Origin of the sequence: Frateuria sp. GZRR33 (assembly GCF_051900425.1) — a bacterium.
Taxonomy (GTDB): domain Bacteria; phylum Pseudomonadota; class Gammaproteobacteria; order Xanthomonadales; family Rhodanobacteraceae; genus Frateuria_A.
In genome coordinates this window covers 57,004-112,692 of record NZ_JBHZGK010000009.1, presented here as the reverse complement: position 1 = coordinate 112,692, position 55,689 = coordinate 57,004, and the positions used below count along the sequence as shown (strand labels likewise).

General features: G+C 68.2%; 55 protein-coding genes, 3 tRNA genes and 1 other RNA gene (2 of these 59 cut by a window edge). 51 read left to right on the top strand and 8 right to left on the bottom strand.

Annotated features, from left to right (window positions below):
• The 6 genes from ACFWZU_RS12740 to ACFWZU_RS12715 all read left to right on the top strand — a co-directional run.
• On the top strand, positions 1–1,019 hold the 3' portion of the coding sequence (locus ACFWZU_RS12740) for a heavy metal translocating P-type ATPase (protein WP_439701902.1). The gene continues 1,507 nt to the left of window position 1, outside the view; only the last 1,019 of its 2,526 coding nucleotides appear in the window; the start codon falls outside the window, past its left edge; its stop codon occupies positions 1,017–1,019.
• A 318-nt stretch (positions 1,020–1,337) separates the two neighbouring features.
• On the top strand, positions 1,338–2,630 hold the full coding sequence (gene folC / locus ACFWZU_RS12735) for a bifunctional tetrahydrofolate synthase/dihydrofolate synthase (RefSeq protein ID WP_439701901.1): 1,293 nt from the start codon (positions 1,338–1,340) through the stop codon (positions 2,628–2,630).
• Between the two features lie 71 nt (positions 2,631–2,701).
• Positions 2,702–3,667, top strand: coding sequence for an SPOR domain-containing protein (locus ACFWZU_RS12730; protein WP_439701899.1), 966 nt, complete (start codon positions 2,702–2,704; stop codon positions 3,665–3,667).
• 24 nt (positions 3,668–3,691) lie between these two features.
• Complete coding sequence (locus ACFWZU_RS12725) at positions 3,692–4,288, top strand: CvpA family protein (RefSeq protein WP_439701897.1); 597 nt, start codon at positions 3,692–3,694, stop codon at positions 4,286–4,288.
• Positions 4,289–4,333: 45 nt separating this feature from the next.
• Positions 4,334–5,809: an amidophosphoribosyltransferase gene (gene purF / locus ACFWZU_RS12720; protein ID WP_439701896.1), complete on the top strand. Its 1,476-nt coding sequence runs from the start codon at positions 4,334–4,336 to the stop codon at positions 5,807–5,809.
• Between the two features lie 459 nt (positions 5,810–6,268).
• Complete coding sequence (locus ACFWZU_RS12715; protein ID WP_439701895.1) at positions 6,269–7,078, top strand: ferritin-like domain-containing protein; 810 nt, start codon at positions 6,269–6,271, stop codon at positions 7,076–7,078.
• A gap of 109 nt (positions 7,079–7,187) precedes the next feature.
• On the opposite strand, the gene ACFWZU_RS12710 is transcribed toward ACFWZU_RS12715, so the two are convergent.
• A tRNA-Pro gene (locus tag ACFWZU_RS12710) sits at positions 7,188–7,264 on the bottom strand.
• Positions 7,265–7,427: 163 nt separating this feature from the next.
• Between ACFWZU_RS12710 and hisS the strand changes: the two genes are divergently transcribed.
• From hisS to ACFWZU_RS12695, 3 genes are read left to right on the top strand one after another with little or no spacing between them, the layout of a single operon-like run.
• Positions 7,428–8,804: a histidine--tRNA ligase gene (hisS, locus tag ACFWZU_RS12705; protein WP_439701893.1), complete on the top strand. Its 1,377-nt coding sequence runs from the start codon at positions 7,428–7,430 to the stop codon at positions 8,802–8,804.
• Positions 8,805–8,839: 35 nt separating this feature from the next.
• Positions 8,840–10,768, top strand: coding sequence for an HAL/PAL/TAL family ammonia-lyase (locus ACFWZU_RS12700; RefSeq protein WP_439701891.1), 1,929 nt, complete (start codon positions 8,840–8,842; stop codon positions 10,766–10,768).
• A gap of 16 nt (positions 10,769–10,784) precedes the next feature.
• Positions 10,785–11,186: a DUF6165 family protein gene (locus ACFWZU_RS12695; RefSeq protein WP_439701890.1), complete on the top strand. Its 402-nt coding sequence runs from the start codon at positions 10,785–10,787 to the stop codon at positions 11,184–11,186.
• A 136-nt stretch (positions 11,187–11,322) separates the two neighbouring features.
• Here the strand turns inward: ACFWZU_RS12695 and ACFWZU_RS12690 are convergent, their stop codons facing one another.
• Positions 11,323–12,393, bottom strand: a complete 1,071-nt coding sequence (locus ACFWZU_RS12690; RefSeq protein ID WP_439701888.1) for a glycosyltransferase family 9 protein — start codon at positions 12,391–12,393, stop codon at positions 11,323–11,325.
• Positions 12,394–12,414: 21 nt separating this feature from the next.
• On the opposite strand from ACFWZU_RS12690, the gene ACFWZU_RS12685 reads away from it, so the two are divergent.
• From ACFWZU_RS12685 to ACFWZU_RS12645, 9 genes are all read left to right on the top strand, one after another.
• Positions 12,415–13,140 (top strand): 3-deoxy-D-manno-octulosonic acid kinase, encoded by a 726-nt coding sequence (locus ACFWZU_RS12685; protein ID WP_439701887.1) that lies wholly within the window; start codon positions 12,415–12,417, stop codon positions 13,138–13,140.
• Positions 13,137–13,895 (top strand): MBL fold metallo-hydrolase, encoded by a 759-nt coding sequence (locus ACFWZU_RS12680; RefSeq protein ID WP_439701886.1) that lies wholly within the window; start codon positions 13,137–13,139, stop codon positions 13,893–13,895. The genes ACFWZU_RS12685 and ACFWZU_RS12680 overlap by 4 nt, the downstream gene beginning before the upstream one ends.
• 147 nt (positions 13,896–14,042) lie before the next feature.
• Positions 14,043–14,135 (top strand) — tRNA-Ser (locus tag ACFWZU_RS12675).
• 40 nt (positions 14,136–14,175) lie between these two features.
• An RNA gene (gene ffs, locus ACFWZU_RS12670) (signal recognition particle sRNA small type) lies at positions 14,176–14,272 on the top strand.
• Between the two features lie 128 nt (positions 14,273–14,400).
• Positions 14,401–16,071, top strand: coding sequence for a DNA polymerase III subunit gamma/tau (dnaX, locus tag ACFWZU_RS12665; RefSeq protein ID WP_439701884.1), 1,671 nt, complete (start codon positions 14,401–14,403; stop codon positions 16,069–16,071).
• Between the two features lie 15 nt (positions 16,072–16,086).
• The gene (locus ACFWZU_RS12660) at positions 16,087–16,410 is read left to right on the top strand and encodes a YbaB/EbfC family nucleoid-associated protein (RefSeq protein ID WP_091336660.1); all 324 of its coding nucleotides are present in this window, start codon (positions 16,087–16,089) and stop codon (positions 16,408–16,410) included.
• A gap of 102 nt (positions 16,411–16,512) precedes the next feature.
• Positions 16,513–17,112: a recombination mediator RecR gene (gene recR / locus ACFWZU_RS12655; RefSeq protein WP_439701882.1), complete on the top strand. Its 600-nt coding sequence runs from the start codon at positions 16,513–16,515 to the stop codon at positions 17,110–17,112.
• On the top strand, positions 17,109–17,516 hold the full coding sequence (locus ACFWZU_RS12650) for a GNAT family N-acetyltransferase (protein ID WP_439701880.1): 408 nt from the start codon (positions 17,109–17,111) through the stop codon (positions 17,514–17,516). Before recR ends, ACFWZU_RS12650 begins: the two co-directional genes overlap by 4 nt.
• A gap of 21 nt (positions 17,517–17,537) precedes the next feature.
• A complete protein-coding gene (locus ACFWZU_RS12645; RefSeq protein ID WP_439701878.1) occupies positions 17,538–17,882 on the top strand; it encodes a histidine triad nucleotide-binding protein in 345 nt (114 codons plus the stop codon).
• Positions 17,883–18,027: 145 nt separating this feature from the next.
• On the opposite strand, the gene ACFWZU_RS12640 is transcribed toward ACFWZU_RS12645, so the two are convergent.
• The 4 genes from ACFWZU_RS12640 to ACFWZU_RS12625 are packed head-to-tail and all read right to left on the bottom strand — an operon-like array spanning position 18,028 to position 22,551.
• Positions 18,028–18,627 carry a Slp family lipoprotein gene (locus ACFWZU_RS12640; RefSeq protein WP_439701877.1) on the bottom strand — a complete coding sequence of 200 codons (600 nt, stop codon included), beginning with the start codon at positions 18,625–18,627 and terminating at the stop codon, positions 18,028–18,030.
• Between the two features lie 47 nt (positions 18,628–18,674).
• Positions 18,675–20,657, bottom strand: a complete 1,983-nt coding sequence (locus ACFWZU_RS12635) for a transglutaminase TgpA family protein (protein ID WP_439701875.1) — start codon at positions 20,655–20,657, stop codon at positions 18,675–18,677.
• A complete protein-coding gene (locus tag ACFWZU_RS12630; protein ID WP_439701874.1) occupies positions 20,654–21,607 on the bottom strand; it encodes a DUF58 domain-containing protein in 954 nt (317 codons plus the stop codon). The genes ACFWZU_RS12635 and ACFWZU_RS12630 overlap by 4 nt, the downstream gene beginning before the upstream one ends.
• Positions 21,608–21,609: 2 nt before the next feature.
• The gene (locus ACFWZU_RS12625) at positions 21,610–22,551 is read right to left on the bottom strand and encodes an AAA family ATPase (protein WP_439701872.1); all 942 of its coding nucleotides are present in this window, start codon (positions 22,549–22,551) and stop codon (positions 21,610–21,612) included.
• Here ACFWZU_RS12625 and ACFWZU_RS12620 point away from each other — a divergent pair.
• Positions 22,550–24,175, top strand: a complete 1,626-nt coding sequence (locus ACFWZU_RS12620; protein WP_439701871.1) for an ArnT family glycosyltransferase — start codon at positions 22,550–22,552, stop codon at positions 24,173–24,175. The genes ACFWZU_RS12625 and ACFWZU_RS12620 overlap by 2 nt on opposite strands.
• A 59-nt stretch (positions 24,176–24,234) precedes the next feature.
• Here the strand turns inward: ACFWZU_RS12620 and ACFWZU_RS12615 are convergent, their stop codons facing one another.
• The gene (locus tag ACFWZU_RS12615; RefSeq protein ID WP_439701869.1) at positions 24,235–24,816 is read right to left on the bottom strand and encodes a Maf family protein; all 582 of its coding nucleotides are present in this window, start codon (positions 24,814–24,816) and stop codon (positions 24,235–24,237) included.
• Positions 24,813–25,271 (bottom strand): hypothetical protein, encoded by a 459-nt coding sequence (locus ACFWZU_RS12610; protein WP_439701868.1) that lies wholly within the window; start codon positions 25,269–25,271, stop codon positions 24,813–24,815. The genes ACFWZU_RS12615 and ACFWZU_RS12610 overlap by 4 nt, the downstream gene beginning before the upstream one ends.
• 110 nt (positions 25,272–25,381) lie before the next feature.
• Here ACFWZU_RS12610 and ACFWZU_RS12605 point away from each other — a divergent pair, with 110 nt between their 5' ends.
• The 32 genes from ACFWZU_RS12605 to infB form a co-directional block, all read left to right on the top strand.
• The gene (locus ACFWZU_RS12605; protein ID WP_439701866.1) at positions 25,382–25,900 is read left to right on the top strand and encodes a YceD family protein; all 519 of its coding nucleotides are present in this window, start codon (positions 25,382–25,384) and stop codon (positions 25,898–25,900) included.
• A 16-nt stretch (positions 25,901–25,916) separates the two neighbouring features.
• Entirely contained in the window at positions 25,917–26,108 is a 192-nt protein-coding gene (gene rpmF / locus ACFWZU_RS12600) for a 50S ribosomal protein L32 (protein WP_091336642.1), read from the top strand.
• Positions 26,109–26,233: 125 nt separating this feature from the next.
• The gene (locus tag ACFWZU_RS12595) at positions 26,234–27,208 is read left to right on the top strand and encodes a beta-ketoacyl-ACP synthase III (protein WP_439701864.1); all 975 of its coding nucleotides are present in this window, start codon (positions 26,234–26,236) and stop codon (positions 27,206–27,208) included.
• A gap of 317 nt (positions 27,209–27,525) precedes the next feature.
• A complete protein-coding gene (gene fabD, locus ACFWZU_RS12590) occupies positions 27,526–28,464 on the top strand; it encodes an ACP S-malonyltransferase (RefSeq protein ID WP_439701862.1) in 939 nt (312 codons plus the stop codon).
• A gap of 63 nt (positions 28,465–28,527) precedes the next feature.
• Positions 28,528–29,271, top strand: coding sequence for a 3-oxoacyl-ACP reductase FabG (gene fabG, locus ACFWZU_RS12585; RefSeq protein ID WP_439701860.1), 744 nt, complete (start codon positions 28,528–28,530; stop codon positions 29,269–29,271).
• A gap of 192 nt (positions 29,272–29,463) precedes the next feature.
• Complete coding sequence (gene acpP, locus ACFWZU_RS12580; RefSeq protein ID WP_091336635.1) at positions 29,464–29,703, top strand: acyl carrier protein; 240 nt, start codon at positions 29,464–29,466, stop codon at positions 29,701–29,703.
• A 202-nt stretch (positions 29,704–29,905) separates the two neighbouring features.
• The gene (gene fabF, locus ACFWZU_RS12575) at positions 29,906–31,144 is read left to right on the top strand and encodes a beta-ketoacyl-ACP synthase II (protein ID WP_439701939.1); all 1,239 of its coding nucleotides are present in this window, start codon (positions 29,906–29,908) and stop codon (positions 31,142–31,144) included.
• 8 nt (positions 31,145–31,152) lie between these two features.
• Positions 31,153–32,499 carry an aminodeoxychorismate synthase component I gene (locus tag ACFWZU_RS12570; protein ID WP_439701859.1) on the top strand — a complete coding sequence of 449 codons (1,347 nt, stop codon included), beginning with the start codon at positions 31,153–31,155 and terminating at the stop codon, positions 32,497–32,499.
• A complete protein-coding gene (pabC, locus tag ACFWZU_RS12565) occupies positions 32,496–33,305 on the top strand; it encodes an aminodeoxychorismate lyase (protein ID WP_439701857.1) in 810 nt (269 codons plus the stop codon). The genes ACFWZU_RS12570 and pabC overlap by 4 nt, the downstream gene beginning before the upstream one ends.
• Positions 33,306–33,315: 10 nt before the next feature.
• Positions 33,316–34,356: an endolytic transglycosylase MltG gene (mltG, locus tag ACFWZU_RS12560; RefSeq protein WP_439701855.1), complete on the top strand. Its 1,041-nt coding sequence runs from the start codon at positions 33,316–33,318 to the stop codon at positions 34,354–34,356.
• The gene (tmk, locus tag ACFWZU_RS12555; RefSeq protein WP_439701854.1) at positions 34,349–34,993 is read left to right on the top strand and encodes a dTMP kinase; all 645 of its coding nucleotides are present in this window, start codon (positions 34,349–34,351) and stop codon (positions 34,991–34,993) included. Before mltG ends, tmk begins: the two co-directional genes overlap by 8 nt.
• Entirely contained in the window at positions 34,990–35,925 is a 936-nt protein-coding gene (holB, locus tag ACFWZU_RS12550; RefSeq protein WP_439701852.1) for a DNA polymerase III subunit delta', read from the top strand. The genes tmk and holB overlap by 4 nt, the downstream gene beginning before the upstream one ends.
• A gap of 138 nt (positions 35,926–36,063) precedes the next feature.
• The gene (locus ACFWZU_RS12545) at positions 36,064–36,993 is read left to right on the top strand and encodes a PIG-L deacetylase family protein (protein ID WP_439701851.1); all 930 of its coding nucleotides are present in this window, start codon (positions 36,064–36,066) and stop codon (positions 36,991–36,993) included.
• A gap of 223 nt (positions 36,994–37,216) precedes the next feature.
• A complete protein-coding gene (locus ACFWZU_RS12540) occupies positions 37,217–37,570 on the top strand; it encodes a PilZ domain-containing protein (protein WP_439701849.1) in 354 nt (117 codons plus the stop codon).
• A gap of 306 nt (positions 37,571–37,876) precedes the next feature.
• Positions 37,877–38,233, top strand: coding sequence for an NADH-quinone oxidoreductase subunit A (locus ACFWZU_RS12535; protein ID WP_439701847.1), 357 nt, complete (start codon positions 37,877–37,879; stop codon positions 38,231–38,233).
• On the top strand, positions 38,224–38,781 hold the full coding sequence (locus ACFWZU_RS12530) for a NuoB/complex I 20 kDa subunit family protein (RefSeq protein ID WP_231349022.1): 558 nt from the start codon (positions 38,224–38,226) through the stop codon (positions 38,779–38,781). Before ACFWZU_RS12535 ends, ACFWZU_RS12530 begins: the two co-directional genes overlap by 10 nt.
• A 10-nt stretch (positions 38,782–38,791) precedes the next feature.
• Positions 38,792–39,523, top strand: a complete 732-nt coding sequence (locus ACFWZU_RS12525; RefSeq protein WP_439701845.1) for an NADH-quinone oxidoreductase subunit C — start codon at positions 38,792–38,794, stop codon at positions 39,521–39,523.
• Between the two features lie 14 nt (positions 39,524–39,537).
• On the top strand, positions 39,538–40,791 hold the full coding sequence (locus tag ACFWZU_RS12520; RefSeq protein WP_325165544.1) for an NADH-quinone oxidoreductase subunit D: 1,254 nt from the start codon (positions 39,538–39,540) through the stop codon (positions 40,789–40,791).
• A gap of 21 nt (positions 40,792–40,812) precedes the next feature.
• Positions 40,813–41,340: an NADH-quinone oxidoreductase subunit NuoE gene (nuoE, locus tag ACFWZU_RS12515; RefSeq protein WP_231320566.1), complete on the top strand. Its 528-nt coding sequence runs from the start codon at positions 40,813–40,815 to the stop codon at positions 41,338–41,340.
• Positions 41,341–41,349: 9 nt separating this feature from the next.
• Positions 41,350–42,675 carry an NADH-quinone oxidoreductase subunit NuoF gene (nuoF, locus tag ACFWZU_RS12510; protein ID WP_439701843.1) on the top strand — a complete coding sequence of 442 codons (1,326 nt, stop codon included), beginning with the start codon at positions 41,350–41,352 and terminating at the stop codon, positions 42,673–42,675.
• Positions 42,675–45,008 (top strand): NADH-quinone oxidoreductase subunit NuoG, encoded by a 2,334-nt coding sequence (nuoG, locus tag ACFWZU_RS12505; protein WP_439701842.1) that lies wholly within the window; start codon positions 42,675–42,677, stop codon positions 45,006–45,008. The genes nuoF and nuoG overlap by 1 nt, the downstream gene beginning before the upstream one ends.
• 3 nt (positions 45,009–45,011) lie before the next feature.
• Positions 45,012–46,064 (top strand): NADH-quinone oxidoreductase subunit NuoH, encoded by a 1,053-nt coding sequence (gene nuoH, locus ACFWZU_RS12500; protein ID WP_439701841.1) that lies wholly within the window; start codon positions 45,012–45,014, stop codon positions 46,062–46,064.
• A gap of 8 nt (positions 46,065–46,072) precedes the next feature.
• The gene (gene nuoI / locus ACFWZU_RS12495) at positions 46,073–46,564 is read left to right on the top strand and encodes an NADH-quinone oxidoreductase subunit NuoI (RefSeq protein WP_439701840.1); all 492 of its coding nucleotides are present in this window, start codon (positions 46,073–46,075) and stop codon (positions 46,562–46,564) included.
• An 11-nt stretch (positions 46,565–46,575) separates the two neighbouring features.
• On the top strand, positions 46,576–47,223 hold the full coding sequence (locus tag ACFWZU_RS12490) for an NADH-quinone oxidoreductase subunit J (RefSeq protein ID WP_439701839.1): 648 nt from the start codon (positions 46,576–46,578) through the stop codon (positions 47,221–47,223).
• The gene (gene nuoK, locus ACFWZU_RS12485; protein WP_209614757.1) at positions 47,220–47,525 is read left to right on the top strand and encodes an NADH-quinone oxidoreductase subunit NuoK; all 306 of its coding nucleotides are present in this window, start codon (positions 47,220–47,222) and stop codon (positions 47,523–47,525) included. The genes ACFWZU_RS12490 and nuoK overlap by 4 nt, the downstream gene beginning before the upstream one ends.
• Before the next feature lie 4 nt (positions 47,526–47,529).
• A complete protein-coding gene (gene nuoL, locus ACFWZU_RS12480) occupies positions 47,530–49,635 on the top strand; it encodes an NADH-quinone oxidoreductase subunit L (RefSeq protein ID WP_439701838.1) in 2,106 nt (701 codons plus the stop codon).
• 13 nt (positions 49,636–49,648) lie between these two features.
• A complete protein-coding gene (locus ACFWZU_RS12475) occupies positions 49,649–51,157 on the top strand; it encodes an NADH-quinone oxidoreductase subunit M (protein WP_439701837.1) in 1,509 nt (502 codons plus the stop codon).
• A 16-nt stretch (positions 51,158–51,173) separates the two neighbouring features.
• Positions 51,174–52,613: an NADH-quinone oxidoreductase subunit NuoN gene (gene nuoN / locus ACFWZU_RS12470; protein ID WP_439701836.1), complete on the top strand. Its 1,440-nt coding sequence runs from the start codon at positions 51,174–51,176 to the stop codon at positions 52,611–52,613.
• A gap of 137 nt (positions 52,614–52,750) precedes the next feature.
• Positions 52,751–52,827: transfer RNA gene (locus ACFWZU_RS12465), tRNA-Met, on the top strand.
• A gap of 191 nt (positions 52,828–53,018) precedes the next feature.
• The gene (gene rimP, locus ACFWZU_RS12460) at positions 53,019–53,546 is read left to right on the top strand and encodes a ribosome maturation factor RimP (RefSeq protein ID WP_439701835.1); all 528 of its coding nucleotides are present in this window, start codon (positions 53,019–53,021) and stop codon (positions 53,544–53,546) included.
• Between the two features lie 48 nt (positions 53,547–53,594).
• The gene (nusA, locus tag ACFWZU_RS12455; RefSeq protein ID WP_439701834.1) at positions 53,595–55,094 is read left to right on the top strand and encodes a transcription termination factor NusA; all 1,500 of its coding nucleotides are present in this window, start codon (positions 53,595–53,597) and stop codon (positions 55,092–55,094) included.
• A gap of 129 nt (positions 55,095–55,223) precedes the next feature.
• Positions 55,224–55,689, top strand: partial view of a translation initiation factor IF-2 gene (gene infB / locus ACFWZU_RS12450; protein WP_439701833.1) — the 5' end (the start) only. Its footprint extends 2,288 nt past the window's final position; the window shows 466 of its 2,754 coding nt (coding positions 1–466); its start codon is at positions 55,224–55,226; its stop codon lies beyond the right edge, outside the window.

The following is a 55,689-nucleotide window of genomic DNA, read 5'->3' as shown; positions in this document are numbered from 1 at the left end:
GCGGTGCGCAGGCCGGCGTGCTGTTTCGCGACGCGGCGGCGATCGAGGCGCTGCATGGCGTGGACACGCTGGTGGTGGACAAGACCGGCACGCTCACCGAGGGGCGTCCGGTCCTGACCGACGTGCTTGCCTTCGGCGATCTTTCGCGGGCGCAATTGCTGGCTCTGGCCGCCGCGCTGGAGCAGGCGAGTGAACACCCGCTGGCACGCGCGATCGTGGCAGGCGCATCGGCGGAGGGCGGGGCGATCCCGGCGGCGGCTGGCTTCCGTTCGCTCACCGGTCGTGGCGTGCGGGGCCAGGTCGATGGCCGCGAGGTCGCATTGGGCAATGCGCGCTTGCTCGATGAGCTGCAGGTGGCGTTGGGCGAGCCCGTCGCACGGCAGGCCGAACGCCTGCGGGGCGAGGGCGCCACGGTGATGTTCCTGGCCGTCGATGGCGTGCTGGTTGGCCTGGTCGCCGTGGCTGACCGCATCAAGTCCGATACGTCCGCAGCACTCGACAGGCTGCGAGGCGAGGGGCTGCGCATCGTGATGCTCACTGGCGACAACGCCACCACGGCGCAGGCGGTGGCACGCCAGCTGGGCATCGACGAGGTGCATGCCGATGTCTCGCCTGCGGACAAGGCGGCAGTGGTCGAGCGGCTCAGGCGCGAGGGACGACGGGTAGCGATGGCCGGTGACGGCGTCAACGATGCGCCGGCCCTGGCGGCCGCGGATGTGGGTATCGCCATGGGGAGTGGCACGGACGTGGCGATGGAGAGTGCGCAGGTGACGCTGGTGCGCGGGGAGCTCTCGGCGATCGGTCGGGCGCGGGCGTTGTCGCAGGCCACGGTGCGGAACATCCGGCAGAATCTGTTTTTTGCGTTCATCTACAACGCCGTGGGGGTGCCGTTGGCCGCCGGGGTGTTGTATCCGGTTTTCGGAGTGGTGCTTTCACCGATGGTGGCGGCGCTGGCGATGAGCTTGTCGTCGGTATCGGTGGTGACGAACGCCTTGCGGCTGCGGAGAGCCCGTCTCTGATCCCGCTCTTGCGGGGTTTGTCCGCGACGTGGCTGGCTTCGACGGCTTTCGATCGCCTGCCGGCATTGAGGCGGGAGCGTGCAAAGTTGCTTTGCTCCCTCTCTCTCCGGGGAAAGGGCTGGGGTGAGGGGCCGGGGCTCGCGGGGGCGCCTCCTGCATAAGGGGGGCTTTGCTTGTCGTTCCTGCGTGGGCTCCCCGCGGCAGGCGAGCCAAGTCGCGAACAATCCAGAATCAGCGCCAACGAAACCACCAGCAAAAGGCGCAGCCCCCTTCGATGCCTTAAGCTGCGCGCCGCCCCACCACAAAGCCCCCCCCCCCATGCCAAGCACGCTGGCCGAATGGCTTGCCTACCAGGAAGGCGTCAACCCCCGCAGCATCGAGCTCGGCCTCGAGCGGGTAAACAGGGTATGGCAACGCATGGGTGCCAAGGCTCCGGCGCGGCGCGTGATCACCGTGGGTGGCACCAATGGCAAGGGCTCCACCGTCGCGCTGCTCGAAGCCATGCTGGGTGCCGCCGGTAGGCGGGTTGGCTGCTACACCTCCCCGCACCTGCTTCGTTACAACGAGCGCGTGCGCATCGACCGCCATGACGCGGCGGACGAAGATCTGCTCGCCGCGTTCGAACGCATCGAAGCCGCACGCGGCAGCGGCGCGGACGCCATCCCACTGACCTACTTCGAATACGGCACGCTCGCCGCGCTCGACCTCTTTGCCCGCGCCGACCTCGACGTCGCCGTGCTCGAGGTGGGCCTCGGCGGCCGACTCGATGCCGTCAACATCGTCGACGCCGACGCGGTGATCGTCACCACCATCGACATGGACCACATGGACTGGCTCGGGAACGACCGCGACAGCATCGGCCGCGAAAAGGCGGGCATCGCGCGGCGCGGGCGCCCGGCCATCGTGGGCGAACTCGAGCCACCGGCCGGCCTGCTCGACGCGCTGGCGGCCAGCGGCGCGCAGGTGCAGCGGGCGGGGCGCGATTTCCGCGTGGAGCGGCACGTGCGCGGATGGCGCTGGCAGCACCGCGACGGCACCGCATTCGAACTTCCCGATCCGGCGCTGGCCGCACCGGTGCAGTACGCCAACGCCGCTGCGGCCATCGCCGCACTGCACGCGCTCGACGCGATCGGCGGATTGGCCGCGCCGATCGCGCTGGGCCAGGCCGCCGCCGATGGCCTGAAGGCCGTACAGGTGCGCGCACGCCTGCAAACGGTCGGCGGCGATCCGGCGGTGGTGGTGGACGTGGGCCACAACCCGCAGGCGGCACGCGCGTTGGCCGACTGGCTGCGACTGCGCCAGTTCCCGCGCGTGCACGCGGTCTACGGTGTCCTCGCCGACAAGGACGTGGCGGGCGTGCTTGGTGCGCTGGGGCCGCAGGTCGACCACTGGCACCTGGCCGGGCTGGACAAGGATTCGCCCCGCGGCCTCCCCGTCGGCTCGTTGGCCGAAGCGTTGCGCCAGACCCTTCCGGAGGCGAGCTTCGACGTGCATGCCAGTGTCACCGACGCGCTGGCCGCGGCGCGGGCGCAGGCGCGGCAGGGCGAGTGCATCCTGGCGTTCGGCTCGTTCTTCGTCGCGAGCGCCGTGCTGGCTGAACCGGACGCCTGAGCGGACCGTGCCGGCGGCGCGGGCAGGTATAATCGTCGTGTTGCGTGCCGTGCCGTCTTGGAGCTTCAGTCTTGAAAACACGCCTGTTGGGTGCCTTCGTCCTGATCGCGTTGGCGGTGTTGTTCGTGCCGATGTTCTTCTCCAGCACGCCGCCCTCGGCCGCGGGCGACCAGGCGGTGAGCCTGGCGATCCCGCCGGCGCCCGATCGCGACCTGCAGACGCGCACGATGAGCCTGGATCCGGACGCCCCAGCCAGCAGCGGCACGGCGGCGCCGGTGATTCCCGCGAGCACCCAGTCGAGCGCGCAGGCATCCTCGGACCGTCTGGCCACCGTCGACATCGCCTCGCGTCGTCCGCACGACGTGGAAATGGAGCCGGGCGCGGCCACGCCCGCGCAGGCTCCGCAGCCGCAAACCACCCAGCCTGAGGCTGCGGCGCCGAAGCCGGCCGAGAAGCCCGCCGATGAGCCGGCGATCGCCAGCGCGCCGGCCGATACCGCCGGCACCGCCGCGCGCGGCAACTTCACGCTCAACCTCAGCGCCTACTCGAGCGAGGGCGCGCAGCGGCTGATCCAGAAGGTGCGCGCGCTGGGCTATCCGGTCAGTGGCGCGCCAATCCGCCAGGGCGGCCGCGCGCTCACGCTGGTGACCGCCGGACCATTCCAGACGCGCACGGCCGCCGAGGCTGCGCGCCTGAAGATCACCCAGAGCATCCCGGGGGCGCCGGCGCACCTTGAAAGTGGCGCAAGCGACCAACATGGTGACGTCGCCGCTGCGACGCCGGCCGCGGCTCCGGCGCGTGCGGGTGGCTACGCGGTGCAGGTGGCGGCGATGGGCAGCCAGGCCGATGCCAATGCGCTGCGCGACAAGCTGCGCGCGGCCGGCTTCGACGGTTTTACCGACTCGGTCAGCAGCGGTGGGCGCACCCTGTGGCGCGTGCGCGCCGGCCCCCAGATCCAGCGTGCGGACGCCGAGCGCGTGCGCGACCAGATCAAGGCCAAGCTTGGCATGGCCGGCAACGTGGTGGGCGTGCCGTAAGGCGCGGTCCACCGGGGCGGCAGCATGAACTGGATCGACTTCACCATCCTCGCCGTGCTGGCCCTGTCCGTGCTGGTCGGGCTGTGGCGCGGGCTGGTCTCCGAAGTGCTGTCGCTGGTCGCCTGGGTTGCGGCGTTCTGGGTCGCCTGGACGTTCGGGCCGGTGGTGGCGGCGCACCTCGAGCACAGCATCTCGTTGCCGGCGGCGCGCATCCTGCTGGGCTACGGATTGTGTTTCGCGGTGGTGCTGATCGTTGGCGCGCTGCTGCGCTTCGTGGCCCGGCGGATCCTTTCCGGGATCGGGTTGGGCGGGCTGGACCGTCTCCTGGGCATGTTGTTCGGCTTTGCGCGGGGCGTGCTGCTGGTGACCCTGGTGGTGTTCCTGGCTGGCTTCACCGCGCTTACCCGCGAGGCCGGCTGGCAGCACTCGCTGCTGCTGCCGCAGTTCGCCGGCGCGGCCGCCTGGCTGGGTGAGCGGGTGCCGGAGAGCGTGCGCCGCTACCTGCATCCGCCAGCGCAGCTTCCCGCGTTGCCGCCGGGCACCTTGCCGGCACTTCCGGGCAGTTCACCCGCGCCGGCGCAATCTGTGCTTTCGGCCGTGCGAGCGGCCACGCTCACCTGAACACGCCTTACCAGAACCAGGCTTACGACATCAGGGCATCAAACCATGTGCGGAATCATCGGCATCGTCGGTACCACCGAAGTGGCATCGGCGCTTTATGACGGACTCACGGTGCTGCAGCACCGCGGCCAGGACGCGGCCGGCATCGTCACCGTCGATGGCGCGCACCTGCGCCTGCACAAGGGCAACGGCCTGGTGCGCGACGTGTTCAACCAGACCGCGATGAGCCGCCTGCGCGGCGCCATCGGCATCGGCCATTGCCGGTACCCGACGGCCGGTTCGGACAATGCCGACGAGGCGCAGCCGTTCTACGTCAATTCGCCCTACGGCATCGCTTTCGCGCACAACGGCAACCTGGTGAACACCGAAGCGCTGCGGCGCGAGATGTTCCAGGACGACCGCCGGCACATCAACACCGATTCGGATTCCGAGGTGCTGCTGAACGTGCTCGCGCACGAGCTGCAGATCCAGGACCGCATGGCGCTGACGCCCGACCAGATCTTCAAGGCGGTTGCCGGCGTGCACGCCCGCGCGCGCGGCGGCTACGCCTGCCTGGCGCTGATCCAGGGCTACGGGCTGCTGGCCTTCCGCGACCCGCACGGCATCCGTCCGCTGGTGCTGGGCGAGCGCGTGACGCCGGAAGGCCGTGAGTACGCCGTGGCCTCCGAATCGGTCGCGTTCGACGTGCTGGGTTTCAAGCGCGTACGCGACGTGGAGCCGGGCGAGGCGGTCTACATCACGGTGGACGGCCAGTTGCACGCGCGCCGCTGCGCCGAGGGCGCGGTGCACGCGCCGTGCATCTTCGAATACGTCTACCTGGCGCGGCCCGACTCGATGATCGAGGACGTCTCGGTCTACAAGGCGCGCCTGCGCATGGGCGAGAAGCTGGCGCAGAAGATCCTGCGCGAGCGTCCCGATCATGGCATCGACGCGGTGATCCCGATCCCGGATACCGCGCGCACTGCGGCCAGTTCGCTGGCCAATGCGCTTGGCGTGCCGTTCCGCGAGGGCTTCGTCAAGAACCGCTACGTTGGCCGCACGTTCATCATGCCGGGCCAGGGCGACCGCGTAAAATCGGTGCGCCGCAAGCTGAACGCGATCGACCTGGAGTTCCGCAACAAGACCGTGCTGCTGGTCGACGATTCGATCGTGCGCGGCACCACGTCGAAGCAGATCATCCAGATGGCCCGCGATGCGGGGGCGAAAAAGGTGTACTTCGCCTCGGCCGCGCCACCGGTGCGCTACCCCAACGTCTACGGCATCGACATGCCCTCGGCCACCGAGCTGGTGGCCGCCGGCAAGTCCGAGAAGGAAATCGAGCAACTGCTCGGCGCCGACTGGCTGATCTACCAGGACCTGGCCGACCTGGTCTGGGCGGTGCAGGACGGCAACGAGGAGCTCAAGCAGTTCGACACGTCCTGCTTCTCCGGCGAGTACGTCACCGGCCTGGACCGTGATTACCTGCAGCAGATCGAGATGCTCCGCTCGGACGACGCCAAGGCCGCCCGCCGTAGCGCCTGATGCCGCATCGGGCGATGTTGTGGGCGATGCCCACAGCATCGCCGGTCGCATCGATCGGAGGGACGTCGCGCATGCGCCACGGGCGGTCTGCCGGCGAGGTCATGGGCACGTCGTGTTCGGTAGCGACCGATGACGTTTCGCGCGGCCAGGCGTCGGTGCCATGCTTCGGCGGTCCTCGACCAGCAGATGCATGATGAATTGTCGGGTGCGCGGGTTCGTGGAAGCGCTGCAGCACAGCTGCATTCGCCAGGGCGAAGTACGCGGCGCATCGAAGTTCGATTGTTCCTCGAAGCCCACGTCGCTTGGCAGCGCCGCGAAAGGTCGTAATCGCGCCCCGGGCACGAACGCCTCGATTTCGTCACACGGAGGCCGGGCCCTTCGCGTCCCCTGGAGGCGTGGAACGCCACCATGCGGCCGCCCCGTACTGCTCGCAACGCGAGCCACCCGTAAACTCGCCACATGACCGACCTGCACCAAGCCGCCCGGCGCTGCCTCGAGGCGAGCGATCCCGAGGAAAAGCTCCGTCTGACCCACGCCACGTGGCAGGCGCTACAGGCCGGCGGACTCGACCCCGACGCCGATGGGTCGCCTCCGGAACCGATCGGGACGCCTGGCCGGCCGCTCCGTCCCCGCCTGGTCGAAGCGCGCCAGGTCCCGCAACGTGGCCTCGGCACGCCCGAGGGCCGGGCGGCGCTGGTCCACGCGATCGCACACATCGAGTTCAACGCCATCAACCTGGCCTGGGACGCGGTCTATCGCTTCCGCGGCTTTCCCGACGACTACTACCGCGACTGGGCCAGCTGCGCCCACGACGAGGCGCGCCACTTCCGGATGCTCCAGGAGCGGCTGGCCGAGCTGGGTCACGCCTACGGCGACTTCGACGCCCACAATGGCCTGTGGGAGATGGCCGCCAAGACCGCCCACAGCGATCTCGCCCGCATGGCGCTGGTGCCTCGCGTGCTGGAAGCCCGTGGTCTGGACGTGACGCCTGGCATGATCGAGCGTCTGCGCGGCCTCGGCGACCAACGCACCATCGCGATCCTGGAAGTGATCCTGCGCGAGGAAGTGGCCCATGTGGCGGCAGGCACGCGCTGGTTCCGCTGGTGCTGCGAACGCGACGGACTGGAGCCGCGCGAGACTTTCGTGCAACTGCTCCGAGACTACATGGGCGGCAGCCTGCGCGGACCGTTCAACCATCCCGCGCGGCTGGCCGCCGGCTTCGACGCGGAGGAAATGGACCAGCTCGCCCTACTGGCCGCTTCCCTGTAGGAGCGCACCTGTGCGCGACCGCGATGCATCCCGGTCGCGCACAGGTGTGCTCCTGCAGCACGCCCCAAAAGAAAAAAGCCACCGCTAGCGGTGGCCTTTCCACGAACCTTGGTCGGGGTGACATGATTCGAACATGCGACTTCTACGTCCCGAACGTAGCGCTCTACCAGGCTGAGCTACACCCCGTGGAGCCGCGTATCTTAGTGAGCCGACGCAGGCTTGGCAACATCCCCGCCGCTTTTTTTCGCGCATCGCGCACCGGGGCGGGCGTGCCCATCTGCTAACCTAGGCGGCTGCCGTCGCGCGGCCTTCAGCCGCCGCTTCCGTTACCCCGCAAGCAGAGGATTCCATGGCGCTTACCCCGGCCCGCACCATGCCTGGCGTGCTCGAGTTGCTGCCGCTGGACCAGATCGCGTTCCAGCGCATGCTCGACACCATCCGCCGCAATTTCGAGCGCTTCGGTTTCCTGCCGGTGGAGACGCCGGTGATCGAGTTCGCCGACGTCCTGCTGACCAAGACCGGCGGCGAAACCGAGCGGCAGGTGTATTTCGTGCAGTCGACCGGCGCGCTGGAGCAGGGCGAAAAGCCCGACCTGGCGCTGCGCTTCGACCTCACGGTGCCGCTGGCACGCTACGTCGCCGAGCACGAGCACGACCTCAACTTCCCGTTCCGCCGCTACCAGATGCAGCGCGTGTACCGCGGCGAGCGGGCCCAGCGCGGGCGCTTTCGCGAGTTCTACCAGTGCGACATCGACGTGATCGGCAAGGACAGCCTGACCACGCGCTACGACGCCGAACTGCCGGCGGTGATCTACAGCACCTTCCGCGAACTGGACATCGGCGCGTTCACTATCCAGCTCAACAACCGCAAGCTGATGCGTGGGTATTTCGAGAGCCTGGGTATCGCCGACAGCGAGCAGCAGATGCTGGTGCTGCGCGAGGTGGACAAGCTCGACAAGCGCGGTCCCGATTACGTGCGCGACACACTGACTGGCGAGGCCTTCGGGCTGTCGGCCGACGTCGCGACGAAGATCCTCGACTTCGTGCAGGTGCGCTCGACCTCGCTGGACGACGCCTTCGCCAGGCTCGACGCGCTGGGCAGCGGCTCCGAAGCACTGGAACAGGGCAGGGCCGAACTGAAGGAAGTGCTCGGGCTGATCCGCGACTTCGGCGTGCCCGAGACGCATTTCGCACTGAACCTCTCGATCGCCCGCGGCCTGGACTACTACACCGGCACCGTGTACGAGACCACGCTCAACGACCATCCCCAGATCGGCTCGATCTGCTCGGGCGGCCGCTACGAGAACCTGGCCAGCCAGTACACCAGGTCGAAGCTGCCGGGCGTGGGCATCTCCATCGGCCTGACCCGCCTGTTCTGGCAACTGCGCGACGCCGGCCTGCTGGGTGGCGCACGCAGCACGGTGGACGTGCTGGTGACGCAGATGGACCCGGCGCAGCTGCCGGCCTACCTGGCGATCGCCAACGAGCTGCGCGCCGCCGGCATCGCCACCGAGGCGGTGCTGGAAAGCGGCAAGCTCGGCAAGCAGTTCAAGTACGCCGATCGCGCGGGCATCCGCTTTGCGGTCGTGCTGGGCGAGGACGAGCTGGCCAAGGGCGTGGTGACAGTCAAGGACCTGCGCCGCGGCGACCAGTTCGAGGTGGCGCGCGGCGAGCTGGTGAAGGCGTTGCGAGTGGAACTGGAACAGGCAGCGGCGATGGGGCAGTGAGTCGCGGAGTCGCCCACGAACACGACGGAGCACCGGTGGACAAGATCATTCTCGATGGGCGCAGCCTCACCCGCGCGCAGCTGGTCGCGGCGGCGCGGCGCGGCGTGGCAGTGGCGCTGGATCCGGCGCAGCTCGAGCGCGTGCGCCACGCAGCCGATTTCCTGGCCGAGAAGGTCAGCTGCGGCGAGCCCACCTACGGCGTCACCACCGGCTTCGGCAGCAACGCCGACAAGCTGCTGGGCGGGCACCGCATGCGCGACGAGCTGGTGATGCAGGATGCGTCCAAGGAAGGCGCGAGCCTCATGGAGGAGCTGCAGCACAACCTGATCGTCACCCACGCGGTCTGCGTGGGCAAACCGTTCGCGCCGGACGTGGTGCGGGCGATGCTGGTGATCCGCATCAACACGCTTATGCGCGGCCATTCGGGCATCCGCGTGTCCACCCTCCAGGCGCTCACCGCGATGCTCAACCGCGGCGTGGTGCCGGTGGTTCCGGAGAAGGGGTCGGTCGGCGCCAGCGGCGACCTGGCGCCGCTCTCGCATCTGGCGATCGTGCTGCTGGGCGGCGGCGAGGCGTTCTTCGAAGGCGAGCGGCTGCCAGGCGGGGAAGCCCTGAAGCGCGCCGGGCTGGAGCCGATCCGCCTGTCTTTCAAGGAAGGCCTGGCGCTCAACAACGGTACCGCGCAGATGCTCGCCACCGCGGTGCTGGCGCTGGACGAGCTTGAATACCTGCTCGGCGTGGCAGATCTGGCCGCGTCGATGACGCTGGATGCCTTCGCCGGCCGCAGCGGCGCGCTGCGGCAGGAAGTGCATGCGCTGCGCCCGCATCCGGGCCAGGTCGAGGCGGCGTCGCATGTGCGCCAACTGCTGGCCGGTTCCACGCTGGTCGACATTCCCTACCACCTGGTGCCGCGCTTCAAGCCATGGTCGGCCGAGGCGTGGACGCTGCCGGAAGACCAGGCGCTGTCCTTCGATATCGGCTGGGATTGGGTGCCAGCCAACCAGCGGCACGGCCGCGAGGCCTTCTACGACCGATTCCTGCCGTTCAAGGGCGGCAAGAAGCACCAGCCGCAGGATGCCTACTGCCTGCGCTGCATGCCGCAGGTGCACGGCGCGGTGCGCGATGCCTGGGCGCAGGCCTGCCGCGTGATCGACGTGGAGCTCAATTCGGTCACCGACAACCCGCTGATCTTCCCGGATGCCGAGGGCGCGCAGTTCATCGAAGAACAGGTGATCTCCGCCGGCCACTTCCACGGCATGCCGCTGGCGCTGGCGATGAGCTACGTCAAGGCCGCCATCCCGGTGCTGGCTTCGATCTCCGAGCGCCGCCTCAACAAGCTGGTCGATCCGGCCACCAACGACGGCCTGCCGGCGTTCCTCACCGGCAACGAGGACGGTACCGATTCGGGCTTCATGATCGTGCAGTACACCGCCGCCGCGCTGGTCAACGACCTGGCCACCCGCGCGCACCCGGCCAGCGTGTATTCGATCCCCACGAGCGCGAATGCCGAGGACCACGTCTCGATGGGCGCCAACGAGGCTCGCCACGTACTGGAGATGATGGAGGATCTCGGCCACGTGCTGGCGCTGGAGCTCTATACCGCCGCGCAGGCGCTGGACTACCGCCGCGAAATGCTCGACGCCGCGCGCCGCCTGGCCGCTCGTGGCGACTGGCGTGCGCTCGCCGCCAAGATCGGCAACGCCCCGCGCGAGGGCCATCCGCACTACGCCCAGTTCGAACAGGAAGTGCGCCAACTGATGGCGGCGCTGTCCGAAGGCGAGGACTTCCACGCCGGCACCGCCGTGCGGACCGCCCATGCCCTGCTGCGCGAGCGGGTCGCCTTCATGCATCGCGACCGTGCGATGGACGGCGACATCCGCACCATCTGCGACCTCCAGCAACAACGTGCGTTCGCCGCCGCGGCACACCCGTGGCTGGTGGCCGACGTCGTCGCCTACCCCTGATTTTCCGGAGTTCCCCATGAGCCTCATCCAAGTCCCGGTTTCCTACGGCGAGCTGATCGACAAGATCACCATCCTGGAGATCAAGGCGCGCCAGATCAGCGATCCGGCCAAGCTCGCCAATGTGCGCAACGAGCTGGATCTGCTCAACGCGACATGGGCCAACGACGCCGCGTCGCAGACCGACATCGCCGACGAGCGCGCGCGGTTGCTGGCGGTCAACGAGGACCTGTGGGACATCGAGGATCGCATCCGCCTCAAGGAGAAGGCGCAGGCCTTCGATGCGGAGTTCATCGAGTTGGCGCGTTCGGTGTATTTCCGCAACGACGTGCGTGCGGCGGTCAAGCGCGAGATCAACCTCAAGCTCGGCTCGCAGCTGGTGGAAGAGAAGTCCTATCAGGATTACCGCCCGTCCGCCTGAGCTGTTCGACGCTGGCGCCGCGCGTCCACGCCAGGGCAGTCAGTTGTAGCGATCCGATCGCGCTGGTCCGCGCGCAGGCGAGTCGAAGCGCCCGCCTTAAACCCGAGCGGTCACCCGGCCCGGCGCAGGACGCCAGTCAAACCAGCCCGCGCGAGGAGGCAAACGCCTCGAACCGCTCGATCACGTCATCGACTTCGATCAGGCCCATCACGCCCGGCCGCTCGATCTTCGTACCCCAGGCCAGTTCGCTCGCCGGCTTGCCGAGGAAGCGACGCGCCGCCTGGTCGTACTTGTCCACGCACCAGCTTCGGTCCGAGTAGGGCCCGGAGCGGTTCGGGTTGCTTGCCGCATGCAGCCCCAGCACCTTGGTTCCGACGGCGTTGGCCATGTGCATGGGGCCGGAATCGGGCGTGAGCAAAAGCTGCGCCCGACCGCACATGGCGAGCATCCGCTTGAGCGTGTCCTTGCCGGTGAGGTCCAGCGGCTGGCGCTTGCAGCTCGCCAGCACCGCGTCGGCCATCGCCCGCTCGCCGGGAGACGGGCCGCCCACCAGCGCCACGCGCCAGCCGCGCGCCAGCGCGTGATCGATCACCGCCGCGTAGCGCTCGGGGTACCAGTTGCGCAGGGCATGGCTGGACGTGGGGCTGACCAGCAGTGTGGGCGTGGCGCCCGGTAGTTGTTCCCCGGCCCAGGCGCGTGCCTCCTCCGGTATCGGGATATCCCAGCGCACCTGCGTCTGTTTCAGTCCCAGCGGCTCGCAGAAGCTGCCGATGGCATCGAGCACGTGCTCGCCGGTCCGCGCGGGAATACGCTCGTTGATCACCAGGCCGTGCAGGTCCTTGGAGCGCGCGCGGTCGTAGCCCACGCGCCGGTTGGCCCGCACGCCCAGGCTCAGCAGGTTCGAACGCGCCGCCACCTGCATCTGCAGCAGGGCATCGAAGCGCCGCCCGCGCAGCGCATGCCACACCGCGCGCATGCCCGCCCAGCCCGCTCCCTTGTCGAAGGTGACGAACCCGACCCCCTCGATATCGCCCACCAGCCTGCGCTCGAGCTTGCCCACCACCCAGGTCAGCGCCGTCTGCGGCCAGGCCTGCTGCAACGTGCGCACCAGCGGTACCACGTGCGTGACATCCCCGATCGCCGAGGTGCGCAAAAGGCACAGCGAAGCGGGAGCGGGCAGGGGGCTTGGGCTAGAATCGACCGGCATGAACGTCTCCTTCGACCGCACATGATGATGCAGGAGCAGATCCGCGAGGAAGCCGGCGGCAAGGTGCTTTTCGATGCCGCGCTGGGCGTCGTCGACGGCGAATGGTTCGATCCGGCTTTCTGGCGCAACCGCGGCGCGCTCCAGCAGCAAGGCGGCGGGCGGGGTGGCGTGGCCATGATCGATACGCCGGCGGGTGCCTGCGTGCTGCGTCATTACCATCGAGGCGGCCTGGTCGGGCGCTTCAACCGCGACCGCTACCTGTGGACCGGCGCCGCGCACACGCGCAGTTTCGCCGAGTTCCGGCTGCTGGCGCATATCGCCGGCCTGGAGCTTCCCGCGCCAAAACCGGTCGCCGCCCGCTTCTGCCGCCACGGCTTTTTGTACACGGCTGACCTGATCACCCGACGCATCGACGAGGCGCGCACGCTTGCTCAGTGCCTGGAAGACGGCCGACTGGATGCGGACCTGGCGCGCGAAACCGGCGCGCTGGTCGCGCGCTTCCATCGCGAGGGGATCTGGCACGCCGATCTCAATGCGCACAACGTACTGGTCACGTCCGGCGCGCTGTACCTGATCGACTTCGACCGTGGCGCACTGCGCGCGCCGGCGGAATCGTGGCGGCTGGCGAACCTGGCGCGGTTGCGTCGCTCGCTGGTCAAGCTCGGCGCCACCGGGCGCATTGCGGACTTCCAGGCGGCCATCTGGGGGCCGCTGGTCTACGGCTACGAAAGGACGCTGGGCGCATGAACTGGTCGCTGCGTTTTCTTGGTGTCGGCGCGGCGCACGCGGTGGAACTGGGTTCCTCGGCTGCGGTGCTCGAGCGGGACGGCAAGCCGATGCTGCTGATCGATTGCGGCCCCGACACGCTGGACCGTTATCAGGCGGCCTACGGCGAGCTGCCGCGCGCGATCTACATCACCCACACCCACCTGGACCACGTGGGCGGCATGGAGCGGCTGTTCACCCGGCTGTGGTTCGACGAGTCGCTGCGTGGCGGCGTGCGCGTGTTTGTCCACGCCGCGCTGGTGCCCTGGCTGCAGACGCGCGTGGCGGACTACCCCGGCGTGCTGGCCGAGGGCGGAGTGAACTTCTGGGAGGCGTTCCGGCTGGTGCCGTGCAGCCGTGGCTTCTGGCTGGACGGGTGGTGGTTCGACGTGTTTCCCACGCGGCACCACCGCCCGGACACCTCCTTCGGTCTGGCGCTGCATGGCAGCTTCGTCTTCACCGGCGATACCCGGCCCGTGCCCGAGATGCTGGCGCAGTACGCGGCGGGCGATGAGCGCGTGCTGCACGACTGCGGACTGGTCGGCAATCCCTCGCACAGCGGCGTGGACGACCTGGAGCGCGAATACGACGAAAGGCTGCGCCGGCAGCTCGTGCTCTACCACTACGGCAGCGCCGCCGATGGCGAGGCGCTGCGCACGCGGGGCTATGCGATCGCCCGCCCCGGCGGCGGTCTCGAGCTGCCCTCGCCGTCCCTCCCGCGGCCGGACGCCGGCTGACTCCGGCAGGAGTCACTTGGAGACGATGCTCTTGCCCGGATGGAAGAAAAGCATCGCCCCGAAAGTGGGCCCGGCCGGTTGTGTCGGCCGGGGGAGATCGCTATCCTTCCGCTTCTTTGCCAGCCTCAAGGCCGGCAAAGAGAATCCGGAGAGGTGTCCGAGTGGTTGAAGGAGCACGCCTGGAAAGTGTGTATACGGCTTATCCCCGTATCGCGGGTTCGAATCCCGCCCTCTCCGCCAGTTTCAAATAGGGCTTCCAGGCCCACGTCCATGGTGGCCCCGTCGGTCCCCCCGCGACGATAGTCCGCAAACCCCGCCAGGTCCGGAAGGAAGCAACGGTAGTGGATGATTCGGGTGCCGGGGTGTGGTTGGCGGGGCCGCCGCCATTTCGGGGCCCCGACGTGTCCGGCTGACTTGCCGGCGTCGACTTGGCACAATCGGTTTCCGCCCCAAAGTCAGTGCTGACTCAAGGGCCACCGCCCAGCCGCAGAACAGGCTCCAACGCATGTCCTATCAGGTCCTCGCCCGCAAGTGGCGCCCGCGCAAGTTCGTCGAGCTGGTCGGGCAGGAGCATGTGGTGCGCGCACTCACCAATGCGCTGGACACCGGGCGCATGCACCACGCCTACCTGTTCACCGGCACGCGCGGCGTGGGCAAGACCACCATCGCGCGCATCTTCGCCAAGTCGCTCAATTGCGAGCGTGGCGAGTCCGCCGACCCTTGCGGCGAGTGCGCCGTCTGCACGGCGGTCGATGCCGGCCGCTTCGTCGACCTGCTCGAAATCGATGCGGCCAGCAACACCGGCGTGGACGACGTGCGTGAGGTGATCGAGAACGCGCAGTACGCCCCCGCGCGCGGCCGCTTCAAGGTGTACCTGGTGGACGAGGTGCACATGCTTTCCAAGCCGGCCTTCAACGCGTTGCTCAAGACGCTGGAGGAGCCGCCGCCGCACGTGAAGTTCCTGCTGGCGACGACCGATCCACAGAAGCTGCCGGTAACGGTCTTGTCGAGGTGCCTGAAGTTCAACCTCAAGCGCCTGTTGCCGGAACAGATCTCCGGCCAGATGCGCCACATCCTGGACGCCGAGAAGATCGCCTACGAAGACACCGCCATCGGCGAGCTGGCGCGCGGCGCCGATGGCTCGCTGCGCGACGGCCTGTCGCTGCTGGACCAGGCGATCGCCTACGGCGGCGGCGCGCTCAAGGCGGACGACGTGCGCGCCATGCTCGGCAGCGTCGCGCGCGGCCAGGTGCTGGGCGTGCTCGATGCACTGGCCGACGGCGACGGGGCGCGGCTGATGGCCGAGTGCGAGCGCATCGCCTCGTACTCGCCCGACTTCGGCGGTGTGCTCGACGACCTGGCCGCCACACTGCACCGCATCCAGCTGATGCAGCTGGTGCCCGGTTATCACGCTGAAGGCGATGGCGAGCATGTGGAAAGCCTTGCCGGTCTGGCCGGGCGCATGCAGCCGGAAGACGTGCAGCTCTACTACCAGATCGCCACGACCGGCCGCCGCGACCTGGCGCTGGCGCCCGACGCACGCACCGGCTTCGAGATGGCGCTGCTGCGCATGCTGGCGTTCCAGCCTGGCGAGGCAGGCGATTCCGCACCAGCCGAGCGCGCGGTCCGTCCGGCGTCGGCACCGCGGCCCGCGGTCGCCCCGCCGCGCAGCGCACCTGCCGCGGCACCCGCGCCGGCAGCGCCGCGTCCGCAACACACGCACGCAGCCAGCACGACCCAGGCAACCGCGGCCCCCGCCGCGCGCACGCCGATCGCCACCGATGCCCGCGGCCTTCCGCGCTGGGAGGCGCTGATCGAACAGGCCGGCCTGCGCGGCCCCCTCGGCCAGCTGGCGCAGAACGCCGCCTTGCGCGAACGCGACGGCAACACGCTGGTGCTGGCGCTGCAGCCGGCGCACATGCACCTTGCCGTCGAGCCGATGGTCGGCCAGATGGCCGACCGCATCGGCGATGTGCTCGGCGAGCGCATCAAGCTGCGCTTCGTCGCGGACAGCCAGGGTGCGTCCGAGACGCCCGCCGCCCGCGCCGCTTCCGCCCGCGAAAGCGCGCAGAGCGCCGCCGAGCAGGCGATCGAGGAAGATCCGCTGGTGCAGTCGCTCAAGCGCGAATTCGGCGCCCGCGTGGTGCCGCAGTCCATCAAACCCATCGAAAGTTGAGCGGAGCAGACAGTCATGAGAGGCCAGATCGGTCAGCTGATGCAGCAGGCCCAGCGCATGCAGGAAGACATGAAGCGTGCGCAGGAGGAAATCGCCAGGATGGAAGTCACCGGCAGTGCCGGCGGCGGCCTGGTCACCGTGCTGATGACCGGCGCACACGAGGTGCGCCGGGTGCAGATCGACCGCAAGCTGTTCGCCGACGATCCGGAGATGGCCGAGGACCTGGTTGCCGCCGCCGTCAACGACGCGGTGAACAAGGTGGCCGAGGCCAGCCGCAACAAGCTCGGTGGCGTCACGGCGGGGATGAACCTGCCGCCCGGCTTCAAGATGCCGTTCTGACCGACCGATCGTCGCAGGAGCCCGCTTGCGGGCGATGCGCTTCCCGTTCGAGGGAAAGAGCATCGCCCGTAAGCGGGCTCCTTCCAGTACAGGCATCCGACCATGACAGGCTCCCCCCTTCTCGCCGACCTCATCGAAGCGCTGCGCTGCCTGCCCGGCGTGGGTGGCAAGAGCGCGCAACGGATGGCCTTCCATCTGCTCGAGCGCGAGCGCACGCGGGGTCTCAAGCTCGCCGGCGTGCTGCGCGAGGCGATGGAACGGATCGGCAACTGCACGCGCTGCCGGAACTTCAGCGAAGAGCCGGTGTGCGCGCTGTGCGCCAGCGCCAGCCGCGACCGCCACGTGCTGTGCGTGGTCGAATCGCCCACCGACCTGGCCGCCATCGAACAGGCCACCGGTTACCGCGGGCAGTACTTCGTGCTGCTCGGGCGCCTGTCGCCGCTGGACGGGCTGGGCCCGGAAGAACTCGGCCTGGCGCAGCTGAGCGCGCGCCTGGGCGAGGGCGAGATCGAGGAGATGATCATCGCCACCAATCCGACCGTCGAAGGCGAGGCTACCGCGCACTACCTGGCGCAGTTGGCCCGCGCCGGCGGCGTGAGGCCGACACGCCTAGCCCATGGCGTGCCGCTGGGTGGCGAACTGGAGTATGTCGACCGCGGCACGCTGGCGCATGCCTTCGGCAGCCGACAGGCGCTGGAATGACCGGGCCAGGCTTGGCGTACGCGGCGCCCACGCCGGCCGAGTACTGCGCGTTGCGGCTTGCTACCGGCCTGAGCGCGATGGACCAGGCGGCGGCGGTCGCCGGCTTGCCAGCCAGCTGGTGCGCGGTCAGCCTGCGCGACGGCGACGAGCTGGTAGGCATGGGCCGCATGGTCGGCGACGGGGCGCTGTTCCTGCAGGTGGTCGACGTCGCGGTGCGGCCGGACTGGCAGCGACGCGGCCTTGGCCGTCGGATCATGGCTGCGTTGATGGATGACGCTCGCCGGCGCGCGCCCGCAGGCGTGATCGTCACGCTGCTGGCCGACGGCGAGGCGACCAAGCTGTACGAGCAGTTCGGTTTCCGGCTGAGCGCGCCGCGCTCGCAGGGTATGCTGCTTCGCCTGTGAATCCACGCGAGGGAGTCAGGCATGGGCGATACCATTTTCGGCAAGATCATCCGCCGCGAGGTCCCGGCGGACATCGTCTTCGAGAACGACGACGTGCTCGGCTTCCGCGACCTGAACCCGCAGGCTCCGGTGCACGTGCTGTTCATCCCGAAGAAGGCGTTGCCCACGCTCAATGACGCCGCGCCGGGCGATGCCGAGTTGCTGGGCAAGCTGCAGCTCGCCGCGGCCGAGTACGCCAGGCAGGAAGGCCTTGCCGAACAGGGTTACCGCACGGTGATCAACTGCAACGAACATGGTGGACAGACGGTTTTTCACCTGCATGTGCACCTGCTCGCCGGCCGCCGCCTGAGCTGGCCGCCGGGCTGAGCGGATTTTTCGCAGGAGCGCGCCCTGTGCGCGCCTGTGTGCCGGTCGCACACAGGGTGTGCTCCTGCAGGGAATCGCGCAGCACTGTATTGATGCCAACAAAAAACGCCGGCCCGGGGCCGGCGTTTTCGTGATCGAGGCGCGCTTACTTGTGCGCCGGTTTCGGCGCCGGCGCCGGCGGCGGGCGCACGATGATCACGCGCGGGCGATTCCAGAACGGATCGCCCCACGGACCCCAATACGAGGGGCCCCAACCCGGGCCCCAGAACGGGTCGTAGTAACCCGGTGGGTAGCGCACCGTCACCGGTCGCTTGGGCCACAGGTAGACCACGTCCGCCGCCACGCGCGGATAGGCGTAGTCGTATTCGCCCACCTTCTTGGTCACGGTGCCCTGCAGCGTGCCCGTGACGGTCAGCTCACGGCCGCGGGTGAACACCTCGGGGTCGTAGAAGCCTTCATGGCAGGCGACGAAACGGCCCTCGGTCGCCCCGCTGGTATCGGTCTCCGGGCGCGCCTGCTTGTCCAGCGGGCGCGACAGGAGGTAGAAGCAGGTCTCCTGCGGGCCCGGCTCGGTCTGGATGATTTCGCCACCCCAGCGCACCTTCGCGCCGCCGGCACCGCCCTGCTGGGCGCCCGCCGTGCTCACGTCGGAGTAGGTGCCCTGCAACGGCTGGGGCACCGTTGCACAGGCGGTCAGCAGGCCGAAGGCGGTGGCCAGGGCCAGAGGGCGGTAAGGAAAGGACATGGCGGTTCTCCCTGGGACAGCGGCCGCCCGGGCGGCCGCATGGATAGTCATTTGACCACGCGCCGCGGCCGGAATTCCCGTACCGCCCGCTGGAATTCCCGCAGCAGTTCAGGCATCGGTTCGTCGTGCGCATAGCGCAGTTCAAGGTAGCGGTTCATCAGGTGCTCCAGCTCGCCGCGCTGCGCCGGCAGCGCCCGCGCGGCGCGGCGCAGGTAATGCTGCGGCCCTTCGCTGCGACGGCGCGTGATGCCGGCGCGCGCGAGCCTGGCCTCCAGCCGGCGCAGCGCCTGGCGCAACGGTTCGGGCCGTTCACGCCGCCACAACGCCCAGCCGGTGCCGATCGCCACGAACAGCGCGGTGCCGATCGCCAGCAGCATGCCCAACATCGCCGTGCCGGTATCGCGGATGCCGAACGGGGTCAGCAGACCGCGCTGGCGCAGCGCATCGAACCCGATAACGCCCTGGGCCCACCAGTGGTTGACCACGTCCCACCGGTTGCGAAGCGAAGCCAGCCAGCCTGTTTCCACCCAGCCGAGCTGGTCGCCCGCCGCAGCCGCTGCGCCCAGACTGACGCGTTCGGGCCGTACGGCGGCGGTGGGATCGACGCGCACCCAGCCGCGACCCGCCAGCCATACCTCGCTCCATGCGTGCGCATCGGACTGGCGTACCAGCAGGTAGTTGCCCAGCGGATTCCAGTAGCCGCCCTGGTAACCGGTGACCACGCGTGCGGGAATCCCCGCCGCCCGCATCAATACGGTGAAGGACGAGGCGTAGTGCTCGCAGAAACCCTCGTGCGTGCTGAACAGGAAGTCGTCCACGGCGTCCCGGCCGAGCGGCGCCGGCGCCAGCGTGTAGCGGAAGCCGCCGTCGTGGAACAAGGCCAGCGCGGCGCGGATGATGGCCTGGCCGTCACCGCCGTAGCGTGCGCGCCACTGCGCGGCCAGGGCGTGCGTGCGGGGGTTGAATCCCTGGGGCAGGCGCAGGGCCAGTTGCCTGGCGCCCGCGGGCAGGGTGGCCTGGAGGCGGTAGTAGAGCGCCGAGCGCGCTGCGTAGTGGAGCGACTCGCGCACGGGTTTGTCGCTGAACACCTCGTGGTCGGGGCTGAGCTGTGCGTCCGCTGGTGCCTCCAGCGGCACGTCCAGCGCGGGCAGGATGTTGCGGTTGGTCGGCTCCAGGTCGATCTCGTAGCGGCTGGTGGCCCTCGCCTCCAGCGCTTCCAGTGGCCGGGCCTGGCCGTCGGCGCGCCGCAACTCGGCATGCTCCCAGGTACGCCCGTCGTACAGCCACATGACGTACGCGCGGAAGTAGCGCAGCTCGGGCGCCGGCGCAGGGCCGTCGAAGCTGACCCGCATGGCGGGGCGGTCGTCGGTCAGCAGCTCGGTGAAGTTCCCCGGCGACATGCGGTCGCCGAGCCCGGTCCTGGCCTCGGGGCTGTTGGCCGCTCCCCACAGCGGCGAGCTCAGCCGCGGCACCAGCGCGAAGGCCAGCAGCGCCAACGGCACGGCGGCCGCAAGCAGGGCCAGTCCCGGCAGCAGCGCGCGTGGCAGGTTGGTCGGCGCCTGTGCCGGCTCCAGCGCACGCAATGTGGCCAGGGCGGGCAACAGGCCCAACGCGACCACGAAGGTGGCCACGAGGCCCTGGTCGAACAGCAGCGCCGCCATCAAGCCGAAGCAGGCAAAGCTCACGCCGACTCTGGCATCGCGGGGCGCTTCGCTTTCCAGCAGTTTCAGTACCAGCAGGCCGACGGCCAGCGCGGAACCGGGTTGCTGCCCGAAGATGGTGCCGTAGGTAAAGACGACCGCCACCGCCAGCAGCGCCAGCAGCGGCAGCTTGAGCAGCAGCGGCGGGCGCGCACCGTGCCGACGTCGCTGCCACCAGCGCAGTGTGAGCACCAGCGCCAACCCGGCCACCAGCCACCAGGGCAGGTGTGAGGCGTGTACGCCGAGCACGCAGGCCATGGTCAGGCAGAGCAGGTCGAACGCGCGGCCGTCCAGCGTGGCTTCGCTGGGGCGGCGCTTCGCGCCGATCATGGCAGCGACGCCAGTGCGCTCATGCAGCGCGCGTAGTGGCCGGGGCCGCTTCCGACCTCGATCGGCTGGCCGGGCAGCCAAAGGCTGTGGCGCCGCCCCTGGGCATGGGCCTCGCCCAGCCAGCGGGCGAGGCGGGCGATGCGTGCCTCGTTGTCCATGCCTTCCAGCTCGCGCCAGTCCAGGCGCCATTCGGGACGCGACTCGGGCTGCTCGAAGTCCTTGCTGAGCAATTGGCCCAGTCGTGCGCTGGCCTTCCAGGCGATGTGCTTGCGCGGATCGCCGCTGCGGTAGTCGCGCAGGGCGGCCAGGTCCTCGCCGTGGTGCAGGCGGGGACGCAGGCCTTCGTCGGCCGGCAGCCGCGGCGGCGGGCCGCCGCTTTCCGGGCGCGGCCAGACCAGCACGGACTGCTCCGGATGCATCCAGCTCCAGGCGCGGAACAGTCCCAATGGCCACGTCGTCCACACCCGCACGCGCGGCAGCGGATGCCAGCCGCGTTGGCGGGTGGCCAGCGGCAGGGTGACGTCCGCTTTGCCGGAGGCGTCGATGGCGAACGCCTGGCAGGCCTCGCCAAGATCGGCGCGGATCGCGCTGCGCGGCCGCGTCGATTCGAATTCCAGCGTCAGCGCCAGCGGCTGGCCGGCGACCGCCTGGCCCGCGCGAACGCTGGCCAGTGCCAGGCCGTCGAGCGCACGGAACGCGATCAGCATGCTCGCCGCGCCGGCCGCGCCCAGCATGCAGGTGAGCAGCAGCGCGGCGTTGTTGGAATAGTTGAGCGAGCCGACCAGCATCACCAGCAGCAACACGGTGAACCCGATACCGAAGCCGGTCGGCACGATGTAGATGCGCCGCCGGTTCAGTTCGATCGGCATCGGCTCCGGGCGGCGGAAGCGGGTCAGTGCGGGCAGCCGCCGCTCGGCCAGCTGCTGCAGGCGGCGCAGCGCGTCGCGCATGGTCAGTCGACCGCGGTATCGGCCAGCAATGCGCGGGCCAGCGCATCCCCGCTGGCGCCGCGCGAAGGCACCAGCCGGTGTGCGGCCAGCGGCACGAACAGCGCCTGGATGTCTTCCGGCAGCACGTGGCTGCGGCCGCTCAGCAGCGCCCAGGCGCGCGCCGCCGCGAGCAGGGCGATGCCGGCGCGTGGCGACAGGCCGACGCGAATGTCGGCGTGCCGTCGGCTGGCCGCGAGCAACGCCTGCAGGTAATCGAGCAGGGCACTGCTGGCGGTGACGTCCTGCGCCTGGCGGTGCAGGGCGGCCAGGCTCGGCGCATCCAGCTGCGGGGTGAGCTGGGCGAGCAGGTCGCGGCGGTCGCTGCCGGCAAGCAGCGCACGCTCGGCGGCGGCATCGGGATAGTCGAGCGAGATGCGCAGCATGAAGCGATCCAGCTGTGAATCGGGAAGCGGGAAGGTGCCGTGCAGATCGAGCGGGTTCTGCGTGGCCACCACGAAGAACGGTTGTGCCAGCGTGTGCGTCTGGCCGTCCACCGTGACCTGGCCCTCGGCCATGGCTTCCAGCAGTGCGCTCTGCGTCTTGGGCGTGGCGCGATTGATCTCGTCGGCGAGCATCAAGCCGGTGAAGATCGGGCCTGGGTGGAAGCGGAACTGGCCCGTCTCGCGCTCGAACACGCTGACCCCGATAATGTCCGAAGGCAGCAGGTCGCTGGTGAACTGCACGCGCTGGAATTCCAGCGCGAAGCTCGCCGCCAGCGCATGCGCCAGCGTGGTCTTGCCCACGCCGGGAACGTCCTCCAGCAGCAGGTGGCCGCCGGCGACCAGGCAGGCAAAGGCCAGCTTCACCTGGCGCGGCTTGCCGAGCAGCACGCGGTTGACCTGGGCCATTGCCGCTTCCAGGCGCGGATGGAGCGTTTCTTCGGACAGGGGAGTGGTGGCGGACATGGGTTCCTGGCAGTCGGCACGGGCGGAACACGGGGAGGGCCAGGCGAGTGTAGCGGCCGGTCTCGCGCGCTGGCGAGGCGCGTTCCTCATTGCGTTCGCCAGCCTGCTGGTCCTCAAGTGCATCGTGGCCGCCACGATGTCGCCGTTTGGCGACGAGGCCTTCTACTGGCTGGAAAGCCGGCATCCGGCCTGGGGCTACAGCGACCTGCCGCCGCTGACCGCTTGGCTGATCTGGCTGGGCGAACACGTCGCCGGGCATGGCTTGCTCGGGATGCGCTGGCCGTTCCTGTTGCTCGGCAGCGCGCTGCCATGGGTCATGGTGGCGTTCGGGCGGCGCGCCTTCGATGCGCGGACGGGTTGGCAGGCAGGCCTTTTGTGTCTTGCGCTGCCGTTGGCCGGGACGCTCGGCGTGATGGCGATGCCGGACGTGCCACTGACCCTGGCCATCGCGGTGGCGCTGTACGCGTTGATGCGTGCGATGGAGGAGGACCGGGCGCGCGACTGGTGGTTGCTCGGCCTCGCGTTGACGGTGGCCTGGCTGACCCACTACCGCGCGGCAATGCCGATGTTCGCAGGCCTGTTGCTGCTGGCCTTCACCTCACGCGGCCGCGCGCAGTGGCGCAAGCCAGGCCTGTGGCTGGCGCTGGCCGTGGCGGCGCTGGGGCTGATCCCCCTGGGCGTGTCGAACTGGCGCCAGCACGGAGCCGGGCTGGCGTTCCAGCTGGTCGACCGCAACCCGTGGCGCTTCCATGCCGATGCGCTGGTGCAACCGCTGGAGCAGGCAATCGCCTGCACGCCGGTCTTCTATTTCCTGCTGCTGTGGGCGCTTTGGCGTTGCTGGCGCCGGCGTGCCGAAGGCGCGCCATGGGACCTGCTTGCCTGGACGTCGCTGGGTTTCCTGGTGCCGTACTTCCTGTTCGGCCTGTTCGCCGACGACCTGCGTTTCCGCGCCCACTGGCCGCTGCCCGGCTACCTGCCGTTGTTGGCGGCGCTGCCTGCGCTGTGCCGCGAGGCGGGCCGGGGCTGGCGCCTTGCCTCAGTGGCGGGTGGGGCGCTGGGTGGGCTCGGGACGCTGCTGGGGCTGGGCTACCTGGCGCTGGCGGCAAGCCCGCAGGGCGTCGACGTGCTGGCGGCGAGCAAGGCCTTTCCAAGCAACTTCGTGGGCTGGCGCGAGAGCGCGGCGCAGGCGCGCACGCTGCTGGCGCGCCAGGACGCGGTACTGGTCGCCGACAATTTCATGCTGGCCGCGGAACTCGAGTTCCAGCTCGACGGACAGCGGCCGGTGTATGCGCTCGACAGCACGCTCAACGTCAAGCATGGTCGCGCACCGCAGCTGGCCATGTGGGGCCGCGACGAAGCCGGACTGCGCGCCGCGCATGCCGGCGCGCCGATGTTGCTGGTGGTGAGCGAGGTGATGCGCGAGCGCGAGCAGCTGGAGCGGCTCGGTGCCATCTGCGGGAGCATCGAGCGCCCGCGGTTGGTCACGCGGCTGGCGCTTTTCGATGGGCGCAAGAGCTTCGCGTATTACCGCGGGCGGGTGCCGACGGTCCCTTCCGTGCGATTGGCCGATCCCACGCAATGCGCTTTCTGGCGCAACGCGCGGACGGCGGCCAAGGCGTTGTAGGGAAGGCCTGCGCGCGACTCAGGCCGGGTCGTGCCAGGGGCGCACACAGGCGACCCAGGTCAGGGCACGGCCAGGCCCGTCTCGCGCAGCAGCCGGGCGAGCGCGATCAGCGGCAGGCCCACCAGCGCGGTCGGGTCGCGACTGTCGATGTGCTCGAACAGCGATATTCCGAGACCCTCGCACTTGAAGCTGCCGGCGCAGTCCAATGGCATTTCGCGGCCCACGTAGCGGGCGATTTCAGACGCGGTGAGCGGCCTGAACAGCACGCGCGTGGTGTCCAGGTGCGTGTGGCGCCGCCCGTCACGGGTGTCCAGCAGGCACAGTCCGGTGTGGAACCGCACCTCGCGGCCGCTGCAATCGGCCAGTTGGGCGCGGGCGCCCTCGACGCTGCCTGGCTTGCCCAGCGCGCGGCCGTCGAGTTCGGCGATCTGGTCCGAGCCGATTACCAGCGCGGTATCGGACAGCCCGCACGCAGCCCCTTCGGCCTTGGCTATCGCCAGCCGCAGGGCACCTTCGGCGGGCGCTTCGCCGGGCACCAGCGTTTCGTCGGTACCGGGCGCACGCTGCTCGAATTCCGGCACCAGCCGGCGCAGCAGTTCGGCGCGGTAGCGCGAGGTGGAGCCCAGCACCAGGCGCGTCATACGTCCGATTCGCGGCGGATGTGCTCACGCATGGCGTCGTCCAGCTCGTGGTGCGCGCGTTCCAGCGCCCGTACGAGCGGGCGCAGCCGGGCGCGGGTCTGGCTCATGTCGGCTGCGGCTTCGTCCAGGCCCTGCTGGCTCGCATCGGGCGCGCAGTCACGGATCCACAGCCGCTGCTGCAGCAGCGACCGCAGGCCGGCGTCGATCGCCTGTTTGGCCTCCGGCTCGCCGGCGGCCGGCTGGTCGGGGTTGAAGGACATCACCGCATGGGCCTGCTTGAGGCCCTTGCGGCAGGTCTTCAGGTCGGCTTCCAGCTGGTCGGCCAGCTCCAGCAGCCGGTGCATGCTGTGGCGGCGCCGCTCCAGCCGCCGCCGCCGTCCGGCCAGCACGAGCGCACCGGCGCCCACCAGCAGCAGGCACATCGCGGCGAGGCCAAAGGCGAGGGAAGCGGGCACGAGGACAACCGGTTACGATCGGAAGGGCAGTCTGCCGCAGTCCCGTCGGGAGGCAAAGCCCGGATGGCTCGGTTGACTTGGACCCCCGCCGACCCTAAGATTTCGCGATTATGTCCGTGACACTGCCAGAGTCCGTGGACGCTTGGCGCATGGTCTCGGCGCGGCGTTCGTTTGCCGGAGCGCTTCCCGTGGCCGCCATGTCCCGTCTGTGCGGGATGCTGGCCGGCAACGAGGGAGCGGCGCAGTACGAGCTGGACTTCGGTCGCGACGATTTCGGCACGGCCTACCTTCAGGTGCACGTCGAGGCGCCGCTGACACTGACCTGTCAGCGCACGCTGGAGCCGTTCGTGCTGCCCCTGACGGTGGACAGCCGGCTTGGCCTGATCCGCAGCGAGCGCGAGGAGGCGGCCCTGCCGCCGGGCTGCGAACCGCTGCTGGTCGAGGACGACGGCAAGCTCGACCTGGCCGCCGTGATCGAGGACGAATTGCTTTTGGCAGTGCCGCTGGTGCCGGTCAATCCGGACAGCAGCCTGCCACCCGAGGTGACTGGCCCCGGCCCGGATGAACCCGTGTCGGAGCCCAACGACAACCCGTTCGCGGTTTTGCGCGAACTCAAGAAAACCGATTGAAGCCGGAGATACACCCATGGCCGTTGCCAAGAGCCGCAAGACCCCGTCCACCCGCGGCATGCGTCGTTCGCACGACAAGCTCAAGACCGTGCAGCTGGCGACCGACCCGACCAGCGGCGAGGTGCACCTGCGCCATCACGTCACCAAGGACGGCTACTACCGCGGCAAGAAGGTGATCGACACCGCCGCGGCCGTCGACGCCGAGTAAGCGGCTTCCATCGGACGCAACACGGCGGCGCGGCGACGCGCCGCTTTGCGTTTCGGCGTCCGCGAACGTAACGTTGCGGCTCCGGCGTGGCCTGGCCATCGCCCCCGCATGCAGATGGAAAGTCCATGGCTTCGACCTACGCCCGCATCATCGGCACCGGCAGCGCGCTGCCCGAACGCGTCCTGAGCAATTTCGACCTGGAGAAATTCGTCGAGACCAGCGACGAATGGATCCAGAGCCGCACCGGCATCCGCCAGCGCCATGTGGCCGCCGAGGGCGAGACCACCGGCGACCTGGCCTTCCTCGCTGCCGAGCGCGCGTTGGCTGCGGCCGGCGTCAAGGCTTCCGAGCTCGACCTGATCGTGCTGGGCACCACGACGCCGGATCTGATCTTCCCGTCCACCGCATGCCTGGTGCAGAACCGCCTGGGCGCCAACGGATGCGCCGCATTCGACGTCAATGCCGCCTGCTCGGGCTTCGTCTATGCGCTGGGCGTGGCGGACAAGTTCATCCGCAGTGGCCAGACGAAGAAAGCGCTGGTGATCGGCGCCGAGACGCTGACCCGCATGGTCGACTGGAAGGAGCGCGAGACCTGCGTGCTGTTCGGCGACGGCGCCGGCGCGGTCGTGCTCGAGGCCAGCGACGAGCCGGGCATCTATGCCACCTGCCTGCACGCCGACGGTGGCTACAAGGAACTGCTGTGGAATCCGGTCGGCGTGTCGGTCGGCTTCCGCGACGAGCCCAATCATGGCGTGCGCATCAAGATGGCTGGCCGCGAGGTGTTCAAGGTCGCGGTCAAGACGCTCGACTCGCTGGTGGAGCAGACCTTGAAGGCCGCCGGCATGGAGGCCTCGCAGCTGGACTGGCTTATCCCGCATCAGGCCAACCTTCGCATCATCGAAGCGACCGCGAAGCGCCTGGGCATGTCGATGGACCAGGTGATCGTGACCGTCGACAAGCACGCCAACACCTCCTCCGGTTCAGTGCCGCTGGCGCTGGACTACGCGGTGCGTTCGGGCAAGGTGCAGCGCGGGCAGAACCTCCTGCTGGAGGCCTTCGGTGGCGGCTTCACCTGGGCTTCGGCGCTGCTGCGCTACTAGCCGGTTCGCCCTTCGTTCGATGCCGCCTTCGGGCGGCATCGTCGTTTGGGGGAGGGACTTAGGCAAGGCTTTCCCCATCCGCTCTTCGGGCACCTTCCCCCCCCGGCGGGAGAAGGGATCGAAAGCGAGGCTTACGATAAGCCATGGTCGCGGGACGTCCGGCGGTGAGCCTTCCCCCGTCTGCGGGGGAAGGTGCCGACAGGCGGATGGGGAAAGCCTTGCGAAAGCGCCCGGCCATGCGCGCGTATCCCGATACGGCTGCGTACGCGCGCCGCTGCTGGCATCATCGCCTCTTTGCCTTTGATGGATCGACACCGATGACCGACACCGCCGCCTCGCTCGCCTTCGTCTTCCCTGGCCAGGGCTCGCAATCGGTCGGCATGCTGGCCGACCTCGCCGCCGCGCACGCGGAAGTGCAGGCGACCTTCGAGGAAGCTTCGCAGGGCGCCGGCGTCGACCTGTGGCAGATCAGCCAGCAAGGTCCGGAGGATCAACTGAACCGCACCGAGAACACTCAGCCGGCGCTGCTGGCGGCGAGCGTGGCGGTGTGGCGCGTCTGGGCCAACCTTGGTGGCGCGCGGCCTGCGCAGCTGTCCGGACACAGCCTGGGCGAGTACAGCGCGCTGGTCTGCGCCGGCGCGCTGTCGCTGCACGATGCCGCCGCGCTGGTGGCCGAGCGCGGTCGCCTGATGCAGGCGGCGGTCCCGCCGGGTGTGGGCGCGATGGCGGCGATTCTTGGCGGTGACGATGCGCAGATTGCGCAGGTGTGCGAGGAGGTCGCGCAAGGCCAGATTGTCTCGCCGGCTAACTACAACTCGCCGGGGCAGCTGGTGATCGCCGGCAACGCGGAGGCGGTCGACCGCGCCCTGGCAAAACTCGCCGAGCTGGGCGTAAAGAAGGCGGTCAAGCTGGCCGTGTCGGTGCCCTCTCACTGCGCGCTGATGCGCGAGGCTGCTGATCGCCTGGGCGAACGCATGGCCACGATCGAGTGGTCGCTGCCCGGCATTCCCGTGGTGCAGAACGCCGAGGCGCGCAGCTACGGCAGCGTGGAGGAGATCCGCGGCGCGCTGCAGCGTCAGCTCTATCTCCCCGTGCGCTGGACCGAATGCGTGCAGGCGCTCGCCGGCAACGGCGCCACCCGCGTGCTCGAATGCGGCCCGGGCAAGGTGCTCTCGGGCCTCATCAAGCGCATCGACAAGAGGCTGGATGCGCGCGCCATCGGTACGCCGGCCGAACTCGAGGCGGCGTTGGCGTAAATCATCTTCGACCGGACGGGCGATGCGTCCGTCCCAAAAAAATTCCTGCAAAAGGGCAAGACGATGAGCAAGATCCTGGAAGGAGAAATCGCACTGGTGACCGGCGCCAGCCGCGGCATCGGTGCCGCGATCGCCGACGAGCTGGCGGCCATGGGCGCCACCGTGATCGGTACCGCCACCAGCGAAAACGGTGCCAAGGCCATCGGCAATCGACTGGCTGCGAACGGCGGTCACGGCCGCGTGCTCGACGTGACCGACGGCGCCGCAGTCGAGGCGTTGGTCGACGGCGTCGCCAAGGAGTTCGGTGCCATCTCGATCCTGGTCAACAATGCCGGCATCACCCGCGACCAGCTGCTGATGCGCATGAAGGACGAGGACTGGCAGGTGATCCTCGACACCAACCTGACCTCGGTCTATCGCACCTCCAAGGCCGTGATGCGCGGCATGATGAAGGCACGCAAGGGCCGGATCATCTCGATCGCCTCGGTGATCGGTCTCACCGGCAATCCGGGGCAGGCGAACTACGCCGCTGCCAAGGCCGGCATCATCGCGTTCTCCAAATCGCTGGCGCGGGAGATCGGCACGCGCGGCATCACCGTCAACGTGGTCGCGCCCGGTTTCATCGATACCGACATGACGCGTGCGCTGCCGGAAGACTCGAAGCAGGCCCTGCTGGGACAGATCGCGCTGGGCCGACTGGGCGAAGCGAGCGACATCGCCAAGGCCGTGGGCTTCCTCGCATCGCCGGCCGCCGCCTACATCACGGGCGAAACCCTACACGTCAACGGGGGCATGTACATGCCCTGACGTATGGCGCGGTTGTCGCCAAGGACGCGTTTTTAGGCGACAATTGACCTTTCGCGCCGGTCCGCAGGACGGCGCGTTTGAACCTGTCGGCGGAATAATGGCGGCCTGGCCGCTTAGCCACTACAATCCGCCGTCCTTTGCCGGACCCGTGCCGGCCCGACAAAAAGCACACCCCTTGGGAGGTTTGGCAACATGAGCACCATCGAAGAGCGCGTCAAGAAGATCGTCATCGAGCAGCTGGGCGTGAAGGAAGACGAAGTCACGGCGAACGCTTCGTTCGTGGACGACCTGGGCGCCGATTCGCTGGACACGGTGGAACTGGTGATGGCCCTCGAGGAAGAGTTCGAGACCGAGATCCCGGACGAAGAGGCCGAGAAGATCACCACCGTTCAGCAGGCCGTGGACTACATCAAGGCCCACACCAAGGACTGATCGGTTTCGTGTGCGGTTTTGCGCGCCCATGGCGGCGCGGATCCCGTTCACGTGGCGATACTGAAAGCTGCGCCACCTTGGCGCAGTTTTCGTTTCTGCCTTTTGAAACGTCCGATACCGTATGGTGGCCGGACCTGGGGCCGTTGCGCGGCAGCGAGCCTGAGAGAACACGTAAGGATTGAAATCCATGAGCGAACGACCCGTGAGTAGACGGCGTGTTGTAGTGACCGGCATGGGCATCATCTCGCCGGTCGGCAATGACATCGCCACCGCCTGGGACAACATCCTCAAGGGCAACAGCGGCATCGGGCAGGTGACGCATTTCGACGCCACCGGCTACGCCACGCGCATTGCCGGCCAGGTCCGCGACTTCGATCCGGCGCAGTGGATGCCGCCGAAGGACGTCAAGAAGATGGACCCGTTCATCCACTACGGCATCGCGGCGGGCACCCAGGCGCTGCGCGATTCCGGGCTCGAGGTCACGGAAGCGAACGCGCCGCGCATCGGCGTGGCGGTCGGCGCCGGCATCGGCGGCCTCAATACCATCGAGGACACCTCGATCGAGCTGCACGAGAAGGGCCCGCGTCGCGTGTCGCCGTTCTTCGTGCCCAGCTCGATCATCAACATGGTGTCCGGCCACCTGTCGATCATGTTCGGCCTGAAGGGTCCCAACATCGCCTGTGTCACCGCCTGCACCACGGCCACGCACAACATCGGCCTGGCCATGCGCATGATCCAGTACGGCGATGCGGACGTGATGATCGCCGGCGGCGCCGAGTTCGCCACCACCGGCACGGCGATGGCGGGTTTCTGCTCGGCCAAGGCCATGTCCACCCGCAACGACGAGCCGACCAAGGCCAGTCGCCCGTGGGACAAGGACCGCGACGGCTTCGTGCTGTCGGATGGCGCCGGCGTGCTGATGCTGGAGGAGTACGAACATGCCAAGGCCCGCGGCGCGAAGATCTATGCCGAGCTGGTCGGCTTCGGCATGAGCGGCGATGCCTATCACATCACCGCCCCGAGCGAGGGCGGCGAGGGTGCGGCGCGCTGCATGCAGGCGGCGCTGGACGACGCCGGCGTCAAGCCGACCGAGGTGCAGTACATCAACGCGCACGGCACCTCGACGCCGCTGGGGGATCTTGGCGAGGTGATGGCGGCCAAGAAGGTGTTCGGCGAGCACGCCTACAAGCTGGCGATGAGTTCGACCAAGTCGACCACCGGCCACTTGCTCGGTGCCGCTGGTGGCGTCGAGGCGATCTTCACCATCCTGGCGCTGCGCGACCAGGTGCTGCCGCCCACCATCAACCTGGACGAGCCGAGCGAAGGTTGCGACCTCGACTTCGTGCCGCACACGGCGCGCAAGGCCGACCTCGACGTGGCGATCTCCAACTCGTTCGGATTCGGCGGCACCAACGGCACGCTCGTCTTCCGCCGCCACTGAGCGGAAGCGTGGCTCGCCACCTGAGGGTCCTCGACGGCCGGCGCGACCTGCTCGCGCCGGCCGCCGCTTTTGCGGACCGCTATCCCTGCCTGCTCGAAAGCGTGGTGCGCGGCAGCGCGCAGGCACGCTACGACATCCTGTTCGCGTTTCCGGGCGATTGCCTGACCCTGTGCGGTGACGGGCGGTTGCTGGACGGGCAGGGGCGCCGGCTCGAAGGAGGATTCCTCGACGCCCTCGACGCCGCCTGGCAGGCCGAATGCCAGCCAGCCTGCGACGACGGGTTGCCGTTCCAGGGCGGCTGGGTGCTGCTGCTGGCGTACGAACTGGCCGGCCAGATCGAACCCCGGCTGCGCCTGCCTTCCGGCCATGGCCTGCCGACGGCACTGGCGCTGCGCTGCCCGGCTGCGGTGATCGTCGACCACGCCCGCGATCGGACGATGCTGGTGGCCGAGGCAGGGCATGCCCGCCTGCTCGATGCCATGGAGACCGACCTGGCCGTGTCCCTGGCCTTGCCGCCGCTCGCTCCTCCGATCGCCATCGAGGAGGACACGCCCGCGCGGTTCCTCGATGGCGTTGCCCGTGTCCACGAGCACCTGCACGCGGGCGACATCTTCCAGGCCAATCTCTCGCGCGCCTGGCGCGCGCAGTACCCGCAGCCACCTGCGCCAGCCGCCTTGTACGGGGCGCTGCGAACGGCCAATCCGGCGCCATTCGCGGGCCTGTTGCAGCAACCCGGCTGGGCGGTCGCCAGTTCCTCTCCGGAGCGGCTGGTCGAGGTACGCAACGGCATCGCGCAGACCCGTCCCATCGCCGGCACGCGTCCGCGCGTGGCGGGCGATGACGACGCGGCGCGCGTCCGTGAACTCGCCGCGCATCCGAAGGAGCGGGCCGAACACGTCATGCTGATCGACCTGGAGCGCAACGACCTGGGCCGCGTCTGCGTGCCCGGCACGGTCGAGGTCGACGAGCTGATGGTGGTGGAGAGCTACACCCACGTGCACCACATCGTTTCCAACGTGCGCGGACGCCTGCGCGAGGACGTGACGCCGGGGCAGGTGATTGCCGCGACGTTTCCCGGCGGCACCATCACCGGTTGCCCGAAGGTGCGCTGCATGGAAATCATCGCGGCGATCGAGGACACGCCGCGCGGCGCCTACACCGGGGCGCTGGGCTATCTCGATCTGAGCGGAGAGCTCGACCTCAACATTCTCATCCGCACGCTCACCCAGATCGGTCCCGAGGTTACGTTGCGTGCCGGCGCGGGCATCGTGGCCGACTCGGTGGCCGAACGCGAACTGGACGAAACCCGCGCCAAGGCCCGCGGCCTGCTGCGCGCACTGGGAGCGTCCGGTTGATCGCGCGCGTGCTGGTGGATGGCCAGGCCGGGGACCGGGTTTCCGTGCTGGACCGCGGGCTCGCCTACGGCGACGGCCTGTTCGAGACGATCCGTTTCCTCGGGGCCGGGGCGCCGCTTTGGCCGCGCCACATCAAGCGCCTGCAGGACGGCTGCCGCCGGCTGGCTCTGCCGATGCCGGACCCTGCCATGCTGCTGGCCGAGGCGCAGGCCGTGGCGCGGGACCTGGCACAGCCGGTCGTGCGCATCACGCTGACGCGGGGCACGGGCGCCCGCGGCTACAAGCCACCCGTGCCTGCACAGGCCACCCGCATCGTTGCGGCCTTTGATGCTCCGCCGCGCGATGAGGCGGCCTACGCCGACGGCATCCGCGTGCGCCTGTGCGCCACGCGCCTGGCGGCACAGCCGCAGCTTGCCGGCCTCAAGCACCTCAATCGCCTCGAACAGGTGCTGGCGCGGGCCGAGTGGGACGACCCGGCGATCACCGAGGGCCTGCTGTGCGACGCCAACGGGCTGGCGATCTCCGCCACGGCGGCGAACCTCTTCGCGGTTTTCGCGGGCGTGCTTGCCACACCGGCGGTCGATCGCTGCGGCATCGCAGGCGTGGCCCGGGCCGAAGTGCTGGCGGCCTGGCCACACGCGCAGGTGCGCCCGATCACGCTTGAGGAACTCCGCCAGGCGGACGAGCTCTTCCTATCCTCGAGCGTGCGCGGCATCCTGCCTGTTCGCGAGCTGGACGGCCAGGCCTTTGCGGTCGGAACGGCGACGCGCGCGCTGCAGTCGCATTGGCGCGAACTGGGTTTCTGAAGGAGTCGCCATGGGGCGCAAGAAGAGAAAGGGCCGAGCGGGCTGGCGGATCCTGGGATGGCTGGTGCTGCTGGCCGTCCTGGCCACGCTGGTGGCCGGCTGGTACGACTTCGAGCGGTTCAGCCGCACGCCGCTCACAGTCGGGACGCAGCGCCAGACGCTCGATGTGTCGCGCGGCAGCAGCCTGCGCGGCATCGTGGCGCAGCTGCGTGGGCGCAACCTCACCCATGCACCGTCGCTGTACTGGCGCGTGCTGGCCGAGCGCATGCGGGTCGCCGACCGCCTGCACGCCGGCGAGTACGCGCTCGACCCGGGCACCACGCCCGGCCAGCTGCTCGATGCCATGGCCGCCGGGCGCGTCCTGCAGCGCGACTTCACCATCGTCGACGGCTGGACCTTCCGCCAGTTGCGCGATGCGCTGGCGAAGGTACCCAGCTTGCGCCACGACGATGCGGCTCTGGACGATGCGGAACTCATGCGCCGCATCGGTGCGCCTGGCGAGAAGCCGGAAGGACGCTTCCTGCCCGAGACCTACGCCTACGTGAAGGGTGACGGCGACCTGGACATCCTCAAGCGCGCGCACCAGGCCATGGCCCGGACGATGGCCGAACTCTGGCCCGGACGCGACAAGGATCTGCCGCTGGCCACGCCCTACGAGGCGCTGATCCTGGCGTCCATCGTGGAGAAGGAAACCGGGCGCGCGGACGAGCGCTCGAAGATCGCCGGCGTGTTCGTGCGCCGGCTGGAAAACCACATGCTGCTGCAGACCGACCCGGCGGTGATCTACGGCATGGGCGAGGCGTACGCCGGCAACATCCGCCGCAGCGATCTGCTGGCCGATACGCCCTACAACACCTATCTGCATGCGGGCCTGCCGCCCACACCGATCGCCTTGCCCGGACGACCGGCGATCCAGGCGGCGCTGCATCCGGCGCCGGGCAAGGCGTTGTACTTCGTCGCCCGGGGCGATGGCAGCCACGTGTTCGCCAGCTCGCTGGCCGAGCACAACCGCAACGTCGCCTGCTACCAGCTGAAGCGTTGCCATGACTGAGTCACGGCGCGGACGTTTCATTTCGCTCGAAGGCGGTGAAGGCGCCGGCAAGAGCACCTTGCTGGCCGGATTGCGCGACTACATCGCGGGGCAGGGCATCGACCTGGTGCAGACCCGCGAACCGGGCGGCACGGCGGTGGGCGAGGCGGTCCGCGCGCTCGTGCTCGATCCCCAGGCAAGCGGCATGGCCGCCGAGACCGAGCTGCTGCTGATGTTCGCCTCGCGTGCCCAACTGGTGCGCGAGACGATTGCACCGGCCCTGGACGCCGGGCAGTGGGTGTTGTGCGACCGCTACGTCGACGCCAGCTATGCCTACCAGGGCGGCGGGCGTGGCCAGCCGCAGGAGCGCATTGCCGAACTGGAACGCTGGGCCTGCGCCGGCATGGCTCCGGACCTGACGCTGCTGCTCGACCTGCCGGTGGCGACCGGCCGTGCGCGCGCCGCAGGGCGGGGCGAGGCGGACCGCATCGAGACCGAGGCCGATGCGTTCTTCGAGCGCGTGCGCGCCAGCTATCGCGCGCGGGCCGCGGCGGAACCGGACCGTTTCCGCGTAATCGATGCCGGCCAGCCGGCCGATGCCGTGTTGCGGGCGGCCATCGCGGCGCTCGCGCCGCTGTTTGCGGAGGGCACGGCATGACCGCGCCACCCTGGCACGAGGCGCACTGGCAACGGTTGCAGTCGCGCCTGGCGCGTGAAGCACTGCCGCACGCGCTGCTGCTGTGCGGTCCGGCGGGGCTGGGCAAGCGTGCCTTCCTGCAGCGGTTCGTGCGTGGCCTGCTGTGCGAGCGCCCGCGCGAGGGCGAAGCCTGCGGCCAGTGCCGTGCCTGCCTGCTGCTGGATGCCGGTACCCATCCGGATTTCGTCACCATCAGCCTCGGCCTGCGCAAGGACGGTGTGCAGCGCAAGGAGATCGTGGTCGAGCAGATCCGCGAGCTCTCGGCACGGCTGGCCATGGCCAGCCAGTTCGGTGGTTGGCAGGTGGTGGTGATCGATCCGGCCGATGCCATGAACACGGCCGCCGCCAACGCCCTGCTCAAGACGCTGGAGGAGCCCTCGCCGCAGACCTTGTTGCTGCTGGTCGCCGATGCCCCATGGCGGTTGCCACAGACCATCCGCAGCCGCTGCCAGCGGATCGAGTTCCAGTTGCCCCAGCCGGCCGAGGCAATGGACTGGCTCACCGCACAGGGTGTTGCCGACCCGGCCGCAGCGCTGGAGGCGGCCGGCGGCAATCCAGGGCTGGCGGAGGCCTGGGCGGAGCAGGGCGCGTTGGCGCGCCGGCAGGCGGTGCGCAAGGACATGGCTGCGCTGGCGGCCGGCCGCGCCGAGCCGATGGAGGTGGCACGGCGCTGGCTGGATGCCGAGCCGGAGCAGTGCCTGTGGTTCGCCGCGCAGGCCGCGGTTGACGAAGCGCGTGCCCGCGCGACCGGCGGCGCGGCGCCGCTGGGCAGCCAGCTCGATGCCGAGGCGCTGGCCGACTGGTTCGCCGTTGCCAACCGCACGCGCGACGCCTTGCGGGGTCCGCTGCGCGGCGATCTGCTGCTGCTAGAGTTGCTCGCCGGCTGGCACTGACCCGAAGGCCGGCGGGTCCGGTCGCCTGCCTCACGCTACACGTAGTGCGAACGCGCGCTGCCGCAAGCTGCGCGCAACGATCGCCTGCGGCTTCCGAGCCCGGCGTTCCCCACACCCTGGCGCGGGAGGCGCCACGACATGCCGTTGAGCCCGGAGCTGTACAGCCCCGACGCGCGGACCCGCCTGCTGGTGGTGGCGCCGCATCCCGACGACGAAACCATCGGCACCGGCGAACTGCTGCAACTCGTGCGTGCGGCGGGCGGCGAAGTGCGCGTGCTGCTGCTCACCGACGGCGACGACAACCCCTGGCCGCAACGCTGGCTGGAACGCCGGCTGCGCATCGGCGATGCCGAGCGCGCGCGCTGGGGCAGGCGTCGCCGCGGCGAGGTTGCCGAGGCACTGCAGCGACTCGACGTGCCATCCGACGCGTTGCACGCGATGGGCTGGTCGGACATGGGTCTTACCGCGCTGGTGCGCGAGAATGCCTCGATGGCGCGCGCGCGCCTGGTCGAGGAGCTGGTCGGCTTCCGCCCGAACGTGGTCGCGCTGCCGGCGCTTTCCGATCATCACCCCGACCACGGCAGTGCGCACGTCCTGATGCGGCTTGCGCTGGCGGACTGGGATGCCGAGCCGCCCTTGCTGCTCAGTTACCTGGTGCACGGTCGGGGGGAGGCGGCACCCGACGTCGCATTGCCCGCGGCGGCCGAGCGACACGCGGCCAAACTCGCCGCATTGACGGCCCACGGCAGCCAGATGGCCTTGAGCGCAGGCCGCATGCGTCGGCTGACCGATCGACCGGAGCGCTACGACCGTGTCGCCCGCCCCCCCGCCGACCGCGAGGCAGGTGCGCTGCCCTGGCATCCCAGGGCCTGGCGCTCGCAGTTGCGCCTGACCATCGCCAGTCCTGATGGCGTACGCCACTGGGCCTGGGCGGACGCACCGCTGCGGCGCGACGGGCAGGGCCGCTGGCGCCTGGCCGAAGTGCCGACGGCGCCGTGCTTCGCGCGGCTGGACATGGATGTGCCGTCGCCGTGGATTTTCGACCGCTGGGGATGGTGCGAGTTGTGAGTTCTGGCGAGGTCGTCCCCGTCGGCGCTCCGGGCACCTGTCCCCGTGAAACGGGGAGGGATCCCTGGTGCCTGAGATCGAGCCGTCCCTCGCTTGCGGGGGAAGGTGCCGGCAGGCGGATCGGGGCAACCTTGCCGTACGCCGCCGCTTTGCGCCCACCCATTCCGCTCGCTACGATGCCCGGGCGCCGGCCGAAACCGGCCTGTTCGCTCCGGAGCCCAGCATGACCCCCACCGCCGCCCGCCAGGGCATCATCTCGCTGAAGATCAAGGACGCCGCGTCGCTGTACAACGCGTACATGCCGTACCTGAAGAACGGCGGCCTGTTTGCGCCGACCGCGCAACGCTACGCGCTGGGCGACGAGGTGGTGCTGCTGATCACGCTCATGGACGAAACCGAGCGCCTCTCGGTGGTGGGGAAGGTGGCCTGGATCAGCCCGCTCGGTGCGCAGGGCAATCGCACCGCCGGCATCGGCGTGCACTTCAACGAATCGAGTGATGCCGAATCGGCCCGGCAGCGCATCGAGAACATCCTCGCCGGCGTGCTCTCCTCCGAGCGACCAACCCACACCATGTAACCCCTCCCGCCGGGGCGCGGTATGCCCTCCGGGCGCGCATTCGCCCCGCTCACCGGCAACCTGCGGGAACGGGTTCGCACTAACCAATAACTGTCGCGTCCGCAATACTTGGCGTAGTCCCCGCGCGCGCTGATACAATGCGGCGGTTACACGAAGGGATTTCGTGGAAATCGGGCGCTCGCGGCCCCCACGCGTGCGATCGTGGCCGGACAGCCCCTGCCGTGCGCGGCCTGCCGAATCGAACCAGCCGGATCGCCATCGTGGCGGTCACTGATGCGCCCGAAGGGTGCGGAGGTACGTTGCATCGTGCTTGCTCAATACTGGCCCATCCTGCTGTTCATCGGCGTTGCCGCCGGTCTGGGCGTGGTGCTGCTGATCATCGGCATGCTTGCCGGCCCGCGCCGTCCCGCAGCGATCAAGCTCGCGCCCTACGAGTGCGGCTTCGAGGCTTTCGAAGACGCGCGCATGCGCTTCGACGTCCGCTATTACCTGCTGGCGATCCTGTTCATCATTTTCGACCTGGAAATCGCCTTCCTGTTCCCGTGGGCGGTGGTGTTCCAGCACATCGGCATCGTGGCGCTGATCGAGATGGCGCTGTTCCTGCTGCTGCTGGTGGTCGGTTTCGCCTACGTGTGGAAGAAGGGAGCACTGGAATGGGAGTGATGTCTTCCATCGACCGGGTGATGCACAACCCGGAACCGCTGAACCTGGTCGACGACATCCTGCGTCCGGCCGAGGACAACCCGGTCGTGCAGCGCGGCTTCGCCACCACCTCCGTCGACGCGCTTATGAACTGGGCGCGCACCGGCTCGATGTGGCCGATGACCTTCGGTCTGGCCTGCTGCGCGGTCGAGATGATGCACGCCGGCGCCGCGCGCCTGGACCTGGATCGTTACGGCGTGATCTTCCGCCCGAGCCCGCGCCAGTCCGACGTGATGATCGTGGCCGGCACCCTGGTCAACAAGATGGCTCCCGCGCTGCGCCGCGTGTACGACCAGATGCCTGATCCGAAGTGGGTGATCTCGATGGGCAGTTGCGCCAACGGCGGCGGCTACTACCACTACTCGTACTCGGTGGTGCGCGGCTGCGATCGCATCGTGCCGGTAGACATCTACGTGCCCGGCTGCCCGCCGACGGCCGAGGCGCTCATCCACGGCATCCTGCAGCTGCAGAAGAAGATCCGCCGCACCAGCACGATCGCCCGCGGCTAAGGCACGAGCCATGACCGATATCCAGAACACTTCGCTGGCCGCACGCCTCGCGGCACGGTTCGGCGACACCCTCGCGCTGCTGCCCGCCCGCGGCGGCGAAACTACCGCCGAACTGGCGGCTGCCGACCTGCTGAGCGTCGCCACCGCGCTGCGCGACGAGCCGGAGTTCCGCTTCGAGCAGCTGATCGACGTCTGCGGCATCGACTACCTCGGCTACGGCCTGGATGAATGGGCCACCGAGACGGTCACGGCCACGGGCTTCTCCCGCGGCGTCGAAGGCCAGGCGATGGGCCGCTTCAACTGGGCCGAGCGTCCGCGTGACGCCAACATGCCGCGCCGCTTCGCGGTGGTGGTGCACCTGCTTTCGATCACCCACAACCGCCGGCTGCGCCTGCGCGTGTTCTGCGAGGACGACGCGCTGCCGATGGTGCCCTCGCTGACCGGCGTCTGGCCGGTCGCCAACTGGTTCGAGCGCGAGGCGTTCGACCTGTTCGGCATCATCTTCGACGGCCACCCGGACCTGCGCCGTATCCTCACCGACTACGGTTTCGTCGGCCATCCGTTCCGCAAGGACTTCCCGCTGATCGGCAACGTCGAGGTTCGCTATGACGCCGAGCAGCAGCGCGTGATCTACCAGCCGGTGACGATCGAGCCGCGCGTGCTGGTGCCGCGCGTGATCCGCGACGACGCCGACCTCATCCAGGCCAAGGCCGAAGCCGCCGACAACTGGCGCCAGAACTGAAGGGCCGCGACGTCATGCAGGAAATCCGCAACTACACGATGAACTTCGGCCCGCAGCATCCGGCTGCGCACGGTGTGCTGCGCCTGGTGCTGGAGATGGATGGCGAGACCGTGGTGCGCGCCGACCCGCACGTGGGCCTGCTCCATCGTGGTACCGAGAAGCTGGCCGAGTCCAAGCCGTTCAACCAGTCGATCGGCTACATGGATCGCCTGGACTACGTGTCGATGATGTGCAACGAGCACGCCTACGTGCGCGCGATCGAGACCCTGCTGGGCATCGAGGCGCCGGAGCGTGCGCAGTACATCCGCACGATGTTCGACGAGATCACCCGCATCCTGAACCACCTGATGTGGATCGGTTCCAACGCGCTCGACCTCGGCGCGATGGCGGTGTTCCTGTACGCGTTCCGCGAACGCGAGGAACTGATGGACGTCTACGAGGCGGTCTCGGGCGCGCGCATGCACGCGACCTACTACCGCCCGGGCGGCGTCTATCGCGACCTGCCGGACCGGATGCCGCAGTACAAGGAATCGCCCTGGCACAAGGGCGCGGACCTCAAGCGCATCAACTCGGCCCGCGAAGGCTCGATGCTGGACTTCATCGAGGAATTCACTCGCATCTTCCCGTCGCGGGTGGACGAGTACGAGGACCTGCTGACCAACAACCGCATCTGGAAGCAGCGTACCGTCGGCATCGGCGTGATCAGCCCGGAGATGGCCAAGGCCTGGGGCATGACCGGCGCGATGATCCGTGGCTCGGGCGTGGAATGGGACCTGCGCAAGAAGCAGCCCTACGCCAAGTACGCCGAGATGGATTTCGACATCCCGGTCGGCGTCAACGGCGACTGCTACGACCGCTACCTGGTGCGCGTCGAAGAAATGCGCCAGTCCAACCGCATCATCAAGCAGTGCGTGGACTGGCTGCGCGCCAACCCCGGTCCCGTGATGGTGACCAACTTCAAGGTGGCGCCGCCCTCGCGCGCCGAGATGAAGGAGAGCATGGAAGCGCTCATCCATCACTTCAAGCTGTTCACCGAGGGCTACGGCGTGCCGGCCGGCGAGACCTACTGCGCGGTCGAGGCGCCCAAGGGCGAGTTCGGCTGCTACCTGGTCTCCGACGGCGCCAACAAGCCCTTCCGCGTGCACCTGCGCGCGCCGGGCTTCGCCCACCTCTCGTCGATGGACGCCACCGTCAAGGGCCACATGCTGGCCGACGTGGTGGCGATGATCGGCACCTACGATCTCGTGTTCGGCGAAGTCGACCGCTAAGCCGGCACCACGGAGATTCCCATGAAGGCCACCGGAAATTACGAGCAGGTCAAGCACGTCGATCCGCTCGTCGTGCTTAGCGAGCACACCCGCCACCACATCGACGAATGGGTCGCCAAGTTCCCGGCCGACCGCAAGCGCTCGGCACTGATCCAGGCGCTGTTCGCCGCGCAGGAGCAGAACCAGGGCTTCCTGACGGACGACCTGATCGTGGCGGTGACCAAATATCTCGACCTGCCGGCCGTGTGGGGCTACGAGGTGGCGAGCTTCTATTCGATGCTCGAGACCAAGCCGGTCGGCCGCAACAACGTCGCGATCTGCACGAACATTTCGTGCTGGCTCAACGGTGCCGAAGGCCTGGTGCGCCACTGCGAGAAGAAGCTGGGCGTCAAGCTCGGCGAGAGCACCCCGGACGGCCGCGTCTATCTCAAGCGCGAAGAGGAATGCATCGCCGCCTGCGTGTACGCACCGGCAATGACGGTCAACGGTCACTACCACGAGCGGCTCACGCCCGAGAAGCTCGACGAAATTCTCGACGGTCTGGAGTGAGGCAGGGCAATGGCTAGCAGCAACGGTCCGGTCGGACCCGCACCGCAAGACCACCAGGTCGTCTACACCACGTTGCACTTCGACACGCCGTGGTCGATGGACAGCTACGAGAAGGTCGACGGCTACAAGGCGTGGCGCAAGATTCTCGCCGAGAAGCCCGATCCCGCCGGCCTGATCGACGAGGTCAAGAAGTCGAGCCTGCGCGGCCGTGGCGGCGCAGGCTTTCCGACCGGCCTGAAATGGTCGTTCATGCCCAAGGGCACGATGCAGAAGTACATCCTCTGCAACTCGGACGAGTCCGAGCCGGGCACGGCCAAGGACCGCGACATCCTGCGCTACAACCCGCACGCGGTCATCGAAGGCCTGGCGATCGCCTGCTACTGCACCGGCTCGACCGTCGCCTACAACTACCTGCGCGGCGAGTTCCACCACGAGCCGTACGAGCACTTCGAGGCGGCGCTGAAGGAAGCCTACGCGGCCGGCCTGCTGGGCAAGAACATCGGCGGCAGCGGCATCGACGTGGACATCTACACGGCGCTGGGCGCCGGCGCCTACATCTGCGGCGAGGAAACCGCGCTGATGGAATCGCTGGAAGGCAAGAAGGGCCAGCCGCGCTTCAAGCCACCGTTCCCGGCCAACTTCGGCCTGTACGGCAAGCCGACCACGATCAACAACACCGAGACCTATGCTTCGGTGCCGGCGATCCTGCGCAACGGCGCGGACTGGTTCCTGAATCTTGGCAAGCCCAACAACGGCGGTCCGAAGATCTTCTCGGTCTCCGGCCACGTGAACAACCCGGGCAACTTCGAGATCCGCCTGGGCACGCCGTTCAAGGATCTGCTGGCGCTGGCCGGCGGCGTGCGCAACGGCCACCAGCTCAAGGCGGTGATCCCGGGCGGCTCCTCGATGAAGGTGTTGCCCGCGGCGACCATGCTCGAGTGCACGATGGACTACGACAGCCTGCAGAAGGCCGGTTCGGGCCTGGGCTCCGGCGCCGTGATCGTGATGGACGACACCACGTGCATGGTGCGCGCCTGCCACCGCATCTCGCGCTTCTACATGGCCGAGTCCTGTGGCCAGTGCACGCCGTGCCGCGAAGGCACCGGCTGGATGTATCGCGTACTCGACCGCATCGTCGCGGGCAAGGGCACCGAGGACGACCTGCATCGCCTGAAGGCCGTGGCCGGCCAGATCGAAGGCCACACCATTTGCGCCTTCGGCGAAGCCGCCGCCTGGCCGGTGCAGGGCTTCCTGCACCACTTCTGGAATGAATTCGAATACTTCGTCGAGCACGGTCGCTCGATGACCGACGACAAGCTTGGAGTCGCCGCCTGATGAGCGCGCAGCCGACCACCACCGCGCCGGACCTGATCAACATCGAGGTCGACGGCAAGCCCACGCAGATCCGCAAGGGCGCGATGATCATCGAGGCCGCCGATGCGATCGGCGTGTCGATCCCGCGTTTCTGCTACCACCGCAAGCTCCCGATCGCCGCCAACTGCCGCATGTGCCTGGTCGACGTGGAGATGGGCGGCAAGCTGATGCCCAAGCCACAGCCGGCCTGTGCCACCCCGGTCGCCGAGGGCATGAAGGTGATGACGCGCTCGGACAAGGCGCTGAAGTTCCAGAAGGACGTGATGGAGTTCCTTCTGATCAACCATCCGCTCGATTGCCCGATATGCGACCAGGGCGGCGAGTGCGAGCTGCAGGACGTGGCGCTGGGCTACGGCCGCAGCGTGTCGCGTTACACCGAGCGCAAGCGCACCATCGCGGACGAGAACATCGGGCCGCTGGTCGCCACCGAGATGACCCGCTGCATCCAGTGCACGCGCTGCGTGCGCTTCACCAGCGAGATCGCCGGCACCTACGAGCTCGGCGGCATGAACCGTGGCGAGAACCTGCAGATCGGCACGTACATCGGCAAGACGGTGGAGACCGAGCTTTCCGGCAACATCATCGATGTCTGCCCGGTCGGCGCGCTGACCAACAAGCCGTTCCAGTTCCAGGCGCGCGCCTGGGAGCTGATCGCGCGTCCGTCGATCGCCTACCACGATGCATTGGGCTCCAACCTGTGGCTGCACACGCGCCGCGGCGAAGTGCTGCGCACCGTGCCTCGCGACAACGAGGCGGTCAACGAGTGCTGGCTGTCGGACCGTGACCGCTTCAGTTACCAGGGCCTGTACGCCGCCGACCGCCTGCATGCACCGCAGATCAAGCGCAACGGCCAGTGGCAGCAGGCGAGCTGGGAAGAGGCTCTGTCGTTCGCCGCCGAGGCCCTGAAGTCGGTGCCGGGCAGTGAGATGGGCATCCTGGCCTCGCCCGCCACCACCAACGAGGAAGGCGACCTGCTGGTGCGCCTGGCCCGCGGGCTGGGCAGCGCGCACGTCGACCATCGCCTGCGCCAGCTGGACCTGTCCGATCGTCCGGTGGCCGCCCGCTTCGAAGTCCCGGTCGCCGAAGTCAGCCAGGTCACCGGCGCACTGCTGGTGGGTTCGGACCTGCGTTACGAAATGCCGCTGCTCAACCACCGCCTGCACCAGGGGGTCAAGCGCGGCGCCAAGGTGTACACGGTCAATCCGGCGCGCTTCGGCTTCAACTACGCGCTGGCCGGTGAGGCCATCGTGTCGCCTGCCGCGCTGGTCGATGCGCTGTTGGCGCTGGCCAAGGCGGCGGTTGCCGACGGCGCCACCGCGCCGGCTGCGCTGGCCGACGCCATCAACGGCGCCCAGCATGACGAGGGCGACCGCGACGCGATCACCGCGCTCAAGGCCGGCAAGGCGGTAGTGATCCTCGGTGAGGCGGCCGCCACGCATCCGCAGGCTTCGTGGCTGCGTGCCGTGGCGCGCTTCATCGCCCAGGCCACCGGCGCCGGCTACAACGAACTGCCGGTCGGCGCGAACGCGCTGGGCCTGGGGCAGGGCGGCGTGCTGCCGGGCAACGGCGGCCTCGATGCGCAGGCGATGCTTGCCCAGCCGCGCAAGGGCTACGTGCTCTACGGCGTCGAGCCGCCGCACGACTTCGCCGACGGCGCCAAGGCGCTGGCGGCCCTGCGCGGGGCGCAGGCGGTGGTGGCGTTCAGCGCCTACGCCAGCCCGGCCCTGCGTGATGTGGCCAACGTCATCCTGCCGATCGCGCTGCTGCCGGAAACCGACGGCACGCTGGTCAACGTGGATGGCCTGGCGCAAAGCGCCATCACCGGCGCCAAAGCGCCGGGCGAGGCGCGCGCGGGATGGAAGGTGCTGCGCGCCCTGGGCGGCATGCTGCAGCTGGGTGGCTTCGAGTTCGACGACCTGGCGGGCCTGCGCGAGGGCATCACCGAGCGGCCGCAGCCCGCGCACGGCAACACGCTGGCCCCGCGCCAGCCGTCGGCCGCCGGCACGCTGGTGCGCCTGGCGACCTGGCCGATCTACCGCAGCGACGCGGTGCTGCGTCGCGCGACTGCGCTCAACGCCCATCCGATCAATCGCGCTGCCGCCGTGCGCATGAACGCCAACGTGGCTATGCACCACGGCCTCACCGCCGGCAGCCAGGTCCGCGTGGCCGATGCGCTGCTGCCGGTGGCGATCGACGCGGCCGTGCCCGACGGCGCGGTGTGGATCGAAGCCGCGCACGACCTGACCGCCACGCTGCCGCCGTACGGCGCGGCCATCACCCTGAGCAAGGCGTAACCCATGGGCGAACAACTCCTCAACGAGCTGGTCTGGCCGGTCGTCTACATCCTGTGCATCGCGGTGCCGCTGATCCTGGCGGTGGCCATGTTCGTGTACTGGGAGCGCAAGGTCATCGGCTGGATGCACGTGCGCATGGGACCGAACAAGGTCGGCCCCTGGGGCCTGCTGCAGGCCTTCGCCGACGTGGTCAAGCTGCTGATCAAGGAAGTGATCCTTCCCTCCAGCGCCAACCGCTTCCTGTACTACCTTGCGCCGCTGCTGGCGCTGGTGCCGGCGTTCGCCGCCTGGGCGGTGGTGCCGTTCGACGACCGGATGGTGCTTGCCAACGTCAACGCCGGCCTGCTCTACCTGCTGGCGATGACCTCGCTGGGCGTGTACGGCATCATCCTGGCCGGCTGGGCGTCCAACTCGCGCTACGCGCTGCTCGGGGCGATGCGTTCGGCGGCGCAGGTGATTTCCTATGAGCTGGCCATGGGCCTGTCGCTGGTCTGTGTGCTGGTACTGGCCGGTTCGCTCAACCTGACCGACATCGTGCATGCGCAGGTGGGCGGCAAGGGCCTGTTCGACTGGTTCTGGCTGCCGTTGCTGCCGGTGTTCATCGTCTACTTCATCTCGGGCGTGGCCGAAACCAATCGTGCGCCGTTCGACGTGGCCGAGGGCGAATCGGAAATCGTCGCGGGCTTCCACGTGGAGTATTCGGGCTCGGCCTTTGCGATCTTCTTCCTGGCCGAATACGCCAACATGATCCTGGTGAGCTTCCTCGCCTCGATCTTCTTCCTCGGGGGCTGGCTGAGCCCGCTGCAGGGCTGGGTCACGGCGGACGTCTCGCCGTGGGTCAACTGGATCTGGACCGGCAGCGTCATCTGGCTGCTGATCAAGGCCTTCCTGATGTCCTTCCTGTTCCTGTGGTTCCGCGCGACGTTCCCGCGCTACCGCTACGACCAGATCATGCGGCTGGGCTGGAAGGTGTTCATTCCCATCACGATCGTGTGGGTCCTCGTGGCCGGCTGCATGAAGTATTTCGGCCTGGTTCTGGTCGGCACGGGGGCATGAGGCATTCCATGAACCGCATTACCGAATACTTCAAGAGCCTGCTGCTCATCGAGCTGTTCAAGGGCATGGGCCTGACCCTTGGCTACATGTTCAAGCCCAAGTACACCGTGCGCTTCCCGATGGAGCACATCCCGCGCTCGAACCGCTTCCGCGGTTTGCACGCGCTGCGCCGCTACGCCAACGGCGAAGAGCGCTGCATCGCGTGCAAGCTGTGCGAGGCGGTGTGCCCGGCGCTGGCGATCACCATCGACTCGGCCCCGCGCGAGAGCGACGGCCAGCGCCGCACCACGCGCTACGACATCGACCTGTTCAAGTGCATCTTCTGCGGCTTCTGTGAAGAGAGCTGCCCGGTCGACTCGATCGTCGAAACCTCGGTGATGGAGTACCACTTCGAACAGCGTGGCCAGAATGTGGTGACCAAGGCGCAACTGCTCGCCATCGGCGATCGCTTCGAGCCGGAAATCGCCGCGGCCCGCGCGCAAGACGCCGCGTACCGCTAAAGGCCACCGACATGATCGATACCAATCTGCTCCAACTTATCTGCTTCTACGGCTTCGCGGCCGTCACCGTGGCCGCCGCGCTCGCGGTGATCAGCCTGAAGAATTCGGTGCACGCGGTGCTCTCGCTGGTGCTGGCCTTCTTCAGCACTGCCTGCATCTGGCTGCTGGCCGAGGCCGAGTTCCTCGCCATCGCACTGATCGTGGTGTACGTGGGTGCGGTGATGGTGCTGTTCCTGTTCGTCGTCATGATGCTCGACATCAAGATGGAGCAGGTGCGCGAAGGCTTCATCCGCTACCTGCCAGTGGGCATCATCGTCGCGCTGGTCATGCTGGCGGAGATGCTGGCGTTGATCGGCGTGCGCGCGATGCACGCGCACGTGATGGGTGCCGACCCGGCCGCCGCCGCGGGCCTGTCCAACACCGCCTGGCTGGGCGGCGCGCTGTACACCCAGTACCTGCTGCCGTTCGAGATTGCCGCTCTGATCCTGACCGTGGGCGTGGTGGTGGCCGTGGCGCTGACCTTGCGCCAGCGCGGCGACAAGAAGCACGAGTCCGCCAGCGAGCAGGTGCGCGTCAATCCGCGTGACCGTATCCGCGTGGTCAAGATGGCACCCTCGCGCCCGGACGAACCGACCGCCTCGCAGGAGCCGCTGCAATGATCACCCTGTCGCATTTCATCGTGCTGGGCGCGGTGCTGTTCTGCATCGCCGTGGCCGGCCTGTTCATCAACCGCAAGAACGTGATCGTGCTGCTGATGGCGATCGAGCTGATGCTGCTTGCGGTGAACATGAACTTCGTGGCGTTCTCGCGCTTCCTGGGCGACGTGGGCGGCCAGGTGTTCGTGTTCTTCATCCTTACCGTCGCGGCGGCCGAGTCCGCGATCGGCCTGGCGATCCTGGTGCTGCTGTTCCGCAACCGCAGCACGGTCAATGTCGCCGAAATCGACTCGATGAAGGGCTGAGCCGATGCAACTTTCGACCTCCATCCTGCTGATCATTGCGCTGGCGCCGCTGGTGGGTTGCCTGCTTGCCGGCTTCCTCGGCAAGCAGATCGGCCGTGCCGGCGCGCACAGCGTGACCATCCTCGGTCTGCTGATCTCCTGCGTGCTGTCGTTCTACGTGCTCTACCAGATCACCGCCGGCGGTGCGCCGTCCTACAACCAGGACATCTACACCTGGTTCGAGATCGGCCGCCTGCACGTCAGCGTCGGCTTCATGGTCGACCGCCTCACCGCCATGATGATGGTGGTGGTGACCTTCGTGTCGCTGCTCGTACACGTCTACACCATCGGCTACATGGCCGACGACCCGGGCTACCAGCGTTTCTTCAGCTACATCTCGTTGTTCACCTTCGCGATGTTGATGCTCGTGATGAGCAACAACTTCATGCAGCTGTTCTTCGGCTGGGAAGGCGTGGGCCTGGTGTCCTACCTGCTGATCGGCTTCTGGTACAAGCGCCCGACCGCGATCTTCGCCAACCTGAAGGCGTTCCTGGTCAACCGCGTGGGCGACTTCGGCTTTCTGCTGGGCATTGCCGCGGTGCTGTACTTCTTGGGCACGCTCGACTACGCCACGGCGTTCGCCAGTGCGCCCAGCCTGATCGGCAAGACGCTGGCGCTGACCGCGAACACCCACTGGGACGCGGCCACGGTGATCTGCGTGCTGCTGTTCGTGGGTGCGATGGGCAAGTCCGCCCAGGTGCCGCTGCACGTGTGGCTGCCCGACTCGATGGAAGGCCCGACCCCGATCTCCGCGCTCATCCATGCGGCGACGATGGTGACCGCGGGCATCTTCATGGTTGCGCGCATGTCGCCGTTCTTCGAGCTGTCCGAGGGCGCGCTCAGCTTCGTGATGGTGATCGGCGCCACCGGTGCGCTGTTCACCGGCCTGATCGGCATCGTGCAGAACGACATCAAGCGCGTAGTCGCGTATTCCACGCTGTCGCAGCTGGGCTACATGACCGTGGCGCTCGGCGTGTCGGCCTACGCCGGCGCGGTGTTCCACCTGATGACCCACGCCTTCTTCAAGGCGCTGCTGTTCCTGGGCGCGGGCTCGGTGATCATCGCCATGCACCACGAGCAGGACATGCGCTACATGGGCGGCCTGCGCAAGTACATGCCGATCACCTGGATCACCATGTGGATCGGTTCGCTGGCGCTGGTGGCGATCCCGTTCACCTCGGGCTTCTATTCCAAGGACGCCATCATCGAGGCGGTCGGCGAGTCGCATCGCTGGGGATCCGGCTACGCATATTTCTGCGTGCTGCTGGGCGCGTTCGTCACTGCGCTTTACACCTTCCGTCAGATGTACCTGACGTTCCATGGCAAAGAACGCTTCGTGGTGGTGGGCCATCATGGCCACGCGCATGATGCGCACGCCGTCCATGGCGACGCGCATGCCCACAACGGCCACGCGGACGAACATCACGCGCCCTCGGACGATGCGCATCACGCCCACAAGCCGGGCGAGCTGGAACATGCGCCGCACGAGTCGCCCTGGGTGGTGACGCTGCCGCTGATCCTGCTGGCGATCCCGTCGCTGCTGGTGGGCTTTTTCACGATCGGACCGATGCTGTTCGGCAACTGGTTCGGCCAGGCCATTCACGTGGAAGAGGCCAACAACGTGCTCAGCGAACTCGGTCACGAGTTCCATGGCGCCGCGGCCATGGCGCTGCACGGGTTCGCCAGCTGGCCGTTCGCGTTGGTCGCGCTGGCCTTCGTGATCACCACGTACATCTACCTGTTCAACCCGGCGATGGCCGGCAGGATCAAGAGCGCGCTCAAGCCGTTGTGGATCGTGCTGGACCGCAAGTACTGGGTCGACGACGTGTACTTCGCGATCTTCGCCCGCGGCGGCGTGGCGCTGGGCCGGCTGTTCTGGAAGGCCGGCGATGCGGCGGTCATCGACGGCGCGCTGGTCAACGGCTCGGCAGGCCTGGTGCAGCGCATCGCCGCCGGCGTGCGCCGCCTGCAGTCCGGCTATCTCTACCACTACGCCTTCGCGATGATTCTCGGCCTGATCCTGCTGCTGGGCGGGTTCTGGGTCTTCGGGTCCGGGCAGATCGGGCAATAAGGAAGCACGCTCCATGTTCAATCACTTGCTCAGCCTGCTGATCTGGCTCCCCATCGTCGGCGCGATCCCGGTGCTGCTGGCCGGCTCGGCCCGACCGGGCCTTGCGCGCTGGATTTCGCTGCTGGTGGCGGTGCTGGCCTTCGTGGCCAGCCTGTTCCTGCTGCCGGCCTACAACGCCGCCGACAGCGCCATGCAGCTGACCGAAAGCCACGTCTGGATCGCCTCGCTCGGCGTGCACTACGGCCTGGCCGTGGACGGCATCTCGGTGGCGCTGATCCTGCTCACCACGTTCGTCACGATCCTGGTCATCGTAGGCGCCTGGGAGGTGGTCCAGGACAAGCCGCACCAGTACATGGCAGCCATGCTGGTGCTCGAGGGCCTGATGATCGGCGTGTTCTGCGCCACCGATGCGTTGCTGTTCTACGTGTTCTTCGAAGCGATGCTGATCCCGATGTTCATCCTGATCGGCATCTGGGGTGGCCCGCGGCGCGTCTATGCCACGCTGAAGTTCTTCATCTATACCTTCCTCGGCTCGATCTTCATGCTGATCGGGCTGATCTACCTTTACCTGAAGGCCGGCACCTTCGACCTGCACACGCTGGCGATGCTGCCGCTGACGATGAAGGAACAGACCTGGCTGTTCTTCGCCTTCCTGATTGCGTTCGCCGTCAAGGTGCCGATGGTTCCGGTGCACACCTGGCTGCCGGATGCCCACGTGGAGGCGCCGACCGGCGGCTCGGTGGTGCTGGCGGCGGTGATGTTGAAGATCGGCGGATACGGCTTCCTGCGCTTCACCCTGCCGATCGTGCCGGACGCCTCCGAGCACTTCGCCTGGCTGATCATCGTGCTGAGCCTGATCGCGGTGGTCTACATCGGCTACGTGGCGCTGGTGCAGGACGACATGAAGAAACTGGTGGCGTACTCGTCCGTGGCGCACATGGGTTTCGTGACGCTGGGCATCTTCATCGCCTTCATGCTGGTGCGCGACGCGAACAACCTCGATGCCGCCAAGCTCGGCATGCAGGGCGCCATGGTGCAGATGATTTCGCATGGCTTCGTCTCGGGCGCGATGTTCTCCTGCATCGGCGTGATGTACGACCGTCTGCACACGCGCCAGATCAAGGACTACGGCGGCGTGATCAACGTGATGCCGTGGTTCGGCTTCTTCTACGTGCTGTTCGCCATGGCCAACTCCGGCCTGCCGGGCACCAGCGGCTTCGTCGGCGAATTCATGGTCGTGCTGGCGAGCTTCAGCGCCAACCCGTGGATCGCGCTGTTCGCCGCCTTCACCCTGATCATCGGCGCGGCCTACACGTTGTGGATGGTCAAGCGCGTGCTGTGGGGCGACATCACCAACCCGCACGTGCGCGAGATGAAGGAAATCAACGGCCGCGAGACGTTCGTGCTGGCCGCTTTTGCCCTTGCCGTGCTGGCGCTGGGCATCTGGCCGCAGCCGCTGATCCACCTGATGGACGCTTCGGTGTCCCAGTTGGTGCAGCAGCTCGCCGTTCACAAGATCTAAGCGGGATCACACGCTAATGCCGAATCTCAACGACATCATGATCATGCTGCCGGAGTTCTATCTGGTGGCGGCGGCGTGCCTCCTGTTGCTGCTGGACGCCTGGATGAAGCCCGAGCAACGCAACATCCTGCACTGGGTTTCGATCCTGGTCGTCCTGGTGGGCATCTACCTCGTGGTTGCCGGCCAGCCGGACGTGACGGTGACCGCCTTCGGCGGCATGTTCGTGCGCGACGCGGCGGCGGAGATCCTCAAGGTCTTTGCACTGCTCTGCACCGCCCTGATCTTCGTGTTCTCGCGGCCGTACATGCAGGAACGCAAGCTGTTCCAGGGCGAGTTCTACACGCTGATGATCTTCGCCACCATCGGCGCCATGCTGCTGGTCTCGGCCGGCAACCTGGTGATGGTCTACCTGGGGCTGGAGCTGCTGACGCTGTGCTCGTACGGCCTGGTGGCGCTCAACCGCGACTCGCAGCTCTCCTCCGAGGCAGCCATCAAGTACTTCGTGCTGGGCGCGCTGTCCTCGGGCATGCTGCTGTACGGCATGTCGATGGTCTACGGCGCCACCGGCACGCTGGCGCTGGCGCAGCTGCACGGCGCGGTGGTGCACGCGGGCATGTCCAACCTGATGGTCTTCGGCCTGATCTTCATGATCGTCGGCATCAGCTTCAAGCTGGGCGTGGCGCCGTTCCACATGTGGATCCCGGACGTCTACCAGGGCGCGCCGACCTCGGTCACCACCTTCGTCGCCTCGACTTCGAAGATTGCCGCCTTCGGCATGGCCTACCGCCTGCTCGAGTCGGGCATGGGCGGCATGGCGGGGCAGTGGCAGATGATGCTGGCCGTGCTGGCGGTCGTCTCGCTGGCGATCGGCAACCTGGTCGCCATCGTGCAGACCAACCTCAAGCGCCTGCTGGCCTACTCGACGATCTCGCACATGGGTTTCCTGCTGCTGGGCCTGGTCAATGCCGGTCCCGAGGGCTACGCCGCGGCGATGTTCTACGCCATCTGCTACGCGCTGATGAGCACCGCGGCGTTCGGCGTGATCCTGGCGCTGGCGCGTGCCGGCTTCGAGTGCGAGGAGATCGACGATTTCAAGGGCCTCAACCAGCGTTCGCCGTGGATGGCGTTCCTGATGATGCTGGCGATGTTCTCGCTGGCCGGCGTGCCGCCGCTGTTCGGCTTCTTTGCCAAGTTGCTGGTGCTCAAGGCGGCCATCGACGCGGGCATGATGTGGCTGGCGCTCGTTGGCGTGGTGTTCGCCATCATCGGCCTGTACTACTACCTGCGCGTGGTCAAGGTCATGTACTTCGACAAGCCGGCCGAGGGCCTGGAAATGCGCCCGCAGGCGGACGGCGTGCTGCGCACGGTGCTGTCGCTCAACGCATTGGTGCTGCTGGCGCTGGGCCTGTACTGGGGTCCGCTGCTGGGCTGGTGCCGCGCGGCGTTCGCCAGCTGATCGTCGTAGGAGGGCACCTTGCGCGCGACCGTCGTGCACCCGGTCGCGGAACAGGTGCGCTTCTACAAAATTGTCCGTGATTGTTGTCAAAAAGCTTGCAAGAAATCGGCCATGCCGCTATAGTTTGCGGACTCTGATGCGGGGTGGAGCAGTCTGGCAGCTCGTCGGGCTCATAACCCGAAGGTCGCAGGTTCGAATCCTGCCCCCGCTACCAGATCTTTCTTAGAACAAGAAAGCCTCCTCGGGAGGCTTTTTTGTTGGGCGCAAGGATGCGTCGCGGTGCTCGGAACGCTAAGGTGTCCGATGCGCCGCCGGAAAGAGCCTGGACGAGCCGGCACATCGTCGAGGTGAGGGAATGGGCCGCATGTGCCCATTTTTTGTTTCCGGAGTACACGAACGACGACTATGGATACGCAGGCACTGGCACAACGCTTCTCCGAGGTCCTGGTGGATCTTGGCCTGGAATGCCTCGGCGTGGAGTTCTCTCCGTCGCAGGGGCAGAGTACCCTGCGCGTTTATCTGGACGTGCTGGACCACGCCGAGGGGCGCGAGGTCACGCTCGACGATTGCGAGGCCGCCAGCCGTGAGCTGTCGGCGATGCTGGACGTGGAAGATCCGATCCCGGGCCACTACGTGCTCGAGGTTTCCTCGCCGGGCATCGACCGCCCGCTGTTCACCGCGGACCAGTTCGCGCGGGTCGTGGGACAGGAAGTGAAGGTGTTGCTCAAGGCGCCGATCGAGGGCCGTCGGCGGCTGCGCGGCAGGCTTGCCGCGGTTCATGGCGACAAGCTGACCTTCGAGGCCGAGGGCAAGACGTTCGAATTCGACCATGCCGACGTGGAAAGCGCGCGGGTGGTGCCGGACTGGGTGGCGCTCGGTTACGTGCCGCAGCCCAAGCCGGGCGGAAAGCCGGCCAAGAAGGCCCCGAAATAAACAATCAAAAACCTTGGCGTTCGGATGGGCGCCTGCGGAGTTGCTGCAATGAGCAAAGAACTGTTGCTGGTCGTCGACGCGGTCGCCAATGAAAAGGGCGTGCCGCGCGAAGTGATCTTCGAGGCGATGGAGGCCGCGCTGGCTTCCGCCGCGAAGAAGCGCTATCCGGAGGAGGACCCGGACATCCGCGTGGCAATCGACCGCCAGAGCGGCGACTACGAGACGTTCCGCCGCTGGGAAGTCATTGCCGACGACGGCGAGATGGAGTCTCCCTTCCACCAGCTGCGCCTGATGGACGCGGTGGACGAGAAGGCGGACGCCCAGATCGGCGACTACATCGAGCAGCAGATCGAGAACGCCGAGTTCGGCCGCATCGCCGCGCAGGCGGCCAAGCAGGTGATCGTCCAGCGCGTGCGCGAAGCCGAGCGCCAGCAGGTGGTCGATGCCTACAAGGACCGCGTGGGCGAGCTGATCACCGGCATCGTCAAGCGCGTCGAGCGCGGCAACGTTTACCTGGATCTGGGTGGCAACGCCGAGGCCTTCATTCCGCGCGACAAGACCATTCCGCGCGAGTCGGCCCGCGTCGGCGACCGCGTGCGCGGTTATCTCTACGAGGTGCGCTCGGAAGTCCGCGGCCCGCAGCTGTTCGTCTCGCGCGCCGCGCCGGAATTCATGATCGAGCTGTTCAAGCTCGAAGTGCCGGAAGTCGGTCAGGGCCTGGTCGAGATCAAGGGCTGCGCGCGTGATCCGGGCGACCGCGCCAAGATCGCCGTGATCGCGCATGACAGCCGCACCGATCCCATCGGCGCCTGCATCGGCATGCGCGGTTCGCGTGTGCAGGCGGTGTCCAACGAGCTCAACGGCGAGCGCGTGGACATCATCCTGTGGCACGACAACCAGGCGCAGTTCGTCATCAATGCGATGGCGCCGGCGGAAGTGCAGTCCATCATCATGGACGAGGAGAAGCACTCGATGGATATCGCGGTGGCCGAGGACAAGCTGTCCCAGGCGATCGGCCGCGGTGGCCAGAACGTGCGCCTGGCCAGCAAGCTCACCGGCTGGCAGCTCAACGTGATGACCCAGGACCAGGTCACCGCCAAGAGCGAGGCCGAGCAGCAGGCCGCGCGCCAGCTGTTCATGGACAAGCTGGAAGTGGACGAGGAGATCGCCAACATCCTGGTGCAGGAAGGCTTCTCCAGCGTCGAGGAAATCGCCTACGTGCCCAGCGCCGAGCTGCTGGCGGTCGAAGGCTTCGACGAGGACATCGTCGAGGAACTTCGCGCCCGCGCCCGCGATGCGCTGCTCACCGAGGCGCTGGCCGTGGAAGAGGGCATCGCCGAGCCGTCCGAGGAACTGCTCGGCCTGCCGGGAATGGACGAGGCCACCGCCTATGCGTTGGCTGCACGTGAAATCAGTACGGTGGACGACTTGGCCGACCTCGCGGTCGACGACCTGATCGACATCGAAGGCATGGACGAGGAGCGCGCCGCCGCATTGATCATGGCGGCCCGCGCACCGATGATCGAGCGACTGGAGAGGGGCGGCTAACCGCGGACGGCGGCGCCTTTGGAAGGGCGCGCCGAGGAGGACCTGCGGGTCTTCCACCAGGGATGGAGGTGGACGTGCAGGCCAGAGCCGCACGGACGATAAGCGCGGGAACGGCGGAGAAAGAACACGATGTCGGATGTAACGATCAAACAACTGGCCCAGGTGCTGGGCATGCCGGTCACCAAGCTGCTCGGGCAGCTGGGTGAGGCGGGCATGAATTTCTCCGATCCGGAGCAGGTCATCAGCAGCACCGAAAAGGTGAAGCTGCTCGGCTTCCTGCGCCGCACGCACGGCAAGAGCGAAGCTACCGCCGAGGTGGAGGACAGCGCCCCGCGCCAGATCACCCTCAAGCGCCGCAAGGTGAGCGAACTGAAGGTCGCCACGCCGGGCGGGCGCGGTGCCGCCAGCAGCGCCAAGACGGTCAACGTGGAAGTGCGCGCCAAGCGCACCTACGTCAAGCGCAGCGTGATCGCCGAGGAAGCCAGCGCCGAGCCCGAGCGCGAAGAGGCCGTGCGCAAGCTGGCCGAGTCGCAGCAGCAGCGCGAGCACGAGGAGCGCGAGCGCCTGGAGGCCGAGCAGCGCCGCCAGGAGGAAG

Coding starts and splice junctions, on each gene's coding strand:
- folC (WP_439701901.1), top strand. CDS start 1,338: ATGCCAAGCACGCTGGCCGAATGGCTTGCCTACCAGGAAGGCGTCAAC.
- ACFWZU_RS12725 (WP_439701897.1), top strand. CDS start 3,692: ATGAACTGGATCGACTTCACCATCCTCGCCGTGCTGGCCCTGTCCGTG.
- purF (WP_439701896.1), top strand. CDS start 4,334: ATGTGCGGAATCATCGGCATCGTCGGTACCACCGAAGTGGCATCGGCG.
- ACFWZU_RS12715 (WP_439701895.1), top strand. CDS start 6,269: ATGACCGACCTGCACCAAGCCGCCCGGCGCTGCCTCGAGGCGAGCGAT.
- hisS (WP_439701893.1), top strand. CDS start 7,428: ATGGCGCTTACCCCGGCCCGCACCATGCCTGGCGTGCTCGAGTTGCTG.
- ACFWZU_RS12695 (WP_439701890.1), top strand. CDS start 10,785: ATGAGCCTCATCCAAGTCCCGGTTTCCTACGGCGAGCTGATCGACAAG.
- ACFWZU_RS12690 (WP_439701888.1), bottom strand. CDS start 12,393: ATGCCGGTCGATTCTAGCCCAAGCCCCCTGCCCGCTCCCGCTTCGCTG.
- ACFWZU_RS12685 (WP_439701887.1), top strand. CDS start 12,415: ATGATGATGCAGGAGCAGATCCGCGAGGAAGCCGGCGGCAAGGTGCTT.
- ACFWZU_RS12680 (WP_439701886.1), top strand. CDS start 13,137: ATGAACTGGTCGCTGCGTTTTCTTGGTGTCGGCGCGGCGCACGCGGTG.
- dnaX (WP_439701884.1), top strand. CDS start 14,401: ATGTCCTATCAGGTCCTCGCCCGCAAGTGGCGCCCGCGCAAGTTCGTC.
- ACFWZU_RS12660 (WP_091336660.1), top strand. CDS start 16,087: ATGAGAGGCCAGATCGGTCAGCTGATGCAGCAGGCCCAGCGCATGCAG.
- recR (WP_439701882.1), top strand. CDS start 16,513: ATGACAGGCTCCCCCCTTCTCGCCGACCTCATCGAAGCGCTGCGCTGC.
- ACFWZU_RS12650 (WP_439701880.1), top strand. CDS start 17,109: ATGACCGGGCCAGGCTTGGCGTACGCGGCGCCCACGCCGGCCGAGTAC.
- ACFWZU_RS12645 (WP_439701878.1), top strand. CDS start 17,538: ATGGGCGATACCATTTTCGGCAAGATCATCCGCCGCGAGGTCCCGGCG.
- ACFWZU_RS12640 (WP_439701877.1), bottom strand. CDS start 18,627: ATGTCCTTTCCTTACCGCCCTCTGGCCCTGGCCACCGCCTTCGGCCTG.
- ACFWZU_RS12635 (WP_439701875.1), bottom strand. CDS start 20,657: ATGATCGGCGCGAAGCGCCGCCCCAGCGAAGCCACGCTGGACGGCCGC.
- ACFWZU_RS12630 (WP_439701874.1), bottom strand. CDS start 21,607: ATGCGCGACGCGCTGCGCCGCCTGCAGCAGCTGGCCGAGCGGCGGCTG.
- ACFWZU_RS12620 (WP_439701871.1), top strand. CDS start 22,550: ATGGGTTCCTGGCAGTCGGCACGGGCGGAACACGGGGAGGGCCAGGCG.
- ACFWZU_RS12625 (WP_439701872.1), bottom strand. CDS start 22,551: ATGTCCGCCACCACTCCCCTGTCCGAAGAAACGCTCCATCCGCGCCTG.
- ACFWZU_RS12615 (WP_439701869.1), bottom strand. CDS start 24,816: ATGACGCGCCTGGTGCTGGGCTCCACCTCGCGCTACCGCGCCGAACTG.
- ACFWZU_RS12605 (WP_439701866.1), top strand. CDS start 25,382: ATGTCCGTGACACTGCCAGAGTCCGTGGACGCTTGGCGCATGGTCTCG.
- rpmF (WP_091336642.1), top strand. CDS start 25,917: ATGGCCGTTGCCAAGAGCCGCAAGACCCCGTCCACCCGCGGCATGCGT.
- ACFWZU_RS12595 (WP_439701864.1), top strand. CDS start 26,234: ATGGCTTCGACCTACGCCCGCATCATCGGCACCGGCAGCGCGCTGCCC.
- fabD (WP_439701862.1), top strand. CDS start 27,526: ATGACCGACACCGCCGCCTCGCTCGCCTTCGTCTTCCCTGGCCAGGGC.
- fabG (WP_439701860.1), top strand. CDS start 28,528: ATGAGCAAGATCCTGGAAGGAGAAATCGCACTGGTGACCGGCGCCAGC.
- acpP (WP_091336635.1), top strand. CDS start 29,464: ATGAGCACCATCGAAGAGCGCGTCAAGAAGATCGTCATCGAGCAGCTG.
- mltG (WP_439701855.1), top strand. CDS start 33,316: ATGGGGCGCAAGAAGAGAAAGGGCCGAGCGGGCTGGCGGATCCTGGGA.
- tmk (WP_439701854.1), top strand. CDS start 34,349: ATGACTGAGTCACGGCGCGGACGTTTCATTTCGCTCGAAGGCGGTGAA.
- holB (WP_439701852.1), top strand. CDS start 34,990: ATGACCGCGCCACCCTGGCACGAGGCGCACTGGCAACGGTTGCAGTCG.
- ACFWZU_RS12545 (WP_439701851.1), top strand. CDS start 36,064: ATGCCGTTGAGCCCGGAGCTGTACAGCCCCGACGCGCGGACCCGCCTG.
- ACFWZU_RS12540 (WP_439701849.1), top strand. CDS start 37,217: ATGACCCCCACCGCCGCCCGCCAGGGCATCATCTCGCTGAAGATCAAG.
- ACFWZU_RS12530 (WP_231349022.1), top strand. CDS start 38,224: ATGGGAGTGATGTCTTCCATCGACCGGGTGATGCACAACCCGGAACCG.
- ACFWZU_RS12525 (WP_439701845.1), top strand. CDS start 38,792: ATGACCGATATCCAGAACACTTCGCTGGCCGCACGCCTCGCGGCACGG.
- ACFWZU_RS12520 (WP_325165544.1), top strand. CDS start 39,538: ATGCAGGAAATCCGCAACTACACGATGAACTTCGGCCCGCAGCATCCG.
- nuoE (WP_231320566.1), top strand. CDS start 40,813: ATGAAGGCCACCGGAAATTACGAGCAGGTCAAGCACGTCGATCCGCTC.
- nuoF (WP_439701843.1), top strand. CDS start 41,350: ATGGCTAGCAGCAACGGTCCGGTCGGACCCGCACCGCAAGACCACCAG.
- nuoG (WP_439701842.1), top strand. CDS start 42,675: ATGAGCGCGCAGCCGACCACCACCGCGCCGGACCTGATCAACATCGAG.
- nuoH (WP_439701841.1), top strand. CDS start 45,012: ATGGGCGAACAACTCCTCAACGAGCTGGTCTGGCCGGTCGTCTACATC.
- nuoI (WP_439701840.1), top strand. CDS start 46,073: ATGAACCGCATTACCGAATACTTCAAGAGCCTGCTGCTCATCGAGCTG.
- ACFWZU_RS12490 (WP_439701839.1), top strand. CDS start 46,576: ATGATCGATACCAATCTGCTCCAACTTATCTGCTTCTACGGCTTCGCG.
- nuoK (WP_209614757.1), top strand. CDS start 47,220: ATGATCACCCTGTCGCATTTCATCGTGCTGGGCGCGGTGCTGTTCTGC.
- nuoL (WP_439701838.1), top strand. CDS start 47,530: ATGCAACTTTCGACCTCCATCCTGCTGATCATTGCGCTGGCGCCGCTG.
- ACFWZU_RS12475 (WP_439701837.1), top strand. CDS start 49,649: ATGTTCAATCACTTGCTCAGCCTGCTGATCTGGCTCCCCATCGTCGGC.
- nuoN (WP_439701836.1), top strand. CDS start 51,174: ATGCCGAATCTCAACGACATCATGATCATGCTGCCGGAGTTCTATCTG.
- rimP (WP_439701835.1), top strand. CDS start 53,019: ATGGATACGCAGGCACTGGCACAACGCTTCTCCGAGGTCCTGGTGGAT.
- nusA (WP_439701834.1), top strand. CDS start 53,595: ATGAGCAAAGAACTGTTGCTGGTCGTCGACGCGGTCGCCAATGAAAAG.